Genomic DNA, 43,647 nt, shown 5'->3' with positions numbered 1-43,647 from the left:
GGTTTATCCACACGAAATGTCCCTTAAGCCAGTACGAACTGGCCCTAATTGCTAACGACTACACACTCGGGAACTCCCCGTTTGCGCCCAGGCGCGCATCGGCGTCGAGGAGCATGGAGATTTCCGCGGCCTTGTCGGCGTCGACGAGGCCGTAGCCGTCAATCATCACCTTGGCGTCGCGTGCTGGGAGGCGGCGGCCGTCGATGACCTCGAAGAGCGGTGCGCGGCCGAGCATGCCGGCCTCGAAGTGGGCGCGGCCGGCGCGCAGGCGCTGCTCGGCGCGCTTCCGCCACTCGGCAGCGGCATCCGCCCCACGCTGCTGGGACACGGCCTGCTCGAACACGCCGGGGTGGGCGTAGACGATGAGCGCGCTGACGTGGCCGAAGCCAAGCGAGGTCAGTGCCGCGGCCTTCACGCTGTGGCCCGCAGAGCCGAGGTCCAGCGGGGAGCGCAGCCACACCAGGTTCGGCGCCTTCGGGGCGATGAGCGGGTCGACGCAGTCCAGGGACACGTTCGCCGGGATGCGGTGCGTGCGGAAGACGTCGATGATGCCGCCGGTTTGGAAGAGCGCGGCACCCGCTTTGGAGTGGCCGGTGAGTGTCTTCTGGGAGATGACGAACATCGGCTGATCCTCATCGCGGCCAATCGCTGGCCACAGCAGGGAGTGCAGCTCCGACTCGTTGGGATCGTTGGCGTTGGTGGAAGTGTCGTGCTTAGACAGGACGCTGACGTCGTTGGGGGTGAGGCCCAGACCGCGCAGCGAGCGCGCCAGGCGGGAGTTCTCCCGGCCGCGGCCAGCACCCAGAGCGCCCAGGCCAGGGGCCGGGATGGAGGTGTGGGCGCCGTCGCCATAGGAGGCCGCGTGGGCGACCACCGCGAGCACCGGCAGTCCTAAGTCGGCTGCTAGTGAGGCACGAACGAGCAGGACCGTGCCGCCGCCCTCGCCTTCGAGGAAGCCGCCGCGGCGGCGGTCATTGGCGCGGGAGATGAAGCGATCATCGATTCCCTTGGCGGTCATCTTCGCGGTCTCCGCGGTGGCGTTCATGTCGCCGAAGCCCTGGAGGGATTCCACCTGGACATCGTCGATACCGCCGGCCACGACCACGTCGGCCTTGCCCAGGGCAATCTTGTCCACGGCTTCCTCAATCGACACCGCTGCGGTAGCGCAGGCACCAATCGGGTGAATCATGGAACCGTAGCCGCCCACGAGCGACTGCATAGTGTGCGCCGCGATGACGTTCGGCAGGGCCTCCTGCAGGATGTCCGACGGGCGCTCCTCACCGAGGAAGCGGGTGACGAAGACCTTGTGCAGGGACTCCATGCCGCCGATACCGGTGCCCTGCGTGGTGGCCACCTGGCCCGGGTGGATGGAGCGCAGCAGCTCCGCCGGGGAGAAGCCGGCCTGGGTGAAGGCATCCACCGCGCTGACCAGGTTCCACACCGCCATGCGGTCCAGGGAGTCGAGCATGTGCTCCGGGATGCCCCACTTGGCGGCGTCGAAATCATCCGGCATCTGCGCGGCGACGGTACGGGTCAGCGTGGCCTTGCGCGGGACCTTGACGGTCGCACCCTGGCGGCGGGTGACCTGCCATTCGCCGTCCACCTCGACGATGGTGACGAACTCCGGATCCGCGTCCTGGATATCGCGGGCGGTGGCCTCCGAATCCACGGTGAAGGTGACGTCGCGGTCCAGGAAGACGGTGGTCAGGTCGATGGAACCGCGGTCGGTGAGATGATACTTATCCGTCAGCGTGCGCACGCCGGAGCGTGCGACGACCTCATCGCGGAAGCGCTCGAAGATGTCCTCTTCGGCGATCTCCTCATCGCTCTCCACGACGAACCAGCCCGGGTGCGGGTCCTCGCGCCATTCCACCAGCCCGGTCATCCAGGCCAGCTCCAGTACGCCAGCGGCGGTTAGTTCCGCGGAACCATCACGCTGCAGGCCATACTCGGCCTCGAAGCGCGTGCGGCCGGAGCCCCACGAGGAGACCTCGCCGATACCGGCGATGACCACCATATCCTCCAGGTCCGTGGTGACCTGGCCAACTTCTTCCTCCAAGCCAGGCTGTACTGCCTGCACCTGGTTGGGCAGCGCGGTGATGGTGGCGGGGGCGTCCTTTTCTTCATATGCAGCTGCGCCAGTGGTTTCGGCCGGCTCCACATCGGCAGCAAGCTCCTTGAGGGAGAAGCCTTCCAAGCCGCCGGTGAGGTCCTTCTCCACCGGGGCGTGAGCTGCCTGCTCGCGCGAGTCGGCGCTGGCCAGGTCCATGAGCTCGGCGGAAATCTCCTCCGGGCTCCACACCTTGATTCCGGCCTTCTCGGCGGCGGGCACCAGTCCATCGTTGCCGCCCATGAGGTGCGTGCCAGCAACCCAGCCGATCTTGGCCTGAGCCAGGGTGACACCCTGCGGCCAGCCGGCCTCGACCTTCCACTTGTTGAGGATGGCATCGAGCGCGGCCTTGACCTCGCCGTAGGCGCCGTCGCCACCGAAGGTGCCGCGGTTGGGCGAGCCTGGCAGGACAACGTGGCAGCGCTTGTCGACGTCCCCCTGGCTCAACCTCGCCAGCCCCGCAATGGTGCGCTCGACGGACCAGAGCAGCAGGCGGGCCTGCGTCTCGGTCGTTCCGGAGGCATCCGCTAGCGAGCCGGAGACACTCGGCGCGGCGAAGGGGAAGGCCAGCGTCGGGGTCAGCGCGGGCTTGAGGATCTTGACCTCGTTGCCCACGGACTCGCGCTGTTCGGTGCCAATCCAGTCGATGAGCGCGTCAATATCGCGGAAGCTGGACAGGTTCGCCGGGACCAGCCACAGGGCGGAACCGGCAGCGCCGTGCTCGGCGTAGAGCGTGCGCGCGAATTCCTTGCGGGCCTGGCTGACACGGGAGGCGGTCATGATGACGGTCGCACCACCCTCCAGCAGGCGCTCCACCAGCGCGGTGGCGATGGAACCAGGGGCGGCACCCGTGACCAGGGCAACCTCACCGGCAAACGCGCCGGGGGCGGTGTCCATGGCGGCTTTCGCGATATCCTCGCGCTTCCACCAGCGGGCCTGACGCGCTAGGTCCTCGCCGGCACCGCGGAAGCTGTCCACTGGGTACTCGGCTTGGCCCAGCGCCAGGCGGGCGAGGCGCTCGCGGGCGATGGCCCAGGAGTCGTCGAAAAGCACGGCCTTGTTCGCATCGAAGGAGGGAGTAACGGACTTGAGCCAGCCGGAGCCGAGCTCTGCCTCGACGGCATCGATGACGGTGGTATCAGGTGCCTCGATGAGCTCCGGTTCGGAGTCCAAGCCCAGCTGGGAGAGAACCTGGCGGGCGACAGTAGCCAGCACGCCGCTCTCACCGGTGACGGTCTCGGCGAAGGCATCCAAAGCAGCGGAGTCGACCACGGCACCGCCACCGGCACCACCGGCGGCAGCGCCCTTGGATACGGAGGCGCCGTGGGTAGCGGCGACGGCCTGGACGGCGGCGTCGATCAGCTCGTGTGCTGCGGACTTGGAGGTGGCCGTGGCCGGCACGGTGCTCAGCGAGCCGCCGCGCACGGAGTCCTCCTCGCGGGAGCCGAGCAGGATCTCCGCCTCGACGTGGGCAACCCAGGATTCGGGCAGGCCCCAGGTTCCGGTGACGTAGTCCGCCACGGCGGTGGGCTTGAGGCCCGCAGCGCCGAAGAGCTGGCGCAGGCGCGCGCCCACGGCCTCACCCAGCACCGGGCCGAAAGCGGAGTAGCCCGGGGCGGCGGTGGCGACCTTCTCGCGCAGCGTGGCCACGTCGGCATCGGCGGCGCCATCGATGGCCGGCACGCCGATTTCCGCGGACATGTCCATGAGCAGCTGGTTGCGGCGCGAGGACACGCCGTTGGTCAGCTCTTCCACGGTGTCGGAGTCCGTGATCTGATCCACGCGGATCTTGTTCTGGAAGGCGAAGAGCACCATGATGGCCTCCGCCGCACCGAAGCGCAGCTCGGGGGCGTCGCTCGCAGCTGCCGCGGTAGGTGCAGGAGCTGGTGCGGCGGCCGGAGCCTCGGCAGTTTCGACTGGTGCTTCGTTCGCCTGCGGTGCCTCTTCGGCGTCGGATTCCGGAGCCGGTTCGGCGGCGGGGGCTTCGGAGACGTCGGCAAGCATGACCTGCTCCTGGTCGCGCTCCACGTTGAGCACGCGGATGGTGCCCTCCGGGATGCCGGCGACGGCCAGCGAGCGGGTGGCCAGGTTGGTCAGCGTCGGGGAAGAAGCCAGGCCGACCTCGATGATCTGCTCGACCTTGCCGAAGAGGAGTTCCTGGGTCTCAATCCAACGAACGGGCGAAGCGAACTGCCAGGACAGCAGCTCGATGAGCAGCAGGCGGGCGAGCTCGTGCTCGGAGAGGTCCTCCACCTTCAGCCCGTCCAGCTTGCCGGAGGGAGCCAGCGGTGCCACGGCATCGACGAAGTCCTGGGTCAGCTCGAAGGGGCGGGCCACCAGGTTCGGGATGTAGCGGCCTACCAGGGCGTCCAGATCCAGCTCCTGCGGCAGGAGCTCATCGAGCTTCTCCGCGAAGGCCGGAACGCCCTCGCGCAGCACGCGGGAGTGGAAAGGAACGTCGATGCCCGGGACCATGACGGCCGCGCGCGGGGCGATGGCATTGGCCTTGTCCACCAGGGCCTTGAGCCCCTTCTTGGTGCCGGCGACGGAGTACTGCTGGCCGCGGATGTTGTAGTTAACAATCTCCAGGAACTCGCCGGTGGCCTCGGCGACCTCAGCCACCCAGGCGTCGACGTTGTCGGCATCAATGCCCGCCATGTTCGGGCGCAGTGCCGCCATGGCGTATTCGGAGTTGCCCTCCGCATCGCGCGGGACCAGGCTGCCCATGGCGGAACCACGGGAGTAGACGATGTCGATGACACCTTCAAGGTCGAAGATATTCGCCAGCGAGGCTAGCGCGGTGTACTCGCCCAGGGAGTGGCCGGCGAAGTAGGAGGTCGGGGCCAGGGCGTCCTCGGCGCGCAGGCGCTCGGTCTGGGCATAGGCCACTACAGCCAGGGCCACCTGCGTGAACTGGGTCAGGTGCAGCACGCCTTGCGGGTGTCGGAAGGTGGTGCCGCGGACGGTGAGCTCCGTCGGGTTCTCATCGATGACCTTCTGGATGCTAAAGCCGAGGTTCTCGCGGGTATGCGCATCAGCACGGCGCCACGCTTCGCGCGCTGCCGGGGAGGCCTGGCGGTCGCCCTTGCCCATGCCTTCGGCCTGGATTCCCTGGCCGGGGTAGACATACGCCGTGGTCGGCGCGGCAAGCAGGGCCTGGCCGCGGGAGACCACCTCGCCGTCGATGCGGCAGGTGACTTCGAGGGCCTGGTGGATGCCCTTGCGGCCGACGCGTTCAACGGTGACCTCGATGTCATCGCCCAGCTGCACCATGCCGTACATGGAGTAGGTCCACCCCACCACGCGGCCATGGCGCCCGGCCACTTGCTGTGCGGCGGCCGAGAGCCACATGCCGTGCACCAGCGGTGCCTGTAGGTTCACCAGCTGGGCCGCGTTATAGGAAGTGTGAATCGGGTTGTAGTCACCGGAGACTAGAGCGAAGGGCGTCATGTCCTGCGGGGCGGTGACGGTGGCGCGGTCGACGAAGGAGCGCGGCGTCGGCACCACCTTGGTGGCGGACTTGCCGCCGCCCCACTCCGGTGCTTGGCTCGGTGCGGCGGTGCCGGTGGCGCGGCCACGGATGGCAAAGCGGTGCATCTGCGTGGCCACGACATCACCGGAGGCGTGGTCCTTGAGCTCCAGCTCCACCGTGACGATGCGCCCGGAGACGGATTCCTCGATGGCGGTGCAGGAGGAGGTGACGTCGATCTGGCGGCCGTCGGCAAGCTGCTCCAGCGGCACGCGCAGGTCGATGACGTGGTCCAGGTGCACCGCGTTGAGCAGGCCTTCGATGACCGGGTAGCCGTCCTCCAGGCGGCCGGAGCCGAGCGCGGCGTAGATGGCCGGCCAGCACGGGCCGACCAGAACATCCGGGGTGCCGGCCTTCTCGGCTGCAGCATCGCCGCAGGTCACCGCGCTGTGTGCGGAGAGCAGCGAGGCAGGGAAGTGGAAGGAGTAGCCCGACTCGACGGTGGGCATCTCCGTGATTTCATCGCCCTGCTCCGCCGTGGAGCCGACACCAGCCAGGCCCTCCAGGAGGGTGAAGACGGAGTTGGGCAGGCGCTCCTCGGAGACCACCGGGGAGCCACCCGTGGCTACATCCTCCGGCAGGTCCACAGGGACGGTGACCTCGCGGACGTAGAAGGGGCGCTGCTCCTCCGGCAGGTCATCCCAGTAGGAGTCGGCCGTGATGACGATCTCCCAGTTGCCCTCGGCATCCTGGCGCAGGTCGAAGGCGTTCTCATCCATCTCATAAGCCGGGTTGGCCATGAGGTGGCCGTGCCACAGCAGGGTCGGGGAAGTACGCAGGAACGCGGCCTCATCGGCGGCGGAATTCAGGCGGGAGAAAGCCTTCTGCGGGGTCGATCCCTGCTCCAGCAGCGCATCCGTGGTGGCCTGCTCGAAGCGGGCAAGCAGGTCTGCCACCGGCTCGTTCTTCTTGGTAATACCCGCCACGGCCACGGGGCCGGGGATGATGCGCACCTGGTCAGCGGTGTAGCGCTCATCCTGCGCCTGCCAGAGCGTGTCCTTGCCGAACCAGGACTTCAGGTCACCGTCCAGGGCCGGTACCCACGGCATGGGCTTGACGTGCTTGTAGTGCAGGGAAATCCACCAGGCGGCATCGCGCGCCGAGACCTCGGTGGTGCGTGCGGCGGGGTAAGCCTCCAGCAGCTTCGCTGCGGCTGCGGGGGCGTCGTGGACGTCCTCAAGGCTTGCGAAGAGGGTTTCAATCTGGCCGTGGTCCGCCGGGTTCAGGCGGGCTTCGACGCGGTGGAGGAGATCGAAGAAGCGGTCATCCCACGTCGGATCCACAAACGGGTGGGCCAGCGTCACAAAACGCTCGATCCACTCGGCGTAGGTCATGGACTCGACATCGCCGAAGTAGGGCTTGCAGGTCTTGGCCAGGGCGTCGATGATTTCCTGGCGGTGTGCTGGGTACTCCTCGATGCTCAGGCTCGTAATCAGACGAGAAGCTGCGGCGAAGGAATTATCGAGGTCGTGGATATCTGCCAAAAGGTGGGACTGCGAGGATGCCACGCCGTTCGCACCGGTGCCGCGGCCTACCCAGCCGTCGTTCTGCTCCGGGCTGATACCGGCGGTGTTGACCAGCAGGTCCTTCACCGAATCAGTGGCCTTGGCCTCCTTGGTGGCCATGGCGACGGTGCCGAGGAAGACGGAGTCGACAGGCATGGCCGGCATACCGTGCTTCTTCGCCCACTCACCGGTGAGGTAGGAGGTGGCGCGGTCCGGGGAGGCGATGCCGCCGCCGACTGCCAGGTAGACGTTGGGGTGCTGGCGGATTTCGGCGTAGGTATCCAGCAGCATGTCATCCAGGTTGACCCAGGAGTGGTGGCCGCCGGCGTGGCCGTCCTCGACCTGCATGATGATGCGATCCTCCGGGTAGGCCGTGGCGATGGCCAGGACATCGCGGATTTGCTTTGCGGTACCGGGCTTGAAGGAGATGAAGGGGAAACCGTCGGCGTGGAGGCGGTCCAGCAGCTCGCCGGCCTCCTCTACTTCCGGAATGCCGGCGGAGATGCACACGCCGTTGAAAGCCGCACCGGCCGCGCGCGCCTTGGGCACGATGCGCGCCTGGCCGAAGTGGAGGTTCCACAGGAAGCGGTCGAAGAACATGGTGTTGAACTGCGCCGTGCGGCCCGGGCGCAGGTGCTGCTCCATTGTGGCCAGGTGGGCGCGGAAAACCTCATCGGAGTACATGCCGCCGCCGGCCATCTCCGTCCAGTGGCCGGCGTTGGCTGCCGCGGCCACGATCTCTCCATCAGCGGAGGTCGGCGTCATGCCACCCAGCATGATCGGGGACAGGCCCGTGAGATCGGAGAAGCGGGTCTGGGTATAGGTGCGGCCGTTCGGAAGCTCGATGGTGCGCGGGGCGAAGTCAGCGTAGTTCAGGGCCTTGGGCAGTTCATTGCCCGGCGTCGCCAGCGCATCGAGCTCCTGCGGGGCGGCGGCGGAGACCACCGTCACCCCGGTTCCCTGCACCACGCGGCGGGTGATGTTCGCCAAGGCGCGGTCGAGAACGATGAGGTGCTCGGAGTTGAGCGCGGCCAGCGTGGCCGGCCAGTCGTGTTCGTTGACCAGGATGGCCTCGGCCTGGGTGCGGGCCTCATCCACGTCGAGGCCGCACTTCTGAGCCAGCGCCACGGTGCGCTCAGCCGCCGGCGCGAGAACCGCGTTGTGGAAGGGAAGGGCCACGGGCAGCTCATCGAAGCGCGGGCTGAGCTCATCGCCACCGATGGTGCGCTTCTCCAGCTCGGCGTTGAAGCTCTTCACGGCCTCTTCGATGGCGGTGCGGGTGGCAGCCAGGTCCTCCGGGTTGCCGGACAGCGCGAAGTGGCGGCGGCCGTTGACCACGGCGATGGCTGCGGTGCCGTGTAGGTGCTCAGTGACGAAGCTGCGCTCCAGGCCCCGGATGGACAGCATCTGGGGGCGCGGGTCGGAGCCGTTGACCGCGCTGGCTGCGGTGCCCATCAGGATGGCCAGAGCCAGGGCTTCTACTGGCTTGTCGACGGCCATCTCGCCCAAGCTTCCCTGCGAATGCCCAGCGCGCTCGTCGATGTCGACGCCGAGATCACGCAGCTGCTCGATGGCAGCAATCTGGCCAAGGACGATGCCGGGGATGGACACTGCCGGCAGAGAGTCGAGGGAATTGGGCTCGACGGAACCATCAATGAGCTGCTCGAGGCGCTCAAGTGCGCCAGGGCACGTGGAGGCAATGGTGCGTGCGGCGGGGCCGGTGAGGCTGCGGGCCTGGGCGAGGGCCTCGCGCAGGGAGTCAGCGGTGGCGGCAGTCTGCGCGGCGGTGGTGATGAAACCCTGCCAATCGGAGCCTTGTCCGGCGAAAAGCACGGCCGGGCGGGGCATGGAATGCAGCATAGTAACAGGCATCTTTCCTCTTTTGAGCTGATGGGGAACGGTTTTATGAAGAGCTGTGGGCAGGATTAGTTAGCCCTACAGAACAATCATGATGTGCCACCGTAGTCGAAGCTTTCGCGCAAAGCTGTCTCCCGCGCGGAAAATGTGAGGTTTTTCTCACGTTTGGTGGCGGGGGCACTCTTTCTCAGCGCTCGCCGCGCGAAGTTGCCCAACCTTTTGTATCCTCGGGCTCACTGCAGCGGCTCGGGGAGGAGCAGGGGTGGCTCGGCATCGGCCCGCGCAGCATGAATGAAAAGAAAAACTAGGGGGGACTATGTCTCAATCAACACCAGAGAAAACGACTAAGACACCGGCTCGGCTCAGCAAAAGCCGAGTTATCAAAACCATGACCAAGCTGGCCGGAAAGCTTGAGGAGGATTCCTCGACCGGCATGCCCACCATCAAGATTGCGGGCGGATTCTTAAGCATCGACGTCAACGAAGAGATGGGCGGCCTCTGCGTCCTTGGGTATTGGGGCGGCGCGGTGTGCTTCGACCCGGACCGGCAGCCGTTGCGTATGGAAGTCAACGATCTCAACGGCGGTGCAATATCCGGCAGCCTCGTGGCCGAGCCCTGTGGAAGCTCCGCTATGCATACCCACCTGCGGGTCTTCGCGCCGCCCTATCTGCCGTCGACGGCCACGAATGCTCAGCTCAAGAGCATTATCGCGGGCTATGCGGCCGAGATGTCAGCGGTCTTCGCGCGCTTGGATGAGCAATTTTCGGAAGATCGCTCAAAGCCGCGGAAAGGCTCTGGGCTCAAGCCGGTGTCGCCTCACTATTTCAGTGAGGCCTATGGGGTGTCAGTAGTGGGGATGTGGCGGGTACATGAACGCGCCACACGCTTGGCGATGATCGGCACGCCCATCCACGTGGTGGATAACAAGAACGGGGCCGTGAGCATCCTCATCAATGAGCACACGATCGCCATTGAATCCGCCCTCGATGGCTCCGGGGATATTGAGCTCAGCCTCGTCACCCCCTCCGGCCGCTGCGCGTGTGACCTGGATGCGCTCGTGCGCTGGGCTGAGTTTATGAACGATGATCAATACGTTTACTCCGCGCGCATCGAGGCCGTGAACCTCGATGGCGGCCAAGAGCAGGACCTCGTCTTGGTGACCACGGCCCGCATTCCCACGAAGTGGGGCTACACCGACGAACAGCTAGATTGGCAGCTCAGCACGTTGGTGAGCCAGCTTGTCGGTGCTGGTGAAGCGTTCTACCGAACCTTCAACCCCACGCGCGTGATGCGCTATATCGACCGCGCGGCCTAGGCGGGGGCCTCTTCGCCGAGCAGTTTTAGGAGGTCCTTCTGCACTTCGCGGCGGCGGACCTTGCCCAGCTGGTCGGAGGCCAGGTGCTCGAAGTGGTAGAAGGTACGCGGTACCTTGTAGCGGGTCAGGCGCTCGCGGCAGTAATCCTTGAGGCCCTCCGGATCGAGCACCGCGCCATCCTCCAGGATGATGCAGGCCACGACATCCTCGGAGCCATCCGCGCGCGGGCGGCCGACGATGGCCACGTTGGTGACGTCCGGGTGCTGGCGGATAACGTCTTCCACCTCGGCCGGGTACACATTGAAACCGCCGGTAATGATCATCTCCTTGATGCGGGAGACGATCTTGATGAAGCCATCGGACTCCATGATCGCCATGTCGCCCGTGCGGTACCAACCATCGTGGAAGGACTGCTCGGTGGCCTCCGGCATGTTGAAGTAACCCTTGAATACCTGCGGCCCGCGCACGAGAAGCTCGCCCGCGGTGCCATCCGGCTGGGTCTCGCTGAGGTTGTCTGGGTTGCCGATGCGCACCTCGGTATCCGGGAAGGGAATGCCGATGTAGCCGGGGCGGCGGCTCTTGTTGAGCGGGTTTGCAGCGACAATCGGCGAGGTTTCCGTGAGCCCGTAGCCTTCCACGAGTAGGCCACCGGTGAGTGTTTCCCATTCCTCAACGATGTCCTCTGGCAACGCCGCTGCACCCGAGAGACTGTTTTCGATGCCGTGGAGATCGATGTTCTGTTCCTTGGCTGCCTCCATGACCTTGGAGTAGATCGTGGGTACACCCGGCATCCACGTGGGGCGGCGCTTCTTCATAATGTCGAGGAGCAGCGGAATCTTTGGCGCCGGGGTGAGGACCAACTCGCCGCCAATGTGTACGCCGAGGGCTGCGATGAGGGTGAGGCCATAGACGTGGAAGAGGGGGAGGGCAGCGAGCATGCGCTCGGGCTTCTTGCCGATTTCGGGGACCCACGCTTCCGCCATCTTCATGTTGCAGTACAGGTTGGAGTGGGTTAACTCCGCGCCTTTGGGCTTGCCAGTGGTTCCGGAGGTGTAAAGGATCAGCGCGGTATCTTCGCGGTTGACCTTGGCATCCTGTAGCTTCTGGCCTTGTCCGCCGATGGCGCGCCCGGTGAGCGTGCTCCACGGAACGGTGTTAGGGGCGGGAACTGAGAGCTCGGCGCGCTTGTCCTTAATGATGGGAAGCGGCAAGCGCAGTAGCAGCTGCTTGGGGCGCGGCATGGCCTCGATCATGTTGACCGTAACGATCGTTTCGAGCGGCGTGGTATCACGCAGCTCCTCAAAGACCGGGCTCGCCTTATCCCACACCACGGCCACGCGGGCGGCGTGATCTTGGAAGAGGGGCTCGAGCTCAGCCGCGGTGTAGAGCGGGTTGTGCTCCACGACGGTCGCCCCGAGTTTCAAGATGGCGTAGAAGACCGCCACGTGCTGGGGGCAGTTGGGGAGCGCTACGGCGACGCGATCGCCGGGGCGAATACCGAAGGCTTTGAGGCCCGCCGCGGCGGCGCGCACGTGGGTATCGAGTTCGCGGTAGGTCATTTGGTGGCCAAAGAACCACGTGGCGGGCCTTTCGCCGAACTCTTCCACGGTTTCTCGGTAGGAGTCCAAGAGCGTTTCGGTGCCGTAATCCAGATTGGGCTTAGTCCACTCAGGGTAATACTGGAGCCAGGCTTTCGACTCAAAGGCGGAGGATGCCTGGGCAGGGGATTCGGACATGTTCGCGAACTCCTTAGGTGGTCAAACTTGTTATGTTTGGAACAGTATAACCAATCTGTGACAGAAGTCTCGCAAAACTTAGCAAAGTTGCTTAACGTAACGAAATCTTTTCGGGACAAATCAATAACCCCGGCGATGTGCGTTTATCACGCAGGGATCGCTCCGGGGTTATGGAGTGCTACTTCTCGGCCTTGAGACGCTCGAGCAGATCCTGCTGAACCTCGCGGCGGCGAATCTTGCCCAGCTGGTCCGTGGCCAGCTTCTCGAAGTGGTAGAAGGTGCGCGGAACCTTGTAGCGGGTGAGGCGCTCGCGGCAGAAGCTCTTGAGGCCGTCGGGATCGAGCGCGGCGCCGTCGTTCAGCACGATGCAGGCCACGACGTCCTCGGAGCCGTCCGAACGCGGGCGGCCCACCACGGCGGCCTCCGCCACGTCCGGGTGGTCCAGCAGTGTTTCCTCAACCTCGCCCGGGTAGACGTTGAAGCCACCGGTGATGATGATTTCTTTGATGCGGCTGACTAGACGGATGAAACCGTCCTCTTCCATCACGCCCATATCACCCGTGCGGAACCAGCCATTGTGGAAGGCTTTCTTAGTGGCTTCCTCATCGCCGAAGTAACCCTTGAAAATCTGCGGGCCGCGAGCGAGAACCTCGCCCTCCTGACCATCGGGCATGGTCTCATCCAGGTTGTCCGGGTTGGCGATGCGAATCTCCGTGTCCGGGAAGGGGATGCCCACGTAGCCGGGGCGGCGATCATCGCTCATGGGGTTACCCACGATGATCGGCGAACACTCCGTGAGGCCATAGCCTTCCACGAGCATGCCGCCGGTGTACTTTTCCCACTTCTCCACGGTATTGACCGGCAGGGTCGAAGCGCCGGAGAAGGCCGCGCGCACGCCGTCGAGGGAGACGTCGTTTTCTTCCGCCTTCGCCACGATGCGCTCGTACAAGGTCGGCACACCCGGCACCCACGTCGGGGTGTGCTTCTTCATCAGATCCATGATGAGCGGCATCTGCGGGCTCGGAAGCAGAACCAGCTCGCTGGCGATGAGCGGCGCCAAGGTGGCGTTCATGGTCAGGCCATAGGCATGGAAGAAGGGGAGCGCTGCGAGCATGCGCTCGGGGGAATCACCCAGGCCCGGTACCCAGTGCTTGCCCATCAAGAGGTTGGAGAAGAGGTTACCGTGGGTCAGCTCCGCGCCCTTGGGGCTGCCGGTGGTGCCGGAGGTGTAGAGGATGAGCGCGGTGGTGTCCTTGGTGACTTCCTCTGGGGTGATGACGTCAGAACCATCGCCGCCAATCGCGTTGCCCACGAGGGATTCCCACGGCACCGTATTCGGGGCCGGGGCGGTGAGCTGATCGCGCTTGGACTTCAGCGGCGGAATCGGCAGGCGCAGGGCTAGGCGCTGCGGAGTCGGCATCGCGTTGATCATGTTGATGGAGACGACGGTCTCCAGGGAGGTCGTCGGACGCAGCTTCTCCAACGTGGAGGCCGTCTTATCCCACGCAATGGCGATGCGTGCGCCGTGGTTCTTAAACAGGCCCTCCAGCTCGTGGGCGGTGTAAAGCGGATTGTGCAGCACCGCGATGGCGCCTAACTTGAGCACGGCCCAAAAGGCGGAGATGAACTGCGGGCAGTTGGGGGCGACGATGGCCACGCGGTCCCCCGGGCGCACGCCGAAGGCGCGGAGGCCGGCGGCTGCGCGGCGGACCTGCTTGTCCAGCTCGGCATAGGTCTGCGTGCGGCCGAAGAAGTAGGTTGCCGGCTTGTCGGGGTGGAGCGCGAGGTTGTTGTCGTAAACGTCGAGAAGCGTGGTGTCCCCGTACTCCAAGCTGTGCGGGGTCCACTCCGGGTAGTACTGGAGCCACGCCTTGGACTCGTATGCCGACATCGATTCACCTTTCGGTCGCGTAGGTTGAGGTACGGGCCAGTATAACGCGGCTCGTTTCGGGATACACTGGAAAATTATGCGCATCGCGATGATTTCCATGCACACCTCACCCCTTGAACAGCCCGGTTCCGGGGACGCGGGCGGCATGAACGTCTATGTTCTCAACACTGCCCGCCAGCTCGCACGCCTCGGCGTAGAGGTCGATATTTTCACTCGCGCCACGCGCCCCAGTCAGGGGGAAGTGGTGGACGTCGAGGAACGCCTGCGCGTCATCAACATTGTGGCGGGGCCCTATGAAGGCCTCAGCAAAGAGGAACTGCCCACCCAGCTGGCCGCGTTCACGGGCGGCATCTTCAACTTCGCGCGCTGTTTTGAGGTGGAGTATGACGTCATCCACTCCCATTACTGGCTCTCCGGCCAAGTGGGCTGGTTGCTGCGCGATCTGTGGGATATTCCTCTCGTCCACACCGCGCACACCTTGGCTGCTGTGAAGAACGTGCACCGCACGCTCGATGACACCCCGGAAACCGAGGCGCGTCGCATTTGCGAGCAGCAACTGGTGGATAACGCTGACATCCTCGTGGTCAACACCGCCCAGGAAACCCGCGATCTGATCGAGCATTACGACGCCTCCCCGGAAAGGATCGTCGTGGTCTCCCCGGGTGCGGACACCGAGCTGTATACCCCGGGAACGGACCGCATGACGGAGCGCGCCCGCCGCCAGCTGGGCATCCCGCTGCACACCAAGGTGGTGGCGTTCGTGGGCCGCCTGCAAAAGTTCAAAGGCCCCGAGGTTCTGATTCGCGCTACCGCGGAGCTGATGGAGCGCGATCCGGATCGCAGCTTGCGCGTCGTAATCTGTGGTGGGGCCTCCGGGGCGAATTCCTCTCCGGATACCTATCACAATCTGGCCCGTGAGCTGGGGGTGGAGCGTGTGGTGCGTTTCCTCAGCCCGCGCCCGCCGCAGGAGCTCGTGGCCATCTACCAGGCCGCGGATATCGTCGCGGTTCCCAGCTATAACGAGTCCTTCGGGCTGGTGGCCATGGAGGCGCAGGCCTCCGGAACGCCCGTGGTGGCCGCGGCCGTCGGCGGGCTGCCCATCGCCGTCGCGGACGGTGACACGGGCTTGCTCGTCCACTCACACTCAGCGCAGGACTGGGCGGACGCATTGGAGCAGCTGCTTGACGACGATCCCCGCCGCATCGCCATGGGCGAAGCCGCCGTCGATCACGCCCAACAGTTCAGCTGGGCAGCGGCGGCCACCCAGCTGGAGAATATTTACGCCGATGCGATGAGTGTCGAGATTCCGGATTGCCACGCGCGCCGGGCAATCGGATATTAAAACCACCTGACGCGCTGTCGAAAAACGTGGCATGCTGGTGTTTATGAGTAACGGAAAGCTGATTCTACTTCGACACGGACAGTCCGAATGGAACGAGTCCAACCAGTTCACCGGTTGGGTTGACGTCAACCTCACCGCCAAGGGTGAGGGCGAGGCCAAGCGTGGCGGCGAGCTGCTCAAGGAACAGGGCATCTTGCCGAATATCGTCTACACCTCCCTGCTGCGCCGTGCCATCCGCACCGCCAATATTGCGCTCAACGCTGCGGACCGCCACTGGATCCCGGTTGTGCGCGACTGGCGCCTCAACGAGCGCCACTACGGCGCCCTGCAGGGCCTTAATAAGGCAGAGACCAAGGATAAGTACGGCGAGGAGCAGTTCATGGCATGGCGTCGTTCTTACGGCACCCCGCCGCCTGAGCTGGAGGATGGCGCCGAGTACTCCCAGGCCGGTGACCCGCGCTACGCCAGCCTGGATCAGGTTCCGCGCACCGAGTGCCTGAAGGACGTCGTCGAGCGCTTCGTTCCTTATTTCGAGGAAGAGATTCTGCCGCGCGCCAAGAAGGGTGAGACCGTTCTCATCGCCGCGCACGGCAACTCCCTGCGCGCACTGGTCAAGCACCTGGATCAGATCTCCGATGAGGAGATTGCCGGACTTAATATTCCGACCGGTATCCCGCTGGTTTACGAGATCACCGAGGACGGTTCGGTTGTGAACCCGGGCGGCACTTACCTGGATCCGGAAGCTGCTGCTGCCGGCGCCGCTGCCGTGGCTGCCCAGGGCGGAAAGAAGTAACCGCCCAGGAAGCTGCGTGCTGCGCACGATCCCCAGGGAGCCTATACTCCTTGGGGATTCTTTGTAGGGGTGTGAATGATTGTGGAACTGGTACTCGCTTTCCTCGCCGGTGTGGTGGCCTGCGGCCTGGCCATACCGGTGATCACCCGGATCCGTGAACGGATGGAGCGCCGCCGCGTTCGTGATGCAGACGCTAACCAGGTCACCAGTGTTAGCCAGGTTCTGCACCTCGCCGTGGGGGGTTCCCCATCTGGAATGACTGTGCTTTCGCGCACGAAAGAGGTCATCTTCTCTAACCCCGCTGCCCATGAAATGTCGATGGTGCACGACCGTGCGGTGAACCCCGACATTTGGAAGGTCGCAGAAGAGGTCTTTGAAGACAAAGAGACCCGCACACTGGACCTCGCCATCCCCAAACGGCGCACCGGTAACCGCGTGATTCAGGTGCGCGCAGTGGTCCAGCCGCTGACGCTCAACGATGATCGCTTCGTCATCGTCTACGGCACCGACGAATCCGAATCGGTGCGCATGGAATCCGCTCGTCGTGACTTCGTGGCCAACGTGTCGCACGAGCTGAAGACCCCGGTGGGCGGCATCGCCCTGCTAGCCGAGGCGCTCCTCCAGGACACCGGGGACCCCGAGCACGTCGAGTACTTCGGTAGCAAGGTGCAGAAGGAAGCGGCGCGCATGGCGGACATGGTCAGCGAGCTCATCTCCCTGTCCAAGTTGCAGGGGGCGGAGGCCCTCCCGGAGATGGAGCCGCTCGACCTCGATGAGGTCATTGATGAAGCCATCACCCGCAACCAACTCGCTGCCGATTCCCACCACAACCAGCTCACCCGCGGCGAATCCGCAGGCGTCAAGGTGATGGGAGATAAGTCCCTCCTGGTGACGGCGATTTCCAACCTGATCTCCAACGCCATCCACTATTCGCCAGATGAACTACCGGTGTCGGTAACGCAGAAGGTGGTCGGCGGGAAGGTCGTTCACATTCGCGTCACGGACCGCGGCATTGGCATCGCCCCAGAGGATCAAAAGCGCGTGTTTGAACGCTTCTTCCGCGTGGACAAGGCGCGCTCCCGGCAGACCGGCGGAACGGGCCTGGGCCTGGCCATTGTGAAGCACGTCGTGGCTAATCACGGCGGCAACATCAAGCTGTGGTCGCGCCCCGGAACTGGCTCGACGTTCACTATCGAGCTCCCTATATATGCGGAAGAAAAGCCAACAGATAATCTTATTAATCGGGATAATATAGAAGACGGAGCCGTCAGCTCTGCCGCCCCTGGTTTGCAGCGCGCCGTGGCGCGTGTAGCAGCTCGTCGAAAGGATAAAGCGCAATGACCACCATCCTCATCGTTGAAGATGAAGAGTCGCTGGCCGATCCCCTCGCCTTCCTCCTCCGAAAGGAGGGATTCGACGTACTCCTCGCCCCAGACGGGCCCAGCGCGCTCGAACAGTTTGCGGCGAATCACGTGGACATCGTCCTATTGGACCTCATGCTGCCGGGAATGTCCGGAACTGACGTGTGCAAGCAGCTGCGTGCGACCTCCTCCGTGCCGGTGATCATGGTGACTGCGCGCGATTCTGAAATCGACAAGGTCGTGGGCCTCGAGCTTGGCGCTGATGACTACGTAACTAAGCCTTATTCCTCCCGCGAGCTCATCGCCCGCATCCGCGCGGTGCTGCGCCGCGGCCACGACGTCTCCTCTGACAACGCCGAGGAGGAGCCGGACGATCAGATTCTGGAAGGCGGTCGCGTGCGCATGGACGTCGAGCGCCACACCGTGCTTGTCGCCGGTGAACCGGTCTCCATGCCGCTCAAGGAATTCGACCTTCTCGAGTACTTGCTGCGCAACGCTGGGCGCGTGTTGACCCGCGGTCAGCTCATCGACCGCATCTGGGGCGCCGACTACGTGGGTGACACCAAGACTCTCGACGTTCATGTCAAGCGCCTGCGCTCCAAGATCGAAGCCGAGCCTTCCCACCCGCAGCAGCTCGTGACGGTGCGCGGCCTCGGCTACAAGTTCGAGGCTTAAGCGCGAGGATCCGCTGGGTGCCGCGGGAAGTCGACCCCGGAGCGCGCCCGGGCCTCGCAGTGCGTGGCCAGAATCTCGTAGCTCTCCTCGCCGAGTAGCGCGATGAGCTCGGTTTTCTGCGACTTCCACAGTGGCTCATCCGCTATGTGGCAGGAGGGATCCGCCGAGCAATACCAATCGAAGTCCTCGCCGCCGTTGCCCCACCCGCGACGGTCATATTCGCCGATGGTGGTGCGCAGGATTTCCTCCCCGTCGGGGCGCTCCTCATAGTCTTCGTGCCGGCGAATGGGAAGCTGCCAGCATACTTCGGGCTTGACCACGGTAAGCTCCTCGCCCGCCTCGAGCGCCCACTGGTGGATAGCGCAGCCCGCGCCTGTGGGCCAGCCGGCGCGGTTGGCGAAGATGCAGGCGCCGTCGACAAGCGGCGTCTTGAGCGCCGGTTCCGGCTCGCCATCGTCGCCGTCGAGTTCATCCCACTCCAGCCAGGGTTCCAGCTCCTCAGGTTCTCCGTGTTGGAGGAACTCATCTACCCCCTCTGGGCGGTGCTGCCAGAAGCGGGCGGGCATGCGGGAGACGGCGTCGTGAAGCTGCTCCCGATCCGTCTCATCAGCCATGTAGGCGCCGTGAACGCAACAGCCGACGTCGGGCTGTTGCTTATCGATGCCGTGGCACCTCTCCGTTCCAAACTGGCAGGCATAGTGCGATTCGAGCCAGGTCAGGTCGATAGAAAAGACATGGAGTGGATCGTTCGGATCCGTAAATTCAAACCACTCTCTGGGGAAGTCGGGGGCCTTTTCGCGGCCGGCCAAGATGGATGCTGCCGCGGGGGAGGAGGCAGGAAAACCCAGGTAAACTTCATTCGATTTCGGGCGATTCACACCTACCCACGGTAGACCTACTACTCTGGAGGCGTGCGATTAGGTGTATTAGACGTCGGAAGTAATACCGTCCACCTTGTTGCGGTCGACGCCGCAACTGGTGGGCGGCCTTCGCCGATGAGCGATTGGAAGACCCCGCTGCGTCTGGTGGAACAGCTAGACAAGAACGGCAACATCCACGAGAAGGGCATGAAGAAGCTCATTTCCGCCGTGGGTGAGGCCGCCGAGCTGGGCCAGAAGCTGGGCTGTGATGAGTTCATCGCCTTTGCTACCTCCGCCGTGCGCTCAGCCACGAACTCGGCTGAGGTCCTTGACGAAGTGGAAAAGCAAACCGGCGTGCGCCTAGAGATCTTGTCGGGCGAGGAGGAAGCGCGCTTGACCTTCCTCGCCGCCCGCCGGTGGTACGGCTGGTCCGCTGGCCGCATTACCAACCTGGATATTGGTGGTGGCTCGCTGGAGTTATCCACGGGTACCGACGAGCATCCGGAGATGGCCTTCTCCCTCGACCTGGGAGCGGGCCGCCTGACCCACAACTGGTTTGATACTGACCCGCCGGAGAAATCCAAGGTGAACTTGTTGCGGGATTACATTGACGCGGAACTGGTCGGCGTGGCCGATAAGATGCGCGCGCTGGGCCCCGCTGGCTTGGCCGTGGGAACTTCGAAAACCTTCCGCACGCTGGCTCGTTTGACCGGTGCCGCACCGTCATCGGCGGGTCCCTACGTCAAGCGCACCCTCACTGCGCCGGGTCTGCGCCAGCTGATTTCCTTCATCTCTCGTATGACTGCAGCTGACAGGGCAGACCTTGAGGGTGTAAGTTCTACCCGATCGCATCAGATCGTCGCCGGCGCCCTTGTGGCCGAGGCGAGCATGCGTGCCCTGGGAATCGAAAAGTTGGAGATCTGCCCCTGGGCTCTCCGAGAAGGTGTCATTTTGCGCCGTACCGATAAGGGACTGGAATAGGAAAGAAACGTGGCTGACAAGAAACAGTTGACAGTTGCGGAGCTGCTGGCCCGTAACGCGAAGAACCGACCCGGCGAGGAGAAGGCCCCGCGCCGCCGTCGTCGCAGCCTTGATGAAGGCGGCATCTCGGTTGCGGAGCTGACCGGCAATCTTGAGAGGGTCAAGGCAACTCCGGCCGAGGCAAAGCACTCCAGCGTCTCCATTGACGAAACGGCCCCGGTCATTCCTGCACCGAAGAAGGAGCAGAAGGAACAGCCTAAGCAGGAGACTCCTCAGCAGGAGGAATCCAAGAAGAAGGCTGACAAGCCTCAGGCTGCTGCTGTCCCAGTAGAGAAGTCAGCTGAGCCGGAGACCAAGCGCTCCCAGCCCTCTGATGAGGACACGCGTGTTATCCAAAAGGTCAAGGACGAGCCTAAGGAGAAGGCTGAGGCAAAGAAGACTGAGGCTAAGGCCGAGTCGAAGGTCGAAGAAAAAACCGACGATAAGGTCGAAACAAAGGTCGCTGACAAGACCGCACCGGCGGCTGCGGTAGCAACCGAGGATGACACCTTCACCACGGGGGAGCTCGAGGCAGTCGATCAGGACCGTGAAGAGTACGACGAAGACTACGACGACGAGGAGGAGGGCAAGCTCAACCCCTTCGCCGTCGTCCTGCTCGCCCTCGTGGGTATCGTGCTCGGTGCAATCGTATTCAAGGGCTTTGAAATTCTCTGGGACCGCTTCGACCGCCTAGTCGTCGTCGTGCTCGGCGTCGTCGTCACTGGCGTCATCGTCGGAATCGTCCACGCACTGCGTACCAGCCGCGATGGTTTGTCGATGTTCCTCGCAGCCGTTGCCGGCCTCGTGCTTACCTTCGGCCCGCTGCTCGTTGTGATGTAAGAATTAGCTCCATAGGACACCTTCTCATAAGGCATCTGTCACAAGGTATCTTTGCCCCTGAAAACGCCTTCTGACAGATGCCTTTTGCATGCGCGGGGTCAGCCTGCGTGCACAGCCTTGACCTGGTGGCCGCATCCTAGCCTTTCTGGCACCCTGGGATGCATGACAAAAATTGCAGTACTTGGTGGAGGACAAATCGGCGAAGCCCTAGTTTCCGGGCTGGTGAACGCAGGCTACGAGGCCGCGGACATTGTGGTGACCAACCGCCGCTCCGAGCGTGGTGAGGAGCTGAAGGACGCTTACGGCGTAAGTGTTACCAGCGATAATGCTGCGGCGATCGACGGCGCCGACTACATCTTTGCGTGTGTGAAGCCCTATGCCATCGAGGAACTTCTCGATGGGCTCGACATCCCCAAGACAGCGGTGGTTGCCTCCATGGCGGCTGGTCTGACCCTCGACACCCTGGAGAAGGCCGCAGGCGAGGGCGTGCCCGTCGTCCGCGTCATGCCGAATACCCCCATGTTGGTGGGCAAGGGCATGTGCACCTGCGCGGGTGGTTCCCACGTCACGAAGGAGCAGCTCGACGGCGTGGTCAAACTGCTGGAGGCCGTCGGTGAGGTCGCCGTCATCGAAGAAAAACACATCGATGCCGCTACCGCCCTGGCCGGCTCTGCACCTGCCTACTACTTCCTAGTCACCGAAGCGCTCATTGATGCCGGCGTACAACTCGGCCTCACCCGCGACGTTGCCGAGAAGCTGGCCACCCGCACTGCACAGGGCGCGGGTGAAATGTTGGCTGAATCCGGTAAGGATCCGGTCGCTTTGCGCGCAGGGGTAACCTCCCCGGGGGGAACCACTGCCGCTGCCCTTCGCGAGCTCGAGGAGTCCGGACTTCGAGGCGCCTTTTTCCGCGCCGCTGAGGCATGTTCCCAGCGTGCGCAGGAACTTGCCTAGAGTTCTCCACCGCCCTGGGAGCGATGTGACACCTGTTGTCATTCGGGCTTGATGGGGAACAACGGTGTGAAAGAGGAAAAAATTAGCACTTGGGTCGCATTAGTCACAGGTTTCACGCTAAGCTGGCAGGAGCGCGTGCGTGATAGTCCTGTGGGAGGGGAAGCCTACAGCGCGTCACGTGCTGAAGGGTTAAATAAACTATGACGAATGAAGATAAGGGAACTTTCCTGACCATCGCCGAAGTTGCGGAGATCATGCGTGTCTCCAAGATGACGGTGTACAGGTTGGTTCATGCAGGTGACATGCCGGCAGTGCGCGTGGGACGCTCGTTCCGCGTTCACGAATCCGCCGTCAAGGAATACCTTGAGGCTTCCGTGTACGGAGCCTAGCGCACACCTCTCTCTGACAGCGCCCACCACTGCGGACCCTCGCGGTCCACGGCGGTGGGCGCTGCCGTTAGTTTTGGTGCTGGGCAGGCCACTAGGTAAGATAGTGAACATTCGTTTCGGCACTGGTATGCCTGTGTCTCCCCGTTTCGCGGGGGCCGCCTCGAGTGCACCGTGGGTGGTTTTATTCCAGGCGTTGCCGGCCGGGTTACGTACGTACTGATACCGAAAGTGAGGAAACCTGCTATGGGTTCTGTCATCAAGAAGCGCCGCAAGCGCATGTCCAAGAAGAAGCACCGCAAGATGCTTCGCCGCACCCGCGTTCAGCGCCGTAAGCTGGGCAAGTAAAGCTTCGCCTGCAAACTCCCCGCATGGTCCTTTTGGGATCGTGGCGGGGAGTTTCTGTTATCTTTTCTCCTTCCCGTCATTTCAGATGACCGCGCCGTCGTTTCAAACGACGACACCGCTTAGAACGGAATATCTTCCTGCGGGGTGCTGGGGGTGCGGGGTTCCTCGGCAGCGTCGTGCGCGTTGTGAGCCTCTTGTGCTTCCTCGTAGGCGCGCTCGCGGGTGGCTGAAATCTTTTGGGCTACCGTCTGGGCCCAACGCTTGTTCTTCTTTGCCAGCGGGCCAGTCGGCTCCGTCATGGCCCACGTTCCGTCCTCGTAGAGCCACACGATGTCCCCAGTATGCGGATCCATGATATAGTGCGTGCGCCCATCAGTCTTCATGTTGTGGTGGTGCTGGCACAAGCTGGCCAAGTTGCGCGGGTGTGTGGCACCGCCATCGGCGTAGTTAATGCGGTGGTCCATTTGGCACAGGTAGGCCGGCCGGTTGCATCCCGGAGCGCGGCAGGTGCCGTCCCGGCCCTCCACGTATTTGCGGATGAGCTCTGAACAAACGTAGCTGGCTGACTCCGGCGGCTGCGAGGAAAGGTCGCGCGTGCGTGTTGCGGGAATGTCCTGTGACGTCCAACCGTGCCCTTGGACGAAGGTGGGAGCGTTGTCGATATCGCTGGCTTGATAGGTGTGCAGAATGACGGTCGCGGGCGGAGAGATACTGCCGGCGATGAGCTTCTTCAGGGCATCGGCCTGTGAAAGGCCGTTTTCCTTTGCTGCCTGCTTGATGTAGCCATCCAAAATCATGCCCGTGGCGCTATCGGTATTGAGCTCGAGGATGCCGCGCTCGCCAGTATCGGTAAAAGTATATGAGTCCTTCTTCGGGGAATCGCGGAAGGAAAAGGACTTGTTGATGCTCTTGCAGATATCGCGCACCTTGCGCCCAATCTGCGCCGGGGTAGGAAAGACCTGGTTCGGTGAGGTAGGGGTGAAGAAGGTGGCAAGGGCGTCGTCGATAAGCGCGAGTGTTTCCGCAGGCAGCGCGCCCAGCTTGGTCAAGGTGCGGTCGATGGTGATGAGCGCTTTCATATCGAGCAAGAACTGGCTGTCTTGTAGGGCCTTGACCTGCGGTAGCTCCGTGAGGCGGTGCACGGCTAGACAGCATTCACTAACGGTGTAGTCCCCGACGCCAAGCTTGGCGACGAGCCTCTGGCACGCGACCCCGAAATCCTCATCGAGGTCTGGCATGGCGGCTACCCACGAGCGGTAGTCTGCACGGCGAGCGGCGCTGCGCTCCACGGCGAGGGCGCAGTCAGGGTTCATATGGGAAAAGTAGGCGGTTTGGGTGGCGGTATTCACGGTATCCCCCGAGATTGACGTGTCGATGATATGTTCTAAACGCACTATAAAATATGCCCCGGACATCTATCTCTACCTGGCATTATTGGGATATCTGGGAGGGGGTTATGGAGCCTGTATTTGTCGCTATACACCGAGTGGGGAGTGCCATCCTTCTCACCCCACAGGAGCTCATCGCGTACGTAAAATAGCGAACTATGTTGCCTCGACTCCTCACTCTTAACAGCCTGGTTATTTCGCAGACCAAGTCCTTCATGCAGGATGAATTCCTGATCGCCGATGACGAGGGCGTGCCCGTCGGGACGATTCTGCAGTCGACGAGCCTGAAGGACATGTTCTTCAACGCCTCCCGCAGCCTTCAAGTTGCCTTCACGGATGAGCAGGGAAACCCGCAACAGCCGCTCATGGTGATCAAGGATCCGCCCAACTTCGTGCAGGATACCTATGAGGTGTATCTGCCGGGCGTCGAGAAGCCCATGGCGATCGTGACCAAGCGGTTTGCCATGTTCAAGACGCGGCTGAGCCTAGAAATGGAGGGCTTTCCGGAGATCGAGATTGAAGGCGATGTCTGGGATTGGAATATCACGATTACCAGCCAGGGGCAGCCGCTGGCAGAGGTACGCAACGAGTGGGGAGGCGTGGGCAGATTCCTAACCGGGAAGAACACGTACCGCCTCAGCATTGCGCCGGGACTCGACCCGCAACAGCATGCCGGGCTGATTGGTGCGGTCATGTGCATGGACATGCTGCGCACCAAGGCTCAAAGCAGCGACTAGCGGCGCACGAAGCGCCAGCTGCCATAGGAGAAGAGCGCGGTGGCGAGTGCCGGGAGGCCGTAGGTGCGAACGGCCTTGCGTACCGAGCGGTAGTCGCGGATGAGCCAGCCTTTTTCCTCTGCAATATCGCGCAGCTTGGAATCTGGATTAATGGCCACCGGGGTCCCCACCATGGAGAGCATCGGGACATCGTTGGCGCTGTCGGAGTAGGCGGTACAGCGCTCAAGATCGAGGTTCTCCAAGGTGGCGAGCGCCGCCACGGCGTGCTTTTTACCTGGACCGTGGAGGATATCGCCGACGAGGCGGCCGGTGAAGCGGCCATCTTTGACCTCCGCCACTGTGCCGAGCGCGCCCGTGAAACCGAAACGCTGCGCCAGAATCTGCGCCAGCTGCACGGGGGTGGCCGTGACCAGCCATACCTGCTGGCCAGCGTCGAGGTGCATCTGCGCCAGCTGCTTCGTGCCCGGGTAGGCCTTGCGGGCCATGGATTGGTCCACGATGCTCTCGCACAAAGCCACCATCTCATCCACCGAGCGGCCCTTGACAAACTCGAGCGCTTGCACGCGCCCAGCAGCCACGTCAGCGGCATTCTCCGAACCGGAGATGCGGAACTTGAGCTGCTTCCAGGCGATGGGCAGGATCTCTGAGAGCTTGAAGTAGCGACGCCGCGCGAGGCCCAAGGCAAAGGACACGAGCGAGGACCCTTGGACCAAGGTGTTATCCACGTCGAAGAAGGCAGCAGCGCCGGCGTCTTGGGGGATGTCTGGGTCGGGCTCGGTTATGGAGCGCGACCCCGCCGATTCGAAGGAACCCTGGACGGAATCGATGCCGGAGGAGAAGGCGTCCAGGTCGATGCCGAAGAGGTGCTCCACGGCGGCGGCTGCCGACGCCTCACCGGCCGTACGCTGGTGCTCTTCGCCGAGCGGGGCGAAAGCCTGTTGCTCCAGGAAATTGCGCAAGTTTCCCCTGCTAGCGGTCCAATTGGCAAGGAACTCGCGGGGAGAATCGGGCATACCAGGAGGGAGCGGGAGGGGCACGCGTTCAGCTTTCATAGGGTGGGCGGACTAACGTGTCCATAGTAAACCGCGAAACGTTCTACGTCCTACCGAGGAGAGCTTTATGTCCCACGTCGTCGAACTGATGGTGCGTACCACGTGCGGCTCCTGCGCGCGCGTTCTGGAGCAGATTACCCCGGTGGTCCGTCACGCTGGGGCAGAGCTTAAAGTGTGCAACGTCGATGAGGATGCGGAGCTGGCCATGGAATACGGCGATCGCGTTCCTGTTGTGGTTATTGATGGAGAGGAATTCTCCTGCTGGGAAGTGGACAATGAGGAGCTAGCGCAGGCGCTGGCGGACTAGCTTTCTGTGGGCACTTCCGTGAGTTTCGGAAACGAGATGACAACTAGTAGTCTTTTGGATGATCTATGTCATCCAAAGGGATGATGCAAAACTGGAGGGTTGTGCATGAGTGTGCTCGTCGTGGGCATGTCGCATCAGTCGGCGCCGGTGGCGCTGCTGGAAAAGCTGAGCATGGACGAGACCGTGCAGAATGACACTTGCCGGGCCATGGTGTCGGCGGGCTCGCTGAGCGAGGCGATGATTATCTCCACCTGCAACCGCCTCGAGGTATACACCGTCACCAACTCTTTCCACACCGGGGTCCAGGATGTCGTGCGCAACCTCGCTGACGTTTCCGGGGTGGAGGAGGAGAAGCTGCGCTCCTATCTCTATGTGCGCTATGCCGACGCCGTCGCTGAGCACCTCATGATGGTGGCCTCAGGCTTGGACTCGATGGTGGTAGGGGAGCAGCAGATCATCGGCCAGGTGCGCACCGCCTACCAGTTTGCTTCGGAGCAAGGAACCGTCGGCCCGCGCATCCATGCGCTGGCGCAGTCCGCGCTGCGCACCGGCAAGCGGGTGCATTCCGAAACCGAGATCGATGAGGCGGGCTCCTCCATGGTCTCCTTTGCTTTTGATCAGGCGCTGAGCCGCATGGGCAGGGAAGATCTCGCGGGCAAGCGCGTGCTCATCTTGGGCGCAGGCGCGATGGCCTCGCTCGCGGCAACGCACGCGGGGCGCCTGGGTGCGCAGCTAATTATCGCGAACCGCACCATTGCCCGTGCGGAGCGCGTGGCACAGCATGCCCATGAGGCGGGCGTGTACGCGGACGTTATCGACTTCTCGGAGCGCGCCCAGGCCCTGCGCGATGTGGACGTGGCAATTTCCGCCACGGGAGCCCAGGGCTTCACTATTACGGCGGCCGACGTCGAGCGCTATCACGTAGCCGACCGCGAGCTGATGCTCGTGGATCTCTCTCTGCCGCGCGATATTGATGACGCTGTGGCAGAGGTCGAGGGAGTCGATCTGGTCAACATCGAGAGGCTCAGCAACTCCCTGCAGGCAGCCGATACCGACCTGGCCGCCGGTACCAGCCCGCACGCGCAGGCGCGGCGCATCGTCAGCGAAGAGCTGGAAGCCTATGCCTCTGAGCAACGCGTCCGCGACGTCGTCCCGGCGGTCTCAGCTCTGCGCAAGCGGGCCGCGAACCTGGTCCAGTGCGAGGTAGCGCGGCTGGAGCAGAAGCACCCGGAGCTGGATGAGCGCCAGATGGGAGATATCAATCGCGCCCTCAAGCGCGTTGCGGATAAGCTGCTGCACGAGCCCACGGTCCGCGCGAAGCAGCTCGCGGCGAACTCTGGCACCGTGAGCCACGAGACCGCACTGCAGGAGCTTTTTGGACTCCACCTGGAGGGCAGCGGCGTCGCCGTGGACGTGGCGGAGCTGCCGGACGCCGCGCAGATGGAAGCCGCGGAAAGCACTAAGGAAGAAAAGGACGCATAGATGTTGAAGATCGGTACCCGAGGATCCCTCCTGGCCACGACTCAGTCGGGCCACGTGCAAGAGTGGCTGCAAGAGGAAGGCTATGAGGCTGAGCTGCACATCGTCACCACGCAGGGTGACGTCAATATGGCTCCCGTGGAGCGCATCGGCGTGGGCGTGTTTACCCAGGCCCTGCGTGAGGCCGTCGCCCGCGGCGAGTGCGAGATCGCAGTGCACTCTTTTAAGGACCTGCCCACGGCTGCCGACGAGCGCTTCGACCTCGTGGTTCCGCAGCGCCAGGACGTGCGCGAAGCACTTATTGCCCGCGATGGCCTGACCCTCAAGGAACTGCCGGAGGGCGCGCGCGTGGGTACGTCTGCCCCGCGCCGCATCAGCCAGCTGCGCGCGATACGCCCAGACCTGGACATCCGTCCGCTGCGCGGCAATATTGATACCCGGATGGGCAAGGTCACCAGCGGCGAGCTCGACGCCGTCCTCTTGGCCTACGCCGGCCTCGTGCGCGCGGGTTACGCGGATCGCGCCACCGAGGTCTTCGATCCGGAGATCTTCATGCCCGCGCCCGCGCAGGGTGCCCTGGCCATCGAGGCGGTCAAGGGGACCGAGGCGGCGAAGGCCATCGCCCTGCTTGCCGACGCCCCCGCTACCGCCGCCACCCGCGCCGAGCGCACCGTACTTTCCCAACTGGAGGCCGGTTGCACCGCGCCGGTGGCCGCTACCTCCCACTGGGAGGGCGATCAGCTTGTCGTGCGCGGTGGGGTCTTCGCTCTCGACGGCTCCCGCCAGCTCATCGCTCAGGCTCAGGGAACAGCGGACGAGGCTGAAGAATTGGGGCGCGCGGTCTCCAAGGAGCTCTTCGCGCAGGGAGCTGCAGACCTACTGGCAGCGGAGTAATCGCACGTAGATTTTTGGTTTCGGGCCTTTTCCTTTAGTGTGTATCTAGCACACGATCATTGAGAGCAATGATTAAGGGCCCCTTAACTCGCGAGTGAGGGGCTTTCTTATCTCCATCCCGCGCCTGCCACGCTTCGGCGCCGGGGCACTCGGAACCCACAAACTAGAAAAGAACCTTATGAGCAATGCCGTGCCGGATACCCAGCCTGAGCTGGGTAAGTCTGATCTGGGCAAAGTCGTCTTCGTCGGTGCCGGCCCAGGTAATCCTGATCTGCTGACCGTCCGCGCCCGCGAGGTTCTGGAGACCACCGCTAACGTTGTCACCGACGCGGGGGTTTCGCAGGGCGTGCGCGACATGGTGGCGCAGCAGGTGCCGGTTCCGCAGGAGCTTCTCGACGCCGCCGAGGAAGAGTACGAGCGCATCTGCGCCGCGGCCAAGGAAGCGGGCGCGCGCCGCAAGCCGCCGCGCCCAGCACCGCCGACGGCGGCGGTCTTTGAGGAGGTCGAGGGGGACGTCGTCAAGCAACTGCGTAACGCGCTCGAGCGCGCCGAGGGCCACGACGTGATCCGCCTGGTTACCGGTAACCCGCTCAACCGCGAATCCATCAAGGCGGAGATTACCGCCGTGGCCAACGCAGGCATGGAATTCCAGGTGGTTCCGGGCATGTCTCTGCCTTCGACGGTTCCCTCCTTTGCGGGCATTGCTCTCGGTGCCACGTACACCGAGGCTGATATCACGCAAGGGGCGGACTGGGACGCGCTGGCCACCGCGACGCAGCCGCTGGTTTTGCAGGCCACGGCGGATGACCTGCCGGTCATTTCCGCCGAGTTGGTGGAGCGCGGAATGCCCGCGGAGACGGAAGCATATGTCACCGTTCACGGCACCACGCGCCTGCAGCGCACCCACGAGACCACGCTGGGCACGCTGGGCAAACTTGATGCTGAGCTGCCGGGCGAGCTCGTGGTCACGCTGGGTCGCAGCTTTGATGATCGCTCGAAGTACTCCTGGTGGGAGAACCGTTCGCTCTATGGCTGGCGCGTGCTGGTGCCGCGCACGAAGGAGCAGGCCGCGGCGATGAGCGCCCGTCTGGCTGGTCACGGCGCTATCCCGCAGTCGGTGCCCACCATCTCCGTGGAACCGCCACGCAATCCGGCGCAGATGGATCGCGCCATCAAGGGTATCGTCGAAGGCCGCTACAAGTGGGTCGTGTTCACCTCCGTCAATGCGGTGAGCGCGGTGTGGAAGAAGATTGCGGAACTCGGCCTCGATGCCCGCGATTTCGCCGGCGTGCACCTCGCCGCGGTGGGGCAGAAGACCGCCGATGCGATTCGCTCTAAGGGCATGGTCCCGGAGCTGCTGCCGCCGGCAACGAAGCAGAACGCCGAGGGTCTCGTCGAGGTTTTCCCAAACTATGTTGAAGACATCGACGCTGTGGGGCGTGTGCTGCTGCCGCGCGCCGATATTGCAGGCGAGGCGCTGGTGACTGGCCTGCTGGACTTGGGCTGGGAAGTCGATGATGTCGTGGCCTACCGTACCGTTCGTGCGGCCCCGCCGGCCGCGGAGATCCGCGACATGATCAAGACTGGCGGTTTCGACGCCGTGGCCTTTACCTCGCCGTCGACGGTACGCAACCTCGTCGGCATTGCCGGCAAGCCGCATGCCCGCACCATCATCGCCTGCATCGGCCCCTCCACCAAGGCGGCGGCCGAGGAAGTGGGCCTGCGCGTGGACGTGGTCCCGGAGGTCGCGGACGTGCCGATGCTTGTCGACGCCCTCGCTGACCACGTCGCGGCCCTGCGCGCTGCCGGCAACCTTCCTGCTCCGCGCAAGAAGCGCCGCTCGCGCAAGAAGACGGCGTAGACCGCTTCTGGGCGGGCAGGAGAGGGGCGACTAGAGTCGAGAAGGTAGTTCAATTTTCTCGTAGCTCAAAGGAGAGTTTTTACTCATGAGCATTGCTCGCCGCCCCCGCCGCCTACGTCAGAACCCGGCTTTTAGGGATTTGGTTGCGGAAACCTCGCTGCGCCCCTCCGACCTCATCCTCCCGATGTTCGTGGTCGACGGTCTGAACGAACCCCGTGATATCCCCTCCATGCCGGGCGTGCAGCAGCACAGCCTGGATTCCCTCAAGCGTGCCGCGCACGAGGCCCTCGATGCGGGCGTGACCTGCGTTGACCTCTTCGGCGTGCCGCGCGAAGAGGATAAGGACGCGACCGGCTCCGTGGCCTGGGACCCGCAGGGCATCCTCAACGTGGCGATTGCGGAGCTGCGTCAGGAATTCGGCGATGACCTCATCGTCATGGCGGATACCTGCCTCGACGAGTTCACCTCCCACGGCCACTGCGGCGTGGTCGATGACCAGGGCCGCGTGCTCAACGATGAAACCGTGGAGCTCTACCAGGATATGGCCCGCTCCCAGGCCCGTGCTGGCGCGCACATGGTCAGCCCTTCCGGCATGATGGATGGTCAGATTGCCGCGATCCGCGAGGCCCTCGATGAGGCCGGCCACGAGGATGTTGCCATCATGGCCTACTCGGCCAAGTACGCTTCGGCCTTCTTCGGCCCCTTCCGCGATGCCGTGGGCTCCTCCCTAGAGGGGGATCGCCGCACCTACCAGCAGGACCCGCGTAATTTCCGCGAGTCCATGCTGGAAGTGGACCTGGACATCGAGGAAGGCGCGGACATCGTCATGGTTAAGCCTGGCCTGCCGTACCTCGATGTGCTGGCCGGTGCTGTCGAGCGCTCCTCCGTGCCGGTAGCTGTATACCAGGTCTCCGGCGAGTACGCGATGATTCAGGCCGCTTCCCAGAACGGGTGGATCGATGGCGAGGCCGTTATGCTGGAGTCCTTGACCGCGTTCAAGCGCGCGGGCGCGGATCAGATCCTGACCTACTTCGCCACGGACGCCGCCCGCTTGCTCAAGTAAAAGGAGAATCGTGACGTTCAGCCCGAACACTACGCCGTCGGCACACAAGCCGGCGAAGCAGGATACGGAGCCGGATAAGGAGCAGGCCAAGCGCACCGAAGCCGTCTCCCTCATGCTCAAGGTGTGGACCGTTGCCTTGGTGCTCGAGGTGGTGCACCTGGTCTTGAGCATCGTGCTGACCCTGCTGAATAGGGAGGAGCTCTTTGCCCAGGCCCGCACTACGGCGGAGTCCGCAGCGGAGAAGTCCGGGCAGGACGTCAGCGATGCCCTCGTACAGCTCGTGGGCTATGGCTCGGTGGCGTTTAGCTCGCTGATTTCACTCGCCATCGTGGTGCTGTTGGGCATCATGCTGGGCTTTATCCACAAGAACTCCAAGGCAGCCGGTACTGGCCGGCGCCTGTGGTTCGCCTTCTCCCTCTACTTTGGCCTCCGCGTGCTCATCGTCTTCATCAGCAGCCCCGCCGGGGCGAGCGCGCCGGATTGGCTCTTCTTACTCGATGGTGCCGTGCAGATCCTCGTCGGCGTGGCGGCCGTGATGGGCTTGATGTTCTCCACCAAGGAAGAGGTGCTCGAGTACACCGGCGAGATGGAGCAGCTGCGCCAGATGCGCAAGGAGATGGAGGAGCAGCGCCGCCAGGAAAACCTGGAGGAGCGCGAGAAGAAGAACAAGGACAATAAAGAAAAGGACAGGGAGAAAGAAGACAACAAGGACGGCAAGCGATGAGCGAGCGCCCCGGTCCCGCGGACTATAACCGCCGCCCACGCCGCCCTAAGAAGCAGGGTGAGCAAGACTTTTCCACCTGGCCTTCGCAGCTGCGCATTGCCTACTGGGTCTGCGTGATTGCCGCAATTGTCATGCTCACCGCCGGAATGGTGGGGATCTTTGGTTCCTATACATCGGTGACGAACACCCAGCTCAGCCCGGAGCAGGTGGACTATATCCGCTTCAACACGCGTTTTGCGGCCATCTCCAACGTGGTGGGTGCCGTCATCATCGCGGCCTGCTCCGCGCAGCTGGCAAGCGGCTCAGTATGGGCGCGCCGCATCATCACCGCGGTGTCTGCCTACACCATGTTCGTCAGCATTGCGGCGCTGATCGCGGGCGTGGGCGGGCTGCTCTTGCTGCTTATCCCGATGGCGCTCATGGTGGCCATCTACTTCCTCTTTCACCCGGATTCAACGGCTTTCATCAAGGCCCGTCGCGCCCAAAACTCCTGATTGGCGCCTACTCCAACTTTTGATTCATAATGGATGGTATGTCTCGACTGTCTGATGCGCCGCTAATTGCTGCCGCTACTGGCCACACGCCCTCCCGCCCGCCCGTCTGGTTCATGCGCCAGGCGGGGCGCTCTTTGCCGGAGTACCGCAAGGTGCGCGAGGGAATCAGCATGCTGGATTCCTGTTTCATGCCGGAGCTCCTCGCGGAGATCACCCTGCAGCCGGTGCGCCGCCACGATGTCGACGGCGCCATCTTGTTCAGCGATATCGTCGTCCCGCTCAAAGCCGCGGGCGTTGGCGTGGAGATCGTCCCCGGCCGCGGCCCCGTCATGGATGCACCCGTGCGCACCACGGAGGACGTGGACAACCTGCCTATCCTCGACGTGGATGTGCCCGAGGTCCGCCAAGGCATTGAGATCATTCTGAGCGAGCTCACCGACAAGCAGGCCCTCATCGGCTTCGTCGGCGCACCCTTCACCTTGGCCAGCTACCTCATTGAGGGCGGCCCCTCGAAGAACCACGAGCGTACCAAGGCGCTCATGCATTCCGATCCGGAGACCTGGCACCAGCTCATGGAGCGCCTGACCCCGACGATCATTTCTTTCTTGGAGCTCCAGCTGGATGCCGGCATCGACGCCATGCAGCTCTTCGATTCCTGGGCGGGTTACCTCAATGAGCGCGATTACCGCGAGTTCGTGCTGCCTTATTCGGAGCAGATCCTTAAGGTCGCAGAAGGCCGCGTGCCGCGCATTCACTTCGGCGTGGGGACTGGCGAGCTGCTCGGCGCGATGTCGGAGGCCGGTTCTGAGGTCATGGGCGTGGACTACCGCGTGAGCATGGATGCCGCCGCGGCCCGCGTCAACGCGGACATTCTCCAGGGCAACCTCGACCCAGCCCTGCTGTTCGCCGGCGAGGATGCGGTGCGCAAGGAAGTACGCGCCATCAAGGCAGAAATAGATGCCGCCCGCGCGGCAGGCAACCTGCGTGGACACATCTGGAACCTTGGCCACGGCGTGCTGCCGACCACGGAGGCGGAGGCCATTACCCGTGCCGTCGCCATCATCCACGAGGAGGGCTAAATGAAGATCGCGATCATCGGTGCGGGCCTCGCGGGCCTCACCGCGGCATGGGAAATCAAGCAGAACACTGAGGGCTCCCACGACATCTTCGTCTTTGAAGCAGCGGATCGCATCGGCGGCAAGCTGCACACCGTGGCCTTCAACGGCGGTCCGACGGACATGGGCGCGGAGGCCTTCATCCGCCGCCGCCAGGACGCCGTGGACTTCTTCACGGAGCTCGGCCTGCAGGATTCCTTTGTGGAGCCCAATCCGGAGTTGCGCCCGCGCGTGTACACCGGCGGCGAGCTGCACTTCCTGCCGCAGGGCGGGGTCATGGGTATTCCTTCCGAGCCGCAGGACTTCTTCTCCGAGGCGACCAACGAGCGCATCACCAACGAGCAGCCCTTCGAGTGGGAGATCGGCGGGGATGTCTCTGTGGGTCAGCTCGTTCGCCAGCAGTACGGCGATGACGTGGTGGACCACGTGGTCTCCGCGCTGCTCGGCGGTGTGTACTCCTGTACGGCCGACGACCTAGGCCTGCGCGCCACGGTTCCGCACCTGGCGGCCACGCTGGACACACTGGCGAAGGACGGCCCCGTCACGCTGTCGGCCGCAATCAAGCAGATCGAGTCCGGCCGCAGCCCGGCCGAAGGCTCCGTCTTTGGAACCTTCAAGGGCGGCTACGCCGAGCTTTACGAGGCCCTGGCTGACAAGTCCGGTGCGCAGATCCACCTGGACACCTTCGTCTCCGGCGTGACGCGCAAGGGCGATGCCTTCGAGGTCAAGGGCGCGCCGGGGGATATCGGTCCCTTCGATCGCGTGTTCTTTGCCACCCCAGCTCCCACAACCGCGCGCCTGCTCAAGGCCGTGGCCCCGGAGGCCGCCCAGGAACTAGCCACCGTCCAGCTGGCTTCTTCCGTGGTCGTCGGCTTCAACTTCGCCTCCGCCACGGACCCGGAAGGCAACTCCCTTCCGGAGGCCACCGGTATCCTCGTTGCCTCCGACGAGCCAGACGTGCGCGCCAAGGCTTTCACGCTCTCCTCTAATAAGTGGCCGCACCTGAACGAGCGCGAGGGCTTCCTCGTGCGCGCCTCCTTCGGCCGCTTCGGCGATGATGCCCTCGTGCGCGCGGAGGAGGATGACCTGGTGGACTACGCCCTCGATGACCTGCAGAAGATCACAGGCTTCGACGGCCGCGCCGCTGGCGTGGAGGAGATCTACACGCAGCGCTGGTTCGGCGGCATCCCCCGCTATGATGAAAAGCACCTGGCCACCGTTGCCGCTGTCCGCGCCAAGCTTGCCGACGTCCCCGGTATCGCCACCGCCGGCGCCTGGGCTGATGGAGTCGGCGTGCCCGCCGTTATTGCCGGCGCCCGCGCTGCCGCGCAAGCACTCGTCAGCTAGCTCGCTGTCGGCGCCTGCCTTTTGGCACCTCACACAAAGGGCGCGCCGCAAAAGGCATCTGATAAAAGGCATCTTTGGGTCTAAAAACGCCATTTGCCAAGCATAAAAGGCGTTTTTGGCCGTGAAAACGCCTTATGACTGATGCCTTTTAGACAGAGGCGATACGGGAAGTTGACGCTAGCTAGTAGTGGTATCTGCACCCAGCAATCTCGATGGTCACGCCCATAATGCGATAGATCAGTCGGTGCTCTTCCGTAATTCGCCGAGACCAGAACCCGGCTAACTCGAACTTGAGTGGTTCGGGTTTTCCTATCCCTTCATTGCCGTTTCGTGCAATGTCTTTAATGAGGCTATTGATTCTCTTGAGGATCTTCTTGTCGTGAGCTTGCCACCAGAGGTAGTCCTCCCACGCTTCCTCTGTCCACGAAAGAATCATGAAGCTTAGTCTTCCTCAATGAGTTCGTGCTCCGTTGCTTCCCCGGTGTTGAGACTCTCGATGGAGTCAAGCAGGCGCTGGGCATTGCGAGGGGAACGCAGAAGGTAAGCGGTTTCGCGAAGAGAGTTGTAGTCATCTAAGGAAACGATGACTGCAGACTCATGACCATTGCGAGTGATGATGACTTCCTCACGGTCATCAACGACCGACTGTAGGACCTCGGCGTATCTTGCTCGCGATTCCGAGTAAGACATGGTTTTCATAAGCTATCTCCCTTCTTGTACAAGAAACTGTACAACGAAAAGGGGATGAGCGCTAGAGAGGTTTCAGTTTATGAGGCCACGTGAACAGTGCGCGTTAGGTTTAGCCGCTCGCATACGTGCTCGTCGTGGCTGACCAGGATGAATGCCCCGCGGTAGCTCGTGAGCACCTCAATCAGCCAGTCGGTGGTGGGGATATCGAGGTTGTTTGTCGGTTCGTCGAGAAGCAGGAAGCGCGGTGCCGGATCGCTGAGCAAGACGCGAGCGATTTCGACGCGGAAGCGCTCGCCACCAGAAAGCTGGCCCACGGGCTGGTGGATCTTGTCGTTGATAAAGAGCATCTGGGCCAGCTGGTCGCGCAGGAACTGCGGGTCCGCGCCGGGGTTGGCCTCCCGCACGATGTCGAACACCGATTTCTCCGCGGGCAAGACGATGCGTTGGCGGATGTACCCGCAGGGCAGCGCGTACTCGACGTCTCCGCGGGCGATGCGGTTGAGGAAGGTGGTCTTGCCGCTGCCGTTTGGCCCGGCGAGGCGAACACGCTCGGGGCCAGTAATACTCAGCAGATCGCTGACCAGCACGCGGGTGCCCGCGGGCAGCTCAGTGCCGGGGAGATCGATGTGGACCTGGGTGTCGTCGCGAAGCGCGCGCTGCGCCTTGTCGTGCGCCGACTGGGCGGCAGCCACTGCATCGTTGGCCTGTTGGGAGCGCCCAGCGGCCGAGCGCTCGGAACGGTTCTTGTCTAAGCCCATGGCCATGCCGGGTTTGCGCTTCGAGGCGGCGAAGTTCTTGCCGCGGCGGGCATCGCGGGCGATGCGGGTCTGCATAGCGGCGCGCTCGCGGATTTGTTTGCGGTGTTCGGCCTTAGTTTCCCGGACCTTGGCCTGCGCGGAATCCTGCTCGGCATCAATCGTTGCGCGGTAGGAGGAGTAGTTTCCCTCGAACTCGCGGAGTGTGCCGTGGTAGAGCTCCGCGATGCAATCCGCGCGCTCGAGGAGTTCGCGGTCGTGTGAGACGACGAGAACCGGCATCGCCGCGGTGCGAATGAGCTCGAGTAAGCGTTGGCGCGATGCAGAATCTAGGTTGTTGGTGGGCTCGTCGAGGATCAGGAAATCCGGGTTGCGAAAGAATGCTGCGGTCAGCGCCACCGTAACGGCCTCACCACCCGACAGTGTTCCGATGGTGCGCTCTAAGGGAAAGGGGATACCCGCAGCGTCGAGAGCTGCTTCAATACGCTCTGCTAAGTCCCACTGCTCACCAACAGCGGCAGCGAGCTCTTCCGAGTATTCGCCAGCCTCAATGCGGGCAATGGCACTGAGGACATCTGTTGCGCCAAAGACATCAGCGATGGTGTCAGACGTGTGGAGGCCTAAATCCTGGTCGACATAGAGGACTGAACCCGCGGATACCGTTCCCGAAGTCGGGGCAATGAGGCCAGCAAGAACCTTGGCCAACGTTGATTTTCCGGAACCATTCGCCCCAACTAAGCCCGTGAAGTGGGAGGAAAACGTGCCGCTGAGGTCCGTGAAACAAGGGGTGCCGTCGGGCCAGGTGACGGTGAGATGAGAAAAAGAAATAGGCATGAAGAAATCCACCTTCGAGTAAGTCGCGTAAAGTGTGACGTCGAATTAGGAAAAAATCTTCATGCCCGAAAGACTAGCCCCGACTAATACCCCAGCGCAAGGGCCGCCACGCCAAGGCCGAGGGCGCCGCGGGTGATGTAGTGCAGCACCTCGGGGGAGAAGGAGACACCGAAGCCGCCGCTGTCCAGCATGGACATGCTGTCTACCTGTGCCGGGCGGGAACGCTTAAACGACGCCCAGCTAAGACCGGCGATGATGAGCACCACTGCGATGGCGGAGAGCTTCCACACCAAGAGGAGGACACCGGCACCAAGAAGCGCCGTGCCCACAGAAGCGATAAGGGGAAGGCCCCAGTCGGGCCATGCATCGTCGCTGACGCGGCCGAAGGAGGCGGCGCGCCCAACCGCCGCGCCGACGATGCTCCACGCGGACATGAATCCAACGATAGCCAGCGCCCCGAGCTGTGGGGCGAACCCCAACGTCAAGCCGAGGGCCGCGAGCGCACCGACGCCGATGTACCATCGTCGTCCCAGACGACGGAAGAAGAGGCCCGTCAACGTGGAGGGCGCATGGGCGCGACGAGGAATCCAGGCGGACTGGCTCGCAATGGCATCGGAGGTGACCTCCGAATCAAGCAGGCCTAGGCCAGAACCGCCGACCAGGCGCGTGCGCCCAGCGCTGAGAAGCGAAGCCAGCGTGAACGAGCGCCACCCCACGACGAAACGCAGGGCTGGGACTGCCAGCGCGAACCACGGGGATAGCCCGGTGGACACGCAAATGCCGAACCCCAACACCCCGAAGCCGACCAGCTGCGCCCACGTGATCCAGTCTGTACCCCGGAGCCTGCCGCGCGGGCGATCGACGTAGACCCAGCGTTCCCGCGACAGTGCGCGCAGAGGATAGAGAACCTCGGTGAGCACCATAAGCGCGAGCAGTCCTACGATGCCGGCAATAGGAGCGACACCAGTCAGCGTGATGCGCGCCGGGATGATAGGCACGACGGCGCTGACTTCTTGCCATCCTGTGTAGCCGAAGCCGATGACGATGCCGGCGAGGATGAGATACCAGATGCCATCACCTAGCCGGGATAGCGTGCGCATCACAGCTGCACCACCTCGTCGCAGGCCTGGGTGATCGTGTCGGAATGCGAGGCCACGACGATGCAGCGATTCTCCTCGTCGGCTAGGTAGCGCAATTCGCTTGCGAGAAACTCGGTCCAGGTGGCGTCGAGGTGGCGCTCGGGCTCGTCGATAAGCACTGCGCGCGCCGGCTGGTATAGCTGCGCGGCCAGGAACACGCGCTGGCGCTGGCCCGAGGACAGGCGCGAGGCGGGGTGCGGAAGGAGAGGCTCAAGCGCCCAGAGTTCGCAGAGCTTGGCGACGTCCACCCCTGCCGCCTTTCCCATCAAGTCCAGGTGCTCGCCCACGGTGAGGTCGGGGAGGAAAACCGGCTCGGCCACCGTAATCACAGCACCCGGTTGCTCCTTCGTGCCGACGGGATGGCCGTCACACTCCACTGAGCCTTCGAGAGGCGCAAGCTCACCGCCGAGTGTAGCCAGCAACGTGGATTTACCTGAACCGTTGGGCCCGGCGAGGCCATAGATGCGGCCGGGGGCGAAGTCCTTCTCAAGATGTCCAAGGGGCGTGGAATGCCCATAATCGGCGTCGATGGAAAGCATTGCTGGGCGGCGAGCTCCTTACGTTGGGTGGCTAGACAATAGTTAAAACTTATTGATGAAGTTTAGCAAGATGCGCGCCCTGAACGTTGTTCTCGAGATGGGAAGCGCCCTTGGGATTGGTGTTGTGAGCTGCTAAAATGAGAGAAAATGTAGTTGAAAACTCGGGAGGATACCCACATGACAAGCACAGTAGGAACAGGGAAGAGCGTTGAAGATAGCGTGACGTTTGCCAAGGGGGTATCGCTGTTGGCTGGGCACGATATGGATGCGGAGCAGGAAGCGCTTGTCCGTGCCGTCGCTTCAGGAGAGATGACGGTCGATGAAGCTATCACGAAGGCTAAGTCCCAGCTCAATTAAGTTATGGGAGGAATCGGGGGATGAGACAAAAGAATTGGGATGACTACTACATTCCAGGTACGAGGACTCTGCGCAATCTCTTCTTAAGTGAGGAACATCCCTTTGGGGAGCCAGACTTAGAACGACTGAATCATCTTGAAACCGTTGCCGTCAACGCTCGAATTGCTCAGCTTTACATAGTTCCTCTGGAAGGTGCTTTTGACTACGCGCACTTCAAGGACATACATCGACATCTTTTTCAGGATGTGTATGAATGGGCGGGTGAAGAGCGGACTGCCCCTACAGACCAGTTCATGATTAAGGCTGGGCATGCCTACTATCCGGCGGGGCCGGAAATGACGAAGGCAGCAGAGAAGTTGTTTGCGGGGCTGGCGAAGGATGATTTTCTGCGCGGCCTAGAGATTGATGAGTTTGTGGCCAAGCTGGCGGAGCTGTGGGGCGAGCTCAATGTGGTGCACAGCTTTAGAGAAGGCAACACCCGCACACAGACGGTGTTCTTTGACGCGCTGGTTACGGCGGCAGGATACCAACTTAATGTGGAGCGGCTAGCGAGTGATAGCCGCGTACGCGCGGAGTTTATTGCCGCGCGCTTTCACAGCCAGGACACGGGGGATAACACGCAGCTGGAGGAGGTGCTGCGCGGGCTCGTCGGAAAGCGGGCCGTCTAAACGCTCGGGCCTAGCCCTTGTTGCGGAAGACGAAGATGGAGGAGAAGTCCTGGTCGCCGTGGCCCATGGCCTGCTGCTCCTCAAAGCGCTCGATGGCGGCGGCCACTGCAGGCAGCGGCTTGTTGGCGGTCATCTCCATGAGCTTGGCGTCCTTGCACAGGGCATCCACGGTGAAGTCACCCGGAGTGGTGTTGCGCTCGCCGGTGATGAACGGCCCCTTCATATTCTTCATAAAGGCCAGGCCAGTGATGTCGAGCATCTCGAGGATGACCTCGGAATCGAGGCCCTCAGACTCGCCGAGGTGCAGTGCTTCCAGTACGCCCTCGGCGGTAACGGCGAGGGCTAGGTTGGCCAGGAGCTTTCCAATCGCCGCGGTGGCGGCGGATTCCACGCCGATGAGCTTGTTCTCATCGGCCCAGGACTCGGCGATGGTCATGGCGAGTTCGCGGCGGTCGTCGTCAGGCGTGCCCACATAGACGCCGAGCTTGCCCTCGCGCGCCGGGCCCAGAGAGCCAACGACGGGCGCGTGGACATAAGAGTCGACCGCGGCGGCGAATTCGCGAGCGGCGTCAGGGGAGACGGTGGTGGTATCGATCCAGGTCACGCCCTCCGGGATGAGGTTGGTCTCGATGATCTGCTCACGGATGTCATCGGGGCCGAAGAGGGAGGTAATGATGACCTCTGCGCCTTCTACGGCGGCGGTGGGGGAATTGGCGAGGGTAGCGCCGGACTCAACCAGCGGTTGCGCGCGCTCAGCGGTGCGGTTCCAAACGGTGAGCTCATGGTTTTTGAGGAGGTGTCGGGCGAGCTCCGTGCCCATGCGGCCAGTACCAAGGAATGCAATCTTCATGCCGCCCAGTGTGCCATCATTGTGGGCAGGCTCGCCGCGATTCATGCGAGCCCCGGAGGAGGGAGGCTGAGAAATGTCGTGGTTCGTGTTGATTTTCTCCGGTGCCTTTGAGGCTGTGTGGGCAGCGGCGCTGGATAGGTCGGAGGGCTTTAGCCGCCTGTGGCCCTCGGTGATCTTTTTCGTTGCCTGCGCCATTTCCATGGGCGGGTTGGGCTGGGCCATGAAGTCCATCCCCGTGGGCACGGCCTACGCGGTGTGGGCAGGCGTGGGTGCGGTGGTTACCGTCATCTATTCCTTCGCCGCCGGGCATGAGGCGGCAACAGTATGGAAGGTGCTGTTCCTCGCCATGATCATTGGCGGGATCGTAGGCCTGAAGGTGGTGCACTAGGAGGCGTCGTCGTTTCACACGACGAAGGAGAATCGATAGATCGGTGAGTGGACGTCTATGTGCTTGCATAATAGACTTCTGGATATCAAGCCGTAAGGCAAATAGGCTCTGGCCTCAGCGATGCTGGGGCCATCTTTTATTTGCCTAGCTAGCTCGATAGAGAATTTGCCAGTCACACTGCCACTAAGTGCCACTAAGTGCCACTAAGTGTTGCGTAACTAGGATCAAATAGGGATACGTTTTCGTCGCGGAGTAGCTGGTCAATGCGCTGAATCATAAGCCCATTGTGACACGCCCCGGTCATGAGGACTAGCTTGATTGGGAAAGATAGCTGTACAGCGTGGTTCTGCCAATACCTAACTTGCGGGCTACTTCTGTTTTAGGAACTCTTTCCCCGACCAACTGAAGTTGGGTAGTGGCGGTTCTGTTCCGTTAGACATGCACTAACCCTACCGAACAGGCGGGACAATGAAGGGTTGCAATTCTCAAAGTGTTCTACTGGGGTACACCCCAGCTAAACACCTCAACCAGTTGAACAAATGATGAACAACAATAAGAAGGAAGAACCATGACAAACGCCGTTATCGTTGGAGCAGGCCCTAATGGTTTAGCAGCGGCCCTTTTCCTCGCCGATCACGATATTGAGGTGACAATACTTGAAGCTAATTCTTCTATTGGAGGCGGTGCACGATCCGGGGAATACACGCTCCCCGGACTGACACATGACCACTGTTCAGCGTTTCATCCTTTCGGTGTCGGATCAAGTTTTTGGAAAGAGGTAGAACTAGAGAAGTACGGTTTAGAATGGGCATGGTCTGAAGTTGACTGCGCTCACCCTCTGGATGATGGACGGGCTGGGATCCTGTATAGGTCTCTAGACAAAACTGTCGAACATCTGGGAGTCGACGGAGACATCTGGAGAAAGATAGTCGGGAGCAACGTAAGGAACTTCGACCTCCTGACGGAGGACATTTTCCGCCCACTTCTTCATATTCCTCAACACCCGGTCACTCTTGCCAAGTTCGCCCCATATGCTTCTCTGCCAGCCGCAACACTTATGCGCATGTTTAAAACCGAAGCGGGCAAAGCATTGTTTGGGGGAATCGCAGCCCACGCTTTTACCTCTCTCGACCGACCGCTAACTGCATCGCTCGGAATAATGCTCGCTGCTGCAGCCCACCAGTGGGGTTGGCCGGTAGCAAAAGGAGGATCTGGCGCAATTGTAGCGGCTCTAGAAAAAGCTCTCACCCAAAAGAACGTAACGATCCACACTAACAGTCCCGTTATTTCGAAAAGGGATATTCCAACCGCAGATCTTGTTCTTCTAGATCTTTCTCCCCAACAGATCCTCTCCTTATATGGAGATGAGATGCCATCAAGAATTAAAAAGCAATACTCAAATTTTAGATCTGGATCTTCCGCTTTCAAAGTTGACTATGCAATCAGCGGAGACATCCCTTGGAAAAATTCACATTGTAGACGTGCAGGCACTGTCCACCTTGGTGGCAATGCCAAAGAAACACTACTTTCCGAATCTTTAAGAGCTAAAGGAAAGATGCCTTCACGACCGTTCGTCCTTGTCGGACAGCAATATATGGCAGATCCTGCACGCAGCAATGGAAATCTAAATCCAATTTACGCATATGCGCATGTGCCTAAAGGATACTCAGGAGACGCTACAGGGCTAGTCACTGAACAAATAGAAAGATTTGCTCCAGGGTTCCGTGATCAAATTGTTATGAGTAAAAGTATTAACCCGCAGCAAATGGAATCGTCCAATAGGAACTTCCACAATGGGGACATTATTGGTGGAGAAAACGACGGACTACAGCTGGTATTTCGCCCTAGGATGACCACGAATCCATATTGGATTGGTGTACAAGGTGTCTATATCTGTTCACATTCCTCTCCACCAGGGGCTGGAGTTCACGGACTATGTGGAAAAAATGCCGCAACTGCGGCCTTTCGGGATCTCCAAAAAAGGATCCACTTAAGCAAATAACACTTTGCTCCGCCTGAACCACCGGCTAATATGCCCTCCTTACAATTCATAACCACCAAAAAAGGTGGTGACTTTAGTGGCTATGCATGATCTTCCATATTTATGGTGACCCCTGTTGCGACCGGCTATTTGGTAGCAGTGTCGTGACTATCTGGTAGCGCTTCAGTGGGTTTCTGGTAGCAGCTCAGGGCGCTCGGGGTGATACTTCCGGTAGTCGCACCACTCGGGTGCGGCGCGTACTGGAAGGAGTCCGCTGATGACGGATTACCGTGCGGTGATGACGCTGCTGATTAGGAAGCGTTCTTACCGCCAGATTGAAGACCAGCTCGGGTGCTCGCACCGCGCGATTTCCCGGGCGAACCAAGCGCTGCGAAGCCTTGGCCTGACCACTGCCCAGCAGGTCGCGGCGTTGACGAATGACGAGCTGGACGAGATATTCGTT

General features: G+C 62.5%; 36 protein-coding genes and 1 pseudogene. 25 read left to right on the top strand and 12 right to left on the bottom strand.

Annotated features, from left to right (window positions below):
* Positions 1 to 58 precede the first annotated feature (58 nt).
* Positions 59 to 9,016, bottom strand: a complete 8,958-nt coding sequence (locus HMPREF2807_RS12915; RefSeq protein WP_070513492.1) for a type I polyketide synthase — start codon at positions 9,014 to 9,016, stop codon at positions 59 to 61.
* 373 nt (positions 9,017 to 9,389) lie between these two features.
* Here HMPREF2807_RS12915 and HMPREF2807_RS12910 point away from each other — a divergent pair, with 373 nt between their 5' ends.
* Positions 9,390 to 10,316, top strand: a complete 927-nt coding sequence (locus tag HMPREF2807_RS12910; RefSeq protein WP_070513489.1) for a hypothetical protein — start codon at positions 9,390 to 9,392, stop codon at positions 10,314 to 10,316.
* Here HMPREF2807_RS12910 and HMPREF2807_RS12905 read toward each other — a convergent pair.
* Both HMPREF2807_RS12905 and HMPREF2807_RS12900 read right to left on the bottom strand, forming a co-directional pair.
* Positions 10,313 to 12,052 (bottom strand): long-chain-fatty-acid--CoA ligase, encoded by a 1,740-nt coding sequence (locus HMPREF2807_RS12905; RefSeq protein WP_046647820.1) that lies wholly within the window; start codon positions 12,050 to 12,052, stop codon positions 10,313 to 10,315. The two genes, HMPREF2807_RS12910 and HMPREF2807_RS12905, sit on opposite strands and share 4 nt — an antisense overlap.
* A gap of 178 nt (positions 12,053 to 12,230) precedes the next feature.
* Entirely contained in the window at positions 12,231 to 13,943 is a 1,713-nt protein-coding gene (locus tag HMPREF2807_RS12900; protein WP_070513486.1) for a long-chain-fatty-acid--CoA ligase, read from the bottom strand.
* Between the two features lie 76 nt (positions 13,944 to 14,019).
* Here HMPREF2807_RS12900 and mshA point away from each other — a divergent pair, with 76 nt between their 5' ends.
* From mshA to HMPREF2807_RS12880, 4 genes are all read left to right on the top strand, one after another.
* A complete protein-coding gene (gene mshA, locus HMPREF2807_RS12895; RefSeq protein WP_070513482.1) occupies positions 14,020 to 15,285 on the top strand; it encodes a D-inositol-3-phosphate glycosyltransferase in 1,266 nt (421 codons plus the stop codon).
* A 43-nt stretch (positions 15,286 to 15,328) separates the two neighbouring features.
* Positions 15,329 to 16,078, top strand: a complete 750-nt coding sequence (locus tag HMPREF2807_RS12890; protein ID WP_049154647.1) for a phosphoglyceromutase — start codon at positions 15,329 to 15,331, stop codon at positions 16,076 to 16,078.
* Positions 16,079 to 16,153: 75 nt separating this feature from the next.
* Positions 16,154 to 17,419 (top strand): sensor histidine kinase, encoded by a 1,266-nt coding sequence (locus HMPREF2807_RS12885; RefSeq protein WP_046647817.1) that lies wholly within the window; start codon positions 16,154 to 16,156, stop codon positions 17,417 to 17,419.
* Positions 17,416 to 18,114 (top strand): response regulator transcription factor, encoded by a 699-nt coding sequence (locus HMPREF2807_RS12880; protein WP_070513479.1) that lies wholly within the window; start codon positions 17,416 to 17,418, stop codon positions 18,112 to 18,114. The genes HMPREF2807_RS12885 and HMPREF2807_RS12880 overlap by 4 nt, the downstream gene beginning before the upstream one ends.
* Here the strand turns inward: HMPREF2807_RS12880 and HMPREF2807_RS12875 are convergent.
* Positions 18,111 to 18,992, bottom strand: coding sequence for a DUF3109 family protein (locus HMPREF2807_RS12875; protein ID WP_070513477.1), 882 nt, complete (start codon positions 18,990 to 18,992; stop codon positions 18,111 to 18,113). The genes HMPREF2807_RS12880 and HMPREF2807_RS12875 overlap by 4 nt on opposite strands.
* Before the next feature lie 33 nt (positions 18,993 to 19,025).
* Here HMPREF2807_RS12875 and HMPREF2807_RS12870 point away from each other — a divergent pair, with 33 nt between their 5' ends.
* The 5 genes from HMPREF2807_RS12870 (at position 19,026) to HMPREF2807_RS13635 (ending at position 22,522) form a co-directional block, all read left to right on the top strand.
* Positions 19,026 to 19,955 (top strand): Ppx/GppA family phosphatase, encoded by a 930-nt coding sequence (locus tag HMPREF2807_RS12870; protein ID WP_083306729.1) that lies wholly within the window; start codon positions 19,026 to 19,028, stop codon positions 19,953 to 19,955.
* A gap of 9 nt (positions 19,956 to 19,964) precedes the next feature.
* Positions 19,965 to 20,834 carry a hypothetical protein gene (locus tag HMPREF2807_RS12865; protein ID WP_070513471.1) on the top strand — a complete coding sequence of 290 codons (870 nt, stop codon included), beginning with the start codon at positions 19,965 to 19,967 and terminating at the stop codon, positions 20,832 to 20,834.
* A gap of 162 nt (positions 20,835 to 20,996) precedes the next feature.
* A complete protein-coding gene (gene proC / locus HMPREF2807_RS12860) occupies positions 20,997 to 21,788 on the top strand; it encodes a pyrroline-5-carboxylate reductase (protein WP_070513468.1) in 792 nt (263 codons plus the stop codon).
* A 200-nt stretch (positions 21,789 to 21,988) separates the two neighbouring features.
* Positions 21,989 to 22,177 (top strand): helix-turn-helix domain-containing protein, encoded by a 189-nt coding sequence (locus HMPREF2807_RS12855; RefSeq protein ID WP_010189818.1) that lies wholly within the window; start codon positions 21,989 to 21,991, stop codon positions 22,175 to 22,177.
* Positions 22,178 to 22,420: 243 nt separating this feature from the next.
* Positions 22,421 to 22,522, top strand: coding sequence for a 30S ribosomal protein bS22 (locus tag HMPREF2807_RS13635; RefSeq protein WP_003855542.1), 102 nt, complete (start codon positions 22,421 to 22,423; stop codon positions 22,520 to 22,522).
* 119 nt (positions 22,523 to 22,641) lie between these two features.
* Here HMPREF2807_RS13635 and HMPREF2807_RS12850 read toward each other — a convergent pair whose 3' ends face one another.
* The gene (locus tag HMPREF2807_RS12850; protein WP_232751688.1) at positions 22,642 to 23,916 is read right to left on the bottom strand and encodes an HNH endonuclease signature motif containing protein; all 1,275 of its coding nucleotides are present in this window, start codon (positions 23,914 to 23,916) and stop codon (positions 22,642 to 22,644) included.
* A gap of 152 nt (positions 23,917 to 24,068) precedes the next feature.
* On the opposite strand from HMPREF2807_RS12850, the gene HMPREF2807_RS12845 reads away from it, so the two are divergent.
* Positions 24,069 to 24,647 (top strand): LURP-one-related/scramblase family protein, encoded by a 579-nt coding sequence (locus HMPREF2807_RS12845; RefSeq protein WP_070513462.1) that lies wholly within the window; start codon positions 24,069 to 24,071, stop codon positions 24,645 to 24,647.
* Here the strand turns inward: HMPREF2807_RS12845 and HMPREF2807_RS12840 are convergent.
* The gene (locus HMPREF2807_RS12840; protein WP_070513459.1) at positions 24,644 to 25,660 is read right to left on the bottom strand and encodes an HAD-IB family hydrolase; all 1,017 of its coding nucleotides are present in this window, start codon (positions 25,658 to 25,660) and stop codon (positions 24,644 to 24,646) included. The two genes, HMPREF2807_RS12845 and HMPREF2807_RS12840, sit on opposite strands and share 4 nt — an antisense overlap.
* A gap of 106 nt (positions 25,661 to 25,766) precedes the next feature.
* Between HMPREF2807_RS12840 and HMPREF2807_RS12835 the strand changes: the two genes are divergently transcribed.
* The 9 genes from HMPREF2807_RS12835 (at position 25,767) to HMPREF2807_RS12795 (ending at position 34,983) form a co-directional block, all read left to right on the top strand.
* Positions 25,767 to 26,006, top strand: a complete 240-nt coding sequence (locus tag HMPREF2807_RS12835; protein WP_070513456.1) for a glutaredoxin family protein — start codon at positions 25,767 to 25,769, stop codon at positions 26,004 to 26,006.
* A gap of 105 nt (positions 26,007 to 26,111) precedes the next feature.
* Complete coding sequence (locus tag HMPREF2807_RS12830) at positions 26,112 to 27,488, top strand: glutamyl-tRNA reductase (protein WP_070513453.1); 1,377 nt, start codon at positions 26,112 to 26,114, stop codon at positions 27,486 to 27,488.
* On the top strand, positions 27,489 to 28,379 hold the full coding sequence (hemC, locus tag HMPREF2807_RS12825; protein ID WP_070513451.1) for a hydroxymethylbilane synthase: 891 nt from the start codon (positions 27,489 to 27,491) through the stop codon (positions 28,377 to 28,379).
* Positions 28,380 to 28,557: 178 nt separating this feature from the next.
* On the top strand, positions 28,558 to 30,240 hold the full coding sequence (locus tag HMPREF2807_RS12820; RefSeq protein ID WP_049154863.1) for a bifunctional uroporphyrinogen-III C-methyltransferase/uroporphyrinogen-III synthase: 1,683 nt from the start codon (positions 28,558 to 28,560) through the stop codon (positions 30,238 to 30,240).
* Between the two features lie 85 nt (positions 30,241 to 30,325).
* Positions 30,326 to 31,303: a porphobilinogen synthase gene (hemB, locus tag HMPREF2807_RS12815; protein ID WP_049154862.1), complete on the top strand. Its 978-nt coding sequence runs from the start codon at positions 30,326 to 30,328 to the stop codon at positions 31,301 to 31,303.
* A 10-nt stretch (positions 31,304 to 31,313) separates the two neighbouring features.
* The gene (locus tag HMPREF2807_RS12810) at positions 31,314 to 32,027 is read left to right on the top strand and encodes a hypothetical protein (RefSeq protein ID WP_046647805.1); all 714 of its coding nucleotides are present in this window, start codon (positions 31,314 to 31,316) and stop codon (positions 32,025 to 32,027) included.
* Positions 32,024 to 32,521: a hypothetical protein gene (locus HMPREF2807_RS12805; protein ID WP_046647804.1), complete on the top strand. Its 498-nt coding sequence runs from the start codon at positions 32,024 to 32,026 to the stop codon at positions 32,519 to 32,521. Before HMPREF2807_RS12810 ends, HMPREF2807_RS12805 begins: the two co-directional genes overlap by 4 nt.
* Before the next feature lie 38 nt (positions 32,522 to 32,559).
* Entirely contained in the window at positions 32,560 to 33,600 is a 1,041-nt protein-coding gene (gene hemE / locus HMPREF2807_RS12800) for a uroporphyrinogen decarboxylase (RefSeq protein WP_049154861.1), read from the top strand.
* On the top strand, positions 33,601 to 34,983 hold the full coding sequence (locus HMPREF2807_RS12795; RefSeq protein ID WP_070513448.1) for a protoporphyrinogen oxidase: 1,383 nt from the start codon (positions 33,601 to 33,603) through the stop codon (positions 34,981 to 34,983).
* Positions 34,984 to 35,164: 181 nt separating this feature from the next.
* Here the strand turns inward: HMPREF2807_RS12795 and HMPREF2807_RS12790 are convergent, their stop codons facing one another.
* From HMPREF2807_RS12790 to HMPREF2807_RS12770, 5 genes are all read right to left on the bottom strand, one after another.
* A complete protein-coding gene (locus tag HMPREF2807_RS12790; RefSeq protein ID WP_070513445.1) occupies positions 35,165 to 35,419 on the bottom strand; it encodes a Txe/YoeB family addiction module toxin in 255 nt (84 codons plus the stop codon).
* Between the two features lie 5 nt (positions 35,420 to 35,424).
* Positions 35,425 to 35,682, bottom strand: a complete 258-nt coding sequence (locus HMPREF2807_RS12785; RefSeq protein WP_070513442.1) for a type II toxin-antitoxin system Phd/YefM family antitoxin — start codon at positions 35,680 to 35,682, stop codon at positions 35,425 to 35,427.
* A 68-nt stretch (positions 35,683 to 35,750) separates the two neighbouring features.
* A complete protein-coding gene (locus tag HMPREF2807_RS12780; protein WP_070513439.1) occupies positions 35,751 to 37,262 on the bottom strand; it encodes an ABC-F family ATP-binding cassette domain-containing protein in 1,512 nt (503 codons plus the stop codon).
* Between the two features lie 83 nt (positions 37,263 to 37,345).
* Entirely contained in the window at positions 37,346 to 38,362 is a 1,017-nt protein-coding gene (locus tag HMPREF2807_RS12775) for an ABC transporter permease (protein WP_070513436.1), read from the bottom strand.
* Complete coding sequence (locus tag HMPREF2807_RS12770) at positions 38,362 to 38,940, bottom strand: ABC transporter ATP-binding protein (protein WP_070513432.1); 579 nt, start codon at positions 38,938 to 38,940, stop codon at positions 38,362 to 38,364. Before HMPREF2807_RS12770 ends, HMPREF2807_RS12775 begins: the two co-directional genes overlap by 1 nt.
* A 177-nt stretch (positions 38,941 to 39,117) precedes the next feature.
* Here HMPREF2807_RS12770 and HMPREF2807_RS12765 point away from each other — a divergent pair, with 177 nt between their 5' ends.
* Entirely contained in the window at positions 39,118 to 39,297 is a 180-nt protein-coding gene (locus tag HMPREF2807_RS12765; protein WP_070513429.1) for an antitoxin VbhA family protein, read from the top strand.
* 20 nt (positions 39,298 to 39,317) lie between these two features.
* Positions 39,318 to 39,965 (top strand): Fic/DOC family protein, encoded by a 648-nt coding sequence (locus HMPREF2807_RS12760; protein WP_070513427.1) that lies wholly within the window; start codon positions 39,318 to 39,320, stop codon positions 39,963 to 39,965.
* A 10-nt stretch (positions 39,966 to 39,975) separates the two neighbouring features.
* Here HMPREF2807_RS12760 and HMPREF2807_RS12755 read toward each other — a convergent pair whose 3' ends face one another.
* Positions 39,976 to 40,815, bottom strand: a complete 840-nt coding sequence (locus HMPREF2807_RS12755; protein WP_070513503.1) for an NAD(P)-dependent oxidoreductase — start codon at positions 40,813 to 40,815, stop codon at positions 39,976 to 39,978.
* A 73-nt stretch (positions 40,816 to 40,888) separates the two neighbouring features.
* Here HMPREF2807_RS12755 and HMPREF2807_RS12750 point away from each other — a divergent pair, with 73 nt between their 5' ends.
* From HMPREF2807_RS12750 to HMPREF2807_RS14070, 3 genes and pseudogenes are all read left to right on the top strand, one after another.
* Complete coding sequence (locus HMPREF2807_RS12750) at positions 40,889 to 41,203, top strand: DMT family transporter (protein WP_070513423.1); 315 nt, start codon at positions 40,889 to 40,891, stop codon at positions 41,201 to 41,203.
* A gap of 568 nt (positions 41,204 to 41,771) precedes the next feature.
* Complete coding sequence (locus HMPREF2807_RS13630) at positions 41,772 to 43,205, top strand: phytoene desaturase family protein (RefSeq protein ID WP_083306728.1); 1,434 nt, start codon at positions 41,772 to 41,774, stop codon at positions 43,203 to 43,205.
* Positions 43,206 to 43,461: 256 nt separating this feature from the next.
* Positions 43,462 to 43,647, top strand: a pseudogene (locus HMPREF2807_RS14070) (Trp family transcriptional regulator); the annotation flags it as partial.

This window comes from Corynebacterium sp. HMSC074A09 (genome assembly GCF_001811545.1).
Lineage (GTDB): Bacteria > Actinomycetota > Actinomycetes > Mycobacteriales > Mycobacteriaceae > Corynebacterium > Corynebacterium hiratae.
The sequence above is the reverse complement of the archived record's forward strand: the minus strand, read 5'-3'. Positions and strand labels throughout refer to the sequence as shown.

Excerpts from the sequence above, each read along its gene's own strand:
- HMPREF2807_RS12915 (WP_070513492.1), bottom strand. The coding sequence starts at position 9,016 with ATGCCTGTTACTATGCTGCATTCCATGCCCCGCCCGGCCGTGCTTTTC.
- HMPREF2807_RS12910 (WP_070513489.1), top strand. The coding sequence starts at position 9,390 with ATGACCAAGCTGGCCGGAAAGCTTGAGGAGGATTCCTCGACCGGCATG.
- HMPREF2807_RS12905 (WP_046647820.1), bottom strand. The coding sequence starts at position 12,052 with ATGTCCGAATCCCCTGCCCAGGCATCCTCCGCCTTTGAGTCGAAAGCC.
- HMPREF2807_RS12900 (WP_070513486.1), bottom strand. The coding sequence starts at position 13,943 with ATGTCGGCATACGAGTCCAAGGCGTGGCTCCAGTACTACCCGGAGTGG.
- mshA (WP_070513482.1), top strand. The coding sequence starts at position 14,020 with ATGCGCATCGCGATGATTTCCATGCACACCTCACCCCTTGAACAGCCC.
- HMPREF2807_RS12890 (WP_049154647.1), top strand. The coding sequence starts at position 15,329 with ATGAGTAACGGAAAGCTGATTCTACTTCGACACGGACAGTCCGAATGG.
- HMPREF2807_RS12885 (WP_046647817.1), top strand. The coding sequence starts at position 16,154 with ATGATTGTGGAACTGGTACTCGCTTTCCTCGCCGGTGTGGTGGCCTGC.
- HMPREF2807_RS12880 (WP_070513479.1), top strand. The coding sequence starts at position 17,416 with ATGACCACCATCCTCATCGTTGAAGATGAAGAGTCGCTGGCCGATCCC.
- proC (WP_070513468.1), top strand. The coding sequence starts at position 20,997 with ATGACAAAAATTGCAGTACTTGGTGGAGGACAAATCGGCGAAGCCCTA.
- HMPREF2807_RS12855 (WP_010189818.1), top strand. The coding sequence starts at position 21,989 with ATGACGAATGAAGATAAGGGAACTTTCCTGACCATCGCCGAAGTTGCG.
- HMPREF2807_RS13635 (WP_003855542.1), top strand. The coding sequence starts at position 22,421 with ATGGGTTCTGTCATCAAGAAGCGCCGCAAGCGCATGTCCAAGAAGAAG.
- HMPREF2807_RS12845 (WP_070513462.1), top strand. The coding sequence starts at position 24,069 with ATGTTGCCTCGACTCCTCACTCTTAACAGCCTGGTTATTTCGCAGACC.
- HMPREF2807_RS12840 (WP_070513459.1), bottom strand. The coding sequence starts at position 25,660 with ATGCCCGATTCTCCCCGCGAGTTCCTTGCCAATTGGACCGCTAGCAGG.
- HMPREF2807_RS12835 (WP_070513456.1), top strand. The coding sequence starts at position 25,767 with ATGTCCCACGTCGTCGAACTGATGGTGCGTACCACGTGCGGCTCCTGC.
- HMPREF2807_RS12830 (WP_070513453.1), top strand. The coding sequence starts at position 26,112 with ATGAGTGTGCTCGTCGTGGGCATGTCGCATCAGTCGGCGCCGGTGGCG.
- hemC (WP_070513451.1), top strand. The coding sequence starts at position 27,489 with ATGTTGAAGATCGGTACCCGAGGATCCCTCCTGGCCACGACTCAGTCG.
- HMPREF2807_RS12820 (WP_049154863.1), top strand. The coding sequence starts at position 28,558 with ATGAGCAATGCCGTGCCGGATACCCAGCCTGAGCTGGGTAAGTCTGAT.
- hemB (WP_049154862.1), top strand. The coding sequence starts at position 30,326 with ATGAGCATTGCTCGCCGCCCCCGCCGCCTACGTCAGAACCCGGCTTTT.
- HMPREF2807_RS12805 (WP_046647804.1), top strand. The coding sequence starts at position 32,024 with ATGAGCGAGCGCCCCGGTCCCGCGGACTATAACCGCCGCCCACGCCGC.
- hemE (WP_049154861.1), top strand. The coding sequence starts at position 32,560 with ATGTCTCGACTGTCTGATGCGCCGCTAATTGCTGCCGCTACTGGCCAC.
- HMPREF2807_RS12795 (WP_070513448.1), top strand. The coding sequence starts at position 33,601 with ATGAAGATCGCGATCATCGGTGCGGGCCTCGCGGGCCTCACCGCGGCA.
- HMPREF2807_RS12790 (WP_070513445.1), bottom strand. The coding sequence starts at position 35,419 with ATGATTCTTTCGTGGACAGAGGAAGCGTGGGAGGACTACCTCTGGTGG.
- HMPREF2807_RS12785 (WP_070513442.1), bottom strand. The coding sequence starts at position 35,682 with ATGAAAACCATGTCTTACTCGGAATCGCGAGCAAGATACGCCGAGGTC.
- HMPREF2807_RS12780 (WP_070513439.1), bottom strand. The coding sequence starts at position 37,262 with ATGCCTATTTCTTTTTCTCATCTCACCGTCACCTGGCCCGACGGCACC.
- HMPREF2807_RS12775 (WP_070513436.1), bottom strand. The coding sequence starts at position 38,362 with ATGCGCACGCTATCCCGGCTAGGTGATGGCATCTGGTATCTCATCCTC.
- HMPREF2807_RS12770 (WP_070513432.1), bottom strand. The coding sequence starts at position 38,940 with ATGCTTTCCATCGACGCCGATTATGGGCATTCCACGCCCCTTGGACAT.
- HMPREF2807_RS12765 (WP_070513429.1), top strand. The coding sequence starts at position 39,118 with ATGACAAGCACAGTAGGAACAGGGAAGAGCGTTGAAGATAGCGTGACG.
- HMPREF2807_RS12760 (WP_070513427.1), top strand. The coding sequence starts at position 39,318 with ATGAGACAAAAGAATTGGGATGACTACTACATTCCAGGTACGAGGACT.
- HMPREF2807_RS12755 (WP_070513503.1), bottom strand. The coding sequence starts at position 40,815 with ATGAAGATTGCATTCCTTGGTACTGGCCGCATGGGCACGGAGCTCGCC.
- HMPREF2807_RS12750 (WP_070513423.1), top strand. The coding sequence starts at position 40,889 with ATGTCGTGGTTCGTGTTGATTTTCTCCGGTGCCTTTGAGGCTGTGTGG.
- HMPREF2807_RS13630 (WP_083306728.1), top strand. The coding sequence starts at position 41,772 with ATGACAAACGCCGTTATCGTTGGAGCAGGCCCTAATGGTTTAGCAGCG.